Origin of the sequence: Auritidibacter sp. NML120636, from assembly GCF_003185945.1 — a bacterium.
GTDB lineage: Bacteria > Actinomycetota > Actinomycetes > Actinomycetales > Micrococcaceae > Auritidibacter > Auritidibacter ignavus.
Genome location: NZ_QHLO01000002.1, coordinates 173,015 through 230,685, shown reverse-complemented (window position 1 = coordinate 230,685; position 57,671 = coordinate 173,015). Strand labels below are relative to the sequence as shown.

The 57,671-nt window shown below is 59.8% G+C and carries 48 protein-coding genes and 1 pseudogene (2 of these 49 running past the window's edge); 15 read left to right on the top strand and 34 right to left on the bottom strand.

The window, feature by feature from the left end:
* From DCC25_RS02835 to hrcA, 6 genes are all read right to left on the bottom strand, one after another.
* On the bottom strand, positions 1-1,011 hold the 5' portion of the coding sequence (locus DCC25_RS02835; protein ID WP_110100539.1) for a hemolysin family protein. Its footprint begins 339 nt before the window's first position; 1,011 of the gene's 1,350 nt are visible here — the first part of the coding sequence; it begins with the start codon at positions 1,009-1,011; the stop codon falls past the left edge of the window.
* 15 nt (positions 1,012-1,026) lie between these two features.
* Entirely contained in the window at positions 1,027-1,518 is a 492-nt protein-coding gene (gene ybeY / locus DCC25_RS02830) for an rRNA maturation RNase YbeY (RefSeq protein WP_110100538.1), read from the bottom strand.
* Positions 1,519-1,527: 9 nt separating this feature from the next.
* Positions 1,528-2,565 carry a PhoH family protein gene (locus DCC25_RS02825; protein WP_110100600.1) on the bottom strand — a complete coding sequence of 346 codons (1,038 nt, stop codon included), beginning with the start codon at positions 2,563-2,565 and terminating at the stop codon, positions 1,528-1,530.
* A 142-nt stretch (positions 2,566-2,707) separates the two neighbouring features.
* Positions 2,708-3,508, bottom strand: coding sequence for a 16S rRNA (uracil(1498)-N(3))-methyltransferase (locus DCC25_RS02820; protein WP_110100537.1), 801 nt, complete (start codon positions 3,506-3,508; stop codon positions 2,708-2,710).
* Positions 3,509-3,538: 30 nt separating this feature from the next.
* Positions 3,539-4,663, bottom strand: coding sequence for a molecular chaperone DnaJ (dnaJ, locus tag DCC25_RS02815; protein WP_110100536.1), 1,125 nt, complete (start codon positions 4,661-4,663; stop codon positions 3,539-3,541).
* Between the two features lie 22 nt (positions 4,664-4,685).
* The gene (gene hrcA, locus DCC25_RS02810; RefSeq protein WP_110100535.1) at positions 4,686-5,702 is read right to left on the bottom strand and encodes a heat-inducible transcriptional repressor HrcA; all 1,017 of its coding nucleotides are present in this window, start codon (positions 5,700-5,702) and stop codon (positions 4,686-4,688) included.
* 211 nt (positions 5,703-5,913) lie between these two features.
* Between hrcA and DCC25_RS02805 the strand changes: the two genes are divergently transcribed.
* Both DCC25_RS02805 and DCC25_RS02800 read left to right on the top strand, forming a co-directional pair.
* Positions 5,914-6,792 carry a DUF3097 family protein gene (locus DCC25_RS02805; RefSeq protein ID WP_110100534.1) on the top strand — a complete coding sequence of 293 codons (879 nt, stop codon included), beginning with the start codon at positions 5,914-5,916 and terminating at the stop codon, positions 6,790-6,792.
* A 154-nt stretch (positions 6,793-6,946) separates the two neighbouring features.
* Positions 6,947-7,342, top strand: a complete 396-nt coding sequence (locus DCC25_RS02800; protein WP_233487865.1) for a DUF4870 domain-containing protein — start codon at positions 6,947-6,949, stop codon at positions 7,340-7,342.
* 4 nt (positions 7,343-7,346) lie between these two features.
* Here the strand turns inward: DCC25_RS02800 and hemW are convergent, their stop codons facing one another.
* Both hemW and lepA read right to left on the bottom strand, forming a co-directional pair.
* The gene (gene hemW, locus DCC25_RS02795) at positions 7,347-8,609 is read right to left on the bottom strand and encodes a radical SAM family heme chaperone HemW (protein WP_370443902.1); all 1,263 of its coding nucleotides are present in this window, start codon (positions 8,607-8,609) and stop codon (positions 7,347-7,349) included.
* A gap of 24 nt (positions 8,610-8,633) precedes the next feature.
* Entirely contained in the window at positions 8,634-10,472 is a 1,839-nt protein-coding gene (gene lepA / locus DCC25_RS02790; protein WP_110098515.1) for a translation elongation factor 4, read from the bottom strand.
* Positions 10,473-10,744: 272 nt separating this feature from the next.
* Here lepA and rpsT point away from each other — a divergent pair, with 272 nt between their 5' ends.
* The 3 genes from rpsT (at position 10,745) to DCC25_RS02775 (ending at position 14,218) form a co-directional block, all read left to right on the top strand.
* A complete protein-coding gene (gene rpsT, locus DCC25_RS02785) occupies positions 10,745-11,011 on the top strand; it encodes a 30S ribosomal protein S20 (RefSeq protein ID WP_110098392.1) in 267 nt (88 codons plus the stop codon).
* A gap of 338 nt (positions 11,012-11,349) precedes the next feature.
* Positions 11,350-12,987, top strand: a complete 1,638-nt coding sequence (locus tag DCC25_RS02780) for an AbgT family transporter (RefSeq protein ID WP_110100533.1) — start codon at positions 11,350-11,352, stop codon at positions 12,985-12,987.
* Between the two features lie 40 nt (positions 12,988-13,027).
* Positions 13,028-14,218 (top strand): M20 family metallopeptidase, encoded by a 1,191-nt coding sequence (locus DCC25_RS02775; protein ID WP_110100532.1) that lies wholly within the window; start codon positions 13,028-13,030, stop codon positions 14,216-14,218.
* Between the two features lie 38 nt (positions 14,219-14,256).
* On the opposite strand, the gene DCC25_RS02770 is transcribed toward DCC25_RS02775, so the two are convergent.
* Positions 14,257-15,357, bottom strand: coding sequence for a M20 family metallopeptidase (locus tag DCC25_RS02770; RefSeq protein ID WP_233242892.1), 1,101 nt, complete (start codon positions 15,355-15,357; stop codon positions 14,257-14,259).
* A gap of 973 nt (positions 15,358-16,330) precedes the next feature.
* Here DCC25_RS02770 and chrA point away from each other — a divergent pair.
* From chrA to DCC25_RS11495, 3 genes are all read left to right on the top strand, one after another.
* Complete coding sequence (gene chrA / locus DCC25_RS02760; RefSeq protein WP_110100529.1) at positions 16,331-17,539, top strand: chromate efflux transporter; 1,209 nt, start codon at positions 16,331-16,333, stop codon at positions 17,537-17,539.
* A 508-nt stretch (positions 17,540-18,047) separates the two neighbouring features.
* Positions 18,048-18,479 carry a hypothetical protein gene (locus tag DCC25_RS11500; protein ID WP_233242893.1) on the top strand — a complete coding sequence of 144 codons (432 nt, stop codon included), beginning with the start codon at positions 18,048-18,050 and terminating at the stop codon, positions 18,477-18,479.
* Positions 18,436-19,248: a transposase family protein gene (locus DCC25_RS11495; RefSeq protein ID WP_233242894.1), complete on the top strand. Its 813-nt coding sequence runs from the start codon at positions 18,436-18,438 to the stop codon at positions 19,246-19,248. Before DCC25_RS11500 ends, DCC25_RS11495 begins: the two co-directional genes overlap by 44 nt.
* 267 nt (positions 19,249-19,515) lie before the next feature.
* On the opposite strand, the gene DCC25_RS02745 is transcribed toward DCC25_RS11495, so the two are convergent.
* Complete coding sequence (locus DCC25_RS02745) at positions 19,516-20,304, bottom strand: hypothetical protein (RefSeq protein ID WP_233242895.1); 789 nt, start codon at positions 20,302-20,304, stop codon at positions 19,516-19,518.
* Between the two features lie 67 nt (positions 20,305-20,371).
* Here DCC25_RS02745 and DCC25_RS02740 point away from each other — a divergent pair, with 67 nt between their 5' ends.
* Entirely contained in the window at positions 20,372-20,779 is a 408-nt protein-coding gene (locus tag DCC25_RS02740) for a hypothetical protein (protein ID WP_110100528.1), read from the top strand.
* Here DCC25_RS02740 and DCC25_RS11395 read toward each other — a convergent pair.
* Positions 20,760-20,936 carry a hypothetical protein gene (locus DCC25_RS11395; RefSeq protein WP_014320299.1) on the bottom strand — a complete coding sequence of 59 codons (177 nt, stop codon included), beginning with the start codon at positions 20,934-20,936 and terminating at the stop codon, positions 20,760-20,762. The two genes, DCC25_RS02740 and DCC25_RS11395, sit on opposite strands and share 20 nt — an antisense overlap.
* Positions 20,937-21,351: 415 nt before the next feature.
* Here DCC25_RS11395 and DCC25_RS02735 point away from each other — a divergent pair.
* The 5 genes and pseudogenes from DCC25_RS02735 (at position 21,352) to DCC25_RS02715 (ending at position 26,831) form a co-directional block, all read left to right on the top strand.
* A pseudogene (locus DCC25_RS02735) lies at positions 21,352-22,561 on the top strand (IS110 family transposase).
* Positions 22,562-22,736: 175 nt separating this feature from the next.
* Complete coding sequence (locus tag DCC25_RS02730; protein ID WP_110100527.1) at positions 22,737-23,366, top strand: hypothetical protein; 630 nt, start codon at positions 22,737-22,739, stop codon at positions 23,364-23,366.
* Entirely contained in the window at positions 23,363-26,071 is a 2,709-nt protein-coding gene (locus DCC25_RS02725; RefSeq protein WP_110100526.1) for an FtsK/SpoIIIE domain-containing protein, read from the top strand. The genes DCC25_RS02730 and DCC25_RS02725 overlap by 4 nt, the downstream gene beginning before the upstream one ends.
* Positions 26,071-26,568 (top strand): hypothetical protein, encoded by a 498-nt coding sequence (locus tag DCC25_RS02720; RefSeq protein WP_110098401.1) that lies wholly within the window; start codon positions 26,071-26,073, stop codon positions 26,566-26,568. The genes DCC25_RS02725 and DCC25_RS02720 overlap by 1 nt, the downstream gene beginning before the upstream one ends.
* A 2-nt stretch (positions 26,569-26,570) precedes the next feature.
* Positions 26,571-26,831 carry a hypothetical protein gene (locus DCC25_RS02715; RefSeq protein WP_110098402.1) on the top strand — a complete coding sequence of 87 codons (261 nt, stop codon included), beginning with the start codon at positions 26,571-26,573 and terminating at the stop codon, positions 26,829-26,831.
* A gap of 694 nt (positions 26,832-27,525) precedes the next feature.
* Here the strand turns inward: DCC25_RS02715 and DCC25_RS02710 are convergent.
* The 8 genes from DCC25_RS02710 to glpK all read right to left on the bottom strand — a co-directional run bounded on the left by DCC25_RS02710 (position 27,526) and on the right by glpK (position 38,956).
* Positions 27,526-28,419, bottom strand: a complete 894-nt coding sequence (locus tag DCC25_RS02710; protein WP_199445860.1) for a GIY-YIG nuclease family protein — start codon at positions 28,417-28,419, stop codon at positions 27,526-27,528.
* A gap of 21 nt (positions 28,420-28,440) precedes the next feature.
* Positions 28,441-29,433, bottom strand: a complete 993-nt coding sequence (gene holA / locus DCC25_RS02705) for a DNA polymerase III subunit delta (RefSeq protein WP_110098404.1) — start codon at positions 29,431-29,433, stop codon at positions 28,441-28,443.
* 5 nt (positions 29,434-29,438) lie between these two features.
* Positions 29,439-31,991 carry a ComEC/Rec2 family competence protein gene (locus tag DCC25_RS02700; protein WP_110100525.1) on the bottom strand — a complete coding sequence of 851 codons (2,553 nt, stop codon included), beginning with the start codon at positions 31,989-31,991 and terminating at the stop codon, positions 29,439-29,441.
* Positions 31,972-32,721, bottom strand: coding sequence for a ComEA family DNA-binding protein (locus tag DCC25_RS02695; protein ID WP_110100524.1), 750 nt, complete (start codon positions 32,719-32,721; stop codon positions 31,972-31,974). The genes DCC25_RS02700 and DCC25_RS02695 overlap by 20 nt, the downstream gene beginning before the upstream one ends.
* An 80-nt stretch (positions 32,722-32,801) precedes the next feature.
* Complete coding sequence (locus tag DCC25_RS02690) at positions 32,802-33,770, bottom strand: DegV family protein (RefSeq protein WP_110100523.1); 969 nt, start codon at positions 33,768-33,770, stop codon at positions 32,802-32,804.
* Positions 33,771-33,783: 13 nt separating this feature from the next.
* A complete protein-coding gene (leuS, locus tag DCC25_RS02685) occupies positions 33,784-36,282 on the bottom strand; it encodes a leucine--tRNA ligase (RefSeq protein WP_110100522.1) in 2,499 nt (832 codons plus the stop codon).
* 89 nt (positions 36,283-36,371) lie between these two features.
* Entirely contained in the window at positions 36,372-37,112 is a 741-nt protein-coding gene (locus DCC25_RS02680) for a hypothetical protein (protein WP_110100521.1), read from the bottom strand.
* 329 nt (positions 37,113-37,441) lie between these two features.
* Positions 37,442-38,956: a glycerol kinase GlpK gene (gene glpK, locus DCC25_RS02675; RefSeq protein ID WP_110100520.1), complete on the bottom strand. Its 1,515-nt coding sequence runs from the start codon at positions 38,954-38,956 to the stop codon at positions 37,442-37,444.
* Between the two features lie 50 nt (positions 38,957-39,006).
* Between glpK and DCC25_RS02670 the strand changes: the two genes are divergently transcribed.
* A complete protein-coding gene (locus DCC25_RS02670) occupies positions 39,007-40,035 on the top strand; it encodes an alpha/beta fold hydrolase (protein ID WP_110100519.1) in 1,029 nt (342 codons plus the stop codon).
* Here DCC25_RS02670 and DCC25_RS02665 read toward each other — a convergent pair.
* The 15 genes from DCC25_RS02665 to pyrR all read right to left on the bottom strand — a co-directional run.
* Complete coding sequence (locus DCC25_RS02665) at positions 40,032-42,155, bottom strand: primosomal protein N' (RefSeq protein ID WP_233487863.1); 2,124 nt, start codon at positions 42,153-42,155, stop codon at positions 40,032-40,034. The genes DCC25_RS02670 and DCC25_RS02665 overlap by 4 nt on opposite strands.
* Position 42,156: 1 nt before the next feature.
* The gene (gene metK, locus DCC25_RS02660) at positions 42,157-43,362 is read right to left on the bottom strand and encodes a methionine adenosyltransferase (protein ID WP_110098517.1); all 1,206 of its coding nucleotides are present in this window, start codon (positions 43,360-43,362) and stop codon (positions 42,157-42,159) included.
* A 165-nt stretch (positions 43,363-43,527) separates the two neighbouring features.
* Positions 43,528-44,742, bottom strand: a complete 1,215-nt coding sequence (locus DCC25_RS02655) for a thiolase family protein (protein WP_110100518.1) — start codon at positions 44,740-44,742, stop codon at positions 43,528-43,530.
* 195 nt (positions 44,743-44,937) lie between these two features.
* A complete protein-coding gene (locus DCC25_RS02650; protein ID WP_110100517.1) occupies positions 44,938-45,765 on the bottom strand; it encodes an Ltp family lipoprotein in 828 nt (275 codons plus the stop codon).
* Positions 45,766-45,945: 180 nt separating this feature from the next.
* A complete protein-coding gene (coaBC, locus tag DCC25_RS02645) occupies positions 45,946-47,178 on the bottom strand; it encodes a bifunctional phosphopantothenoylcysteine decarboxylase/phosphopantothenate--cysteine ligase CoaBC (RefSeq protein ID WP_110100516.1) in 1,233 nt (410 codons plus the stop codon).
* Between the two features lie 49 nt (positions 47,179-47,227).
* The gene (rpoZ, locus tag DCC25_RS02640; RefSeq protein ID WP_110100515.1) at positions 47,228-47,620 is read right to left on the bottom strand and encodes a DNA-directed RNA polymerase subunit omega; all 393 of its coding nucleotides are present in this window, start codon (positions 47,618-47,620) and stop codon (positions 47,228-47,230) included.
* Positions 47,621-47,669: 49 nt separating this feature from the next.
* Complete coding sequence (gene gmk, locus DCC25_RS02635; protein WP_110100596.1) at positions 47,670-48,335, bottom strand: guanylate kinase; 666 nt, start codon at positions 48,333-48,335, stop codon at positions 47,670-47,672.
* A 188-nt stretch (positions 48,336-48,523) separates the two neighbouring features.
* Entirely contained in the window at positions 48,524-48,853 is a 330-nt protein-coding gene (gene mihF / locus DCC25_RS02630; RefSeq protein WP_110100514.1) for an integration host factor, actinobacterial type, read from the bottom strand.
* Positions 48,854-48,951: 98 nt separating this feature from the next.
* Positions 48,952-49,884 (bottom strand): orotidine-5'-phosphate decarboxylase, encoded by a 933-nt coding sequence (gene pyrF, locus DCC25_RS02625; RefSeq protein ID WP_110100513.1) that lies wholly within the window; start codon positions 49,882-49,884, stop codon positions 48,952-48,954.
* A gap of 8 nt (positions 49,885-49,892) precedes the next feature.
* Positions 49,893-53,207 (bottom strand): carbamoyl-phosphate synthase large subunit, encoded by a 3,315-nt coding sequence (carB, locus tag DCC25_RS02620; RefSeq protein WP_110100512.1) that lies wholly within the window; start codon positions 53,205-53,207, stop codon positions 49,893-49,895.
* Positions 53,208-53,229: 22 nt separating this feature from the next.
* Positions 53,230-54,396 carry a glutamine-hydrolyzing carbamoyl-phosphate synthase small subunit gene (gene carA / locus DCC25_RS02615; RefSeq protein ID WP_110100511.1) on the bottom strand — a complete coding sequence of 389 codons (1,167 nt, stop codon included), beginning with the start codon at positions 54,394-54,396 and terminating at the stop codon, positions 53,230-53,232.
* Between the two features lie 76 nt (positions 54,397-54,472).
* Positions 54,473-55,033 carry a hypothetical protein gene (locus DCC25_RS02610; protein ID WP_233487861.1) on the bottom strand — a complete coding sequence of 187 codons (561 nt, stop codon included), beginning with the start codon at positions 55,031-55,033 and terminating at the stop codon, positions 54,473-54,475.
* A gap of 56 nt (positions 55,034-55,089) precedes the next feature.
* On the bottom strand, positions 55,090-56,475 hold the full coding sequence (locus DCC25_RS02605) for a dihydroorotase (protein ID WP_110100510.1): 1,386 nt from the start codon (positions 56,473-56,475) through the stop codon (positions 55,090-55,092).
* Between the two features lie 7 nt (positions 56,476-56,482).
* Entirely contained in the window at positions 56,483-57,466 is a 984-nt protein-coding gene (locus DCC25_RS02600) for an aspartate carbamoyltransferase catalytic subunit (protein WP_110100509.1), read from the bottom strand.
* A 2-nt stretch (positions 57,467-57,468) separates the two neighbouring features.
* Positions 57,469-57,671, bottom strand: the final stretch of a protein-coding gene (gene pyrR / locus DCC25_RS02595; protein WP_110100508.1) for a bifunctional pyr operon transcriptional regulator/uracil phosphoribosyltransferase PyrR. 409 nt of this gene lie beyond the right edge of the window; only the last 203 of its 612 coding nucleotides appear in the window; its start codon lies off the right edge, out of view; the stop codon is at positions 57,469-57,471.

Genomic DNA, 57,671 nt, shown 5'->3' with positions numbered 1-57,671 from the left:
CGGGGTGACATCGTCGCGGTCGTCCACATCGTATTCATCGGAGATATCCCCAACGACTTCTTCAATGAGGTCTTCGAGTGTGACCACGCCGGCGGTACCGCCGTATTCGTCGATGACCAGCGCCACGTGGGTGGAGTCGCGTTGCATTTCTTGTAGCAGCGACCACACGGTCTTGGATTCAGGGACGAAGGAGATACTGCGGGCAATGTGGTCAACCCTGGCAGAGGTGTCCATCTTGGTGCGGTGGATGGCCCGGACCACGTCTTTGAGGTAGACGATGCCGAGAATGTCGTCGGGAGATTCTCCGGTGAGCGGGATGCGGGAGTAACCGGAGCGGATGAACAGGCTCAGGGCATCCTCCAGGGTGGTGCCGGTCTCGATCCAGATCACGTCGATGCGGGGAACCATCACCGAGCGCACCAGCGTGTCGTCGAGCTCGACCACCGATTGAATCATGTCGGCCTCTGACGGGTCGATAATATCGGCATCTTCGGCCCGGGAGATGAACTCGCGGAAGTGACGGTCGTGAATTTCGTCGAGTTCTTCGTCCTCGGTGTCGTCATCGTCGGTGGACGCCACCACCCGACCCGGGATGGGGCCGAGGATTTGGCGCAGGGTACGTACCAGCCGGGCGGTAAGGCGCACCACGAGAGATTCGTGGCGGGAGGCTAGATCACGCGGGGTAAACAGCAGGTGCAGGCCTGCGACCATCAGCATCGCCAGGCTGGCACACAGCATGGTCAGCCACAGGTTGTCGGTGAAGAAGTCGATGAGCATGGTGACACACAGTGCGACTCCGGTTTGGAAGAAAGCCCGCCAGAATTGCAACGCGAACAGGTGCTCTTGCAGGTGGGAGACCACTATCAGCGCTGGGTTCTTTGGTCGGGTAGCGACGATGTCTTCGGCTTGCCGGTAGGAGATGTAGCCCAGGGCGATTTCAGCCAGGGAGAGCACCCAGACCAGCCCAAAGCAGGCCAGTACCAGCAGGATCAGGATCGTTATAGTCAGCATCTGGTGTGTTATCCTTTAGTCCACGGTCGGTGCCGGTGCCGGGTAACCCAGGAATGCGGTCAGCAACCGGTTTTGGAGTGTGAACATTTCCTCGCGTGCTGCGGGGTCTTGGTGGTCGTAGCCGAGTAGGTGGAGCACGCCGTGGGTGAGCAGCAGTGCCATTTCATCGGCAGTCTCGTGTCCGCCGGCGCAGGCTTGGTCGGCGGCGACGACTGGGCAGAGTACCACATCTCCTAACACCCCATCGGTGGGTTCCTCGGCGGTGCCGGGGGTCATGCCGTCCATCGGGAAGCTCATCACGTCGGTGGGCCCGGGCAGCTCCATCCAGTCCAGGTGGAGTTGTTCCATCGGACCCGGGTCCACGCAGACCACCGAGAGCTCGGTGGTCTCTGCCAGGTGCAATGCGGTGAATAGGTGCTGGATGAGATGGTAGAGACGGTCGGTGTCCACGGGGGTCTGGGACTCGTTGACCACATCGACGTGTGGCAGGGCGTCAGCAACGGACATGGCAGACCATTACCTTCCGGATTTCCGGGCGTTGCGTGCACCGCGGGCAGGACGCGAGGCGCCGGCGGGTTGGTGAGTTTCATAGGCGTCGACGATCTGAGAAACCAGACGGTGGCGAACCACATCCTTGCTGGATAGGCGCACGATGGCAATATCGTCGATCCCCTCCAGGTATTCCACGGCTTGGGCCAGCCCGGAGTCGGTGCCCCGGGGCAGATCGATTTGAGAGGAGTCGCCGGTGATGACCATATGAGAATTGAATCCCAGACGAGTCAAGAACATTTTCATCTGTTCCGAGGAGGTATTTTGGGCCTCGTCGAGAATGATGAAGGCATCGTTCAGGGTGCGACCGCGCATATAGGCCAGCGGGGCGACTTCAATGGTTCCGGCAGCCATCAGGTGCGGAATGTTTTCGGGATCGACCATATCGTGCAACGCGTCGTAGAGCGGGCGCAGGTAGGGGTCGATTTTCTCGGACAGGGATCCGGGCAAATAGCCCAAGGACTCGCCAGCCTCGACCGCCGGGCGAGTGAGAATAATGCGGTTAACTTCCCGGGCCTGCAGGGCTTGGACCGCTTTGGCCATGGCCAAATAGGTTTTACCGGTGCCAGCTGGGCCGAGCCCGAAGGTCACGGTGTGCTCGTCGATGGCTTGCACATAGCCCTGTTGGTTCAGCGTCTTGGGACGGATCTGCTTCCCCCGGGAGGAAATAATCGCTTCGGTTCCCACACCGATTCGGGTACCGGAGGCGGTCGCGCCGGCGCCGAGGCCGGCCACTCCCCCGGCATGGGTCTGTGCTTGGGCGACATCAGCCATCCGGGCCTGGTGCCGGACACCGGAGATGGTGGCTTCAATCAGCTGGGCGCCGACGGTGGTGCCACCGGCGGCGATGGAACGCAGTTCTTCGAGTACGCGGTGGGCTTGCGTCACCGCGTCGTCGGCGCCAGAGAGCACTACGGTTTGGTCACGTAGTGCGATGGTCAGCTCCGGGTAGATACCGTCCAAGACACGCAGGGCAAGGTCTTGGGGTCCCAAGCTGGCAATCATCTGCTCGGCAGAGGAGAAACTAATGGTGTTGTGGTTGGTGATCTCAGCCAAGAGTTCGGTGCACTCTCCGTCAGGGGGTCAAGGTCGTGTGCTCAGACGTTGTGGTCAAGTCTACTCGCTTCACCGACGCGACGGTGATCCCTCACCCGGTGGCCTGGGGCGGATACCACCGGCCGAGTCGTTCATTGATCACCGCCACGGCGGCCGGGCCGGCGGTGGAGGCCCGCAGAATATGGGTCCCCAGCACGACGATGCGAGCCCCGGCATCCTGCAGTGCGGTGATTTCTGCCTGTGAGATACCACCTTCGGGGCCGACCACGATAGCGATCTCGGAGATGGCTGGACCGTCATGGTGTGCTTGCTGCATCGCGTCGGTGAGCATTTCACCCAGGTGCTCGGTGGCGTCTTGGTGGGTGACGAGCACCAGCCGGTTCCGATGCTGGGCTAGCTCGGCCACGGCGGTGCCACTGACCGGATCCCTGAGCTCAGGGATGCGGTATCGGCGGGACTGTTGGGCCGCGGTGAGTAGCTGGGACTGCCATTTGGTCACGGTTTTGGCTGTCTTGTCTGCTTTCAGCCGCACGATCGAGCGTTCGGCCTGCCAGGGAATCACCGCGTCCACGCCGAGTTCGACCGCGGTGGCCACCGCCAGCAGGTCGCGGTCTGCTTTGGCCAGGGCTTGGACTAAAACCAACCGAGGTGCAGGTGCCGGTTGGTGGGTGAGTTCCTCGAGACCGACCACGGCACAGGGCCCGGAGGTGTCCACCAGTTCTCCCACTCCCCCGGTGCCGGTCCCATCGGCCACCAGCACCCGGTCTCCTGGCGCCAGTCGCAGGGATTTCACCGCGTGCCGGGTGGTTGCAGCATCCAGTTCCACCTGGTCGCCGCGGCCTGTCAGCCCCTCCAAAGCCCCGGGGGCAACATAGAACAGCTGGTGCGTCATGGCCTGCCCGCACTCACCGCCGCCAGATGCTTAGTCGCGGTCACGGTTCTTTTTCTTCCGCCGGGAGAACAGGCCTTTGGATTCGGTCTGGCCGTGGACGATGTGTTCACTGCGGGCGGTGGCTAGTGCTTCCAACAGCTCGCGTTGCTTATCATCAAGCTTGGTGGGGGTCTCGACTTTCAGCGTCACCTTTAAGTCCCCGCGCCCGTTGCCACGCAACAGACCCACGCCCAGGCCCTTGAGAGTTTCGACCGAGCCGGATTGGGTGCCGGGTTTGACGCGGATCGTTTGTTCCCCGTCGAAGGTATCCAAGGTCAGATCGGTGCCCAGGGCCGCAGCCGTCATCGGCAAGGTCATGGTGGCGGTCAGGTCAGCGCCGTCACGGGAGAACACCGGGTGGTCTCCGACTTTGATTTCCACATAGAGATCGCCCTGGGGGCCACCGGCGGGACCGGCTTCACCACGACCGGCCAGCTGAATGCGGGTGCCGGTATCGACACCGGAGGGAATCTTGATGGTCAGCGACACCCGTTCGCGAACACGGCCCTGGCCACCGCATTCGTGGCACGGGTTGGGAATGGTGTCGCCAAAGCCCCGACAGCTCGGGCAGGTCTCGGCGGTCATCACCGTACCCAGAATGGATTGAACCGGGCGACGGATTTGGCCTTGGCCGTGGCAGGTTTCGCAGGTCTGAGTGCCGGTGCCGGGTTCGGCACAGGAGCCATCGCAAACGCTACAGCGTACCGCGGTCTGTAGGTCGATGGTTTTCTCTACGCCGAAGACAGCATCTTCGAGCTCGATCTTGACGTTAATCAGCGCATCTTGACCGCGACGGGTACGTGAGGCCGGGCCAGAACGAGCACCACCGCCACCGCCGAAGAAGGTGTCAAAGATATCGGAGAAGCCACCGAAGCCTCCTCCAAAGCCACCGGTCGCTCCGGTGCCGTTAGCGTTACCGGTCATATCGTAGTTACGACGTTTGGTCTCGTCCGAAAGCACTTCGTAGGCGGCGGTGACCTGCTTGAATTCTTCGGCAGCGTCAGGTGAGGGGTTCACATCTGGGTGCAGGGTGCGTGCCTTCTTCCGGTAGGCGCGCTTAATTTCTTCTGCCGAGGCATCTTTCGATACCCCCAGAACCTCGTAGTGATCTGCCACGGTGGAGTAACTTCCTTCCAATTTACTGAGCTAAGATTTTCGACAAGTAGCGGGCGATGGCCCGTACCGCAGACATGGTACCGGGGTAGTCCATCCGGGTTGGACCCACCACACCCAACATGGAACTGCTGTTGGGGCCATAGCCGGCTGCGACGACGGAGGTCCCCGACAATGACCCCTGGTTTTCGGTACCGATCGAGACGGACAACCCCCGCACGTCTTGTTGCATTTCGGCCAGTAGCTTCAGCAACACGACCTGTTCTTCCAGTGCTTCCAACACCGGTCCGATCGAGGATCCGAAGTCGGTTTGAGACCGAGCCAAGTTGGCGGTACCGGCCAAATAGATCCGGTCGCGCTGAGTGGAGGCCAACAACAGCTGGAGCTGGTGGGATAAATCTTCGGCCAGGCGCTGTTCTCTTCCGGGCACACCGGCCAGAATGCCCGGAATCACCGAGAGCGCTTCCTGGGCAGTGAGCCCGTTGAGCTGGCGGACGAAGATGTCGCGCACCACCTGGACGTCGAGGTCATCTTCCTGATCGGCGACGGTGAACATGCGCTGTTCGATTTTCCCGGTCGAGAAAATCACCGCAACCAGTAGGCGGTGTTCGGCTAACCAGACGAGCTCGAGGTGACGAATCACCGCGGTATCGGTCTTGGGAAACTGTGCGACGGCCACTTGGTGGGTGAGCTGGGCCAGTACCTGCACGCTGCGGGTCATGACCTCATCGAGGTCTTCGGTGGTGATGTCCAAGACGGCCTGCACGGCACGTTTTTCTGCTGCCGAGAGCGGTCGAATCTCGGAGATGCGGTCAACAAAGTACCGGTACCCTTTATCGGTCGGGATCCGCCCGGCCGAGGTGTGCGGGGCAACAATAAGCCCTTCATCTTCCAAATCGGCCATATCGTTACGCACCGTGGCCGAGGAGACGCCGAGGTCGTGACGATCCACCAGGGCTTTGGAACCGACTGGTTCCCGGGAGGCGACATAGTCTTCCACGATGGCCTGCAAGACTTTCATCCGGCGCGGTAGCTCGCTCATCTCACCGTCCCTTCTGCTCACCCTGTTGATGGTCGTGCGTATCTTCCACAAATTAGCACTGTCGGACGCCTAGTGCTAATTCTAGTAGCCCGCTGTGGTGATGTGCAGTCTCACCGGCGGTGCTTCGCTGGCAGACAAACGTCCGGTGGTAGTCTCACCGGGAACCGAGTGGACCACGTCACCGACGACGTGCCAGCGAAAGGGAGTGCTGATGGAGTGGGATCAGTGGGGACCAGAGACTCTGGCAACAGATCAGGCTCGGCGGGCCCGGCAGGCCGTTGTTCCCAAGGTTCCCGCTGCTAAGAATCTGGTGGTCGAGGATGCTACCACTGGTTTCACCGGAGCGATGATCCGGCTAGAACGGGTTGGTGGGATGATCGTGGTGGTCTTAGAAGATCGTCGCGGTGCGACCAAGTCTTTCCCGTTGGGCCCGGGATTTCTGATCGACGGACAACCGGTTGAGCTGGTGATGCCGACCAAGACGAAGAAACCGGCCGAGCCGGGACACCGTCATGCTCGCACTGCCTCAGGGTCTCGTCAGGCTCCGGTAACGCGGGCGAAGGTCGCCCGCGCCTCCCGGATTTGGGTGGAAGGTGTCCACGATGCCGAGCTGGTGGAGAAGATCTGGGGCGATGATCTGCGGGTTGAAGGGATTGTGGTCGAACCGCAACACGGTATTGACGAGCTGGCCGGTGCGGTCGAAGATTTTGGTCCGGCTCCGCGACGCCGTTTGGCGGTGTTGCTGGATCACCTTGTGCCCGGGTCCAAAGAGTCGGCGATTGCCGAGCAGACCATGACGCTTCCCGGGGCTCAGGGCAATGTGCTGATTGTGGGTCATCCGTATGTCGATATTTGGCAGGCGGTCAAGCCACAGGTGATTGGCCGGCAGCAGTGGCCGGTCATCCCGAAGGGCCAATCCTGGAAGGCCGGGATTCTCGAATGGTTGGGGCTACCGCACAAGGATGCAGAGGATATAGGGCTGGGTTGGAAACAGATTCTGGCCCGGGTGAGCAACTACGCGGACTTGGAACCGGCATTGCTGGCCAAGGTCGAACAAATGATTGACTTTGTCACCGTGGAGCCCGCCTAGCTCTCGGACCTGATCGTGTTCTTTACACGAAATTCAGGTTGTCCTCCTATACTGATGGTTGAATTCGCCCGGATTCACCTGACGAAGGGACCGGACGTGATGGCATAAAGCTGAGACAGTAGCTGTGACAGCTCGGAGAGAAAAGGTGGAACTCGTGTCCCAGTACTCGGGAAATACTTCTGGCCCCCAGCAGAATGAGACGTCAGAGCCGAAACCGCTGACTCCCTCCGAGGACCGTCAGTGGGCCGCTGTCGCACATTTTGGTGCCATTTTGATGTTCATCCCCTCACTGGTGATCTACTTGGTCTTCCGCGAGCGTGGCCCCTTCACCGCCCAAGAATCGAAGGAAGCCCTGAACTTCACTTTGCCATTGTCGGTGGTGGCTATCGTGCTGAACGTTTTGTCCTTGTTGCCGGTGATCGGCGCGATCTTCGCTGTACTGACCGTGTTGATTTGGCTGTTTATGACCGTTTCCGGTGTGGTGGCCGGTATCGAGGTCAATAAGGGTCGCCCCTACCGCTACCCGGTCAACCTGCGCCTGATCAGCTAGTCAGCTAGATATCGGCCAGCTGGCGGGTGATGGCATCCCCCAGTAACCGTCCGTGTAGGGTCGGCACTAAGCGACCTCTCTTCACAGCGCCTGGTTCTAATAATCCCTGTCGCAGTAGCTCGGGAATCTGTTCTTGTTCTGTTGGACTCAGCTCTGAGATGGCGAGTCCTTCGGAAAGGCGGATCCCGAGCATAATATTTTCCAGGTGGCGTTCTGCCTCATCGGGTTGTTCCATCCCAACCGCGGCAGGCACCCCCGAGCTCAACCGTTGCGCATAAGCCAGCGGATGCTTGGCATTCCACCACCGGATGCCGGCTAAATGCGAGTGAGCTCCGGGGCCCGCGCCCCACCAGTCCTGATTACGCCAGTAGGCCAGATTGTGTTCTGCCCGATGCACTCCGGTGCCTTCCGGATCATGAGCCCAGTTGGAGATTTCATACCAGCGGTACCCCGCCTGGCCCAGTAGCTCCTCGGCCATCACGTATTTATCGGCCTGGTCGTCCCCGTCGGTATCGGGGTAGGTGCCACGCCGAATTTGGGCCGCCAATTTGGTGCCTTGTTCAACGATGAGCCCGTAGGCAGACAGATGTTCCGGGGCCTGCTCAATGGCGACCTCAAGGCTCTGTTGCCAATCTGCCAGGCTCTCCCCCGGTGTGCCAAAGATCAGGTCGAGGGAGACCTCCAGCCCGGCCTGTTTTGCCCAGACCACCGCCGGGGGAATATTGGCCGGGGTGTGTGACCGGTCGAGGACTTTCAGTACGTGGCCGACCGCCGACTGCATGCCCAGCGACAGCCGGGTGAATCCTCCCTCGGCCAGTTCGGCGATCGAGTCCTCGGTAACGGTATCCGGATTGGCCTCGGTGGTGATTTCCGCCTGCGGTTTGATACCGAAGAGCGCCCGGGCTCGCTCAACAATCCGGACCAGGTCTGTGGCAGGCAATAGTGTCGGGGTCCCGCCTCCAAAGTAGACGGTATGAATCGGCCGGTTCGGAATGCCCGAAGCATCCATCCGCTCCCGGGCCATTTCCAGTTCCTGTAAGACCGTTGTGGCGTAGGTGTCGTGGGAGGCTCCGGGCCCAAAGTCGGTGGCCGTGTAGGTGTTGAAGTCGCAGTACCCACACCGGACGGTGCAAAACGGGATGTGCACGTACAACGAGAAGGTCCTGGGTGTTCCCGCTGTCAGCGACTCGGAGATGCGCTGACCGACGTCAGCGGGAAACAGCGGGGAGTCAGGAACCCCGTAGCCCTGCAGGTCGATGTGTGGCACGAGATCGTCAGGCCTCCTGGAGGCTTAGTCGCCACCGTCGGTGGACAGAGCAGCAATGAAAGCTTCCTGTGGCACTTCCACGTGGCCGACCATCTTCATCCGCTTCTTGCCTTCCTTCTGCTTCTCCAACAGCTTCCGCTTACGCGAAATATCGCCACCGTAGCACTTGGACAGCACATCTTTGCGGATAGCCCGAATATTCTCGCGGGCAATAATCCGGGAACCAATGGCTGCCTGAATGGGCACCTCGTACTGCTGACGCGGGATGAGCTCTTTGAGCTTTCCGGTCATCTTGACCCCGTAGGCGTAGGCGTGGTCACGGTGGGTGATCGCTGAGAACGCATCGACCGTGTCGCCTTGAAGGAGCACATCCACCTTGACCAGGTCCGCTTCTTGGTCGCCATCGCGTTGCCAGTTCAACGAGGCGTAGCCCCTGGTCCGGGATTTCAGCTGGTCAAAGAAGTCGAAGACAATTTCGGCCAACGGGATCCAGTACCGGATCTCGACACGCTCTTCGGACAAGTAGTCCATACCTTGAAGCTGTCCGCGCTTACCCTGGCAGAGTTCCATGACCGCACCGATAAATTCGCTGGGCACAATCACGGTGGCTTGCGCCATGGGTTCACGCACCGACTGGATCTTGCCTTCGGGAAACTCTGACGGGTTGGTAACATCAACTTCGGTGCCGTCTTCGGTAGTGACCTGGTAGACCACGTTGGGCGCGGTAGAAATCAAATCCAGGTTGTATTCGCGTTCCAGACGTTCGCGCACAATCTCCAGGTGGAGCAATCCCAAGAATCCGACACGGAATCCGAAACCGAGCGCCACCGAGGTTTCGGGCTCATAGTTCAGCGCAGCATCGTTGAGCTTGAGCTTATCCAGGGCATCACGCAGGTCCGGGTAATCCGAGCCATCAATGGGGTACAGACCGGAGAACACCATCGGCTGAGGCTCCTCATAGCCACTAATCAGGTCCTCGGCCGGATCGTGGGCCGAGGTAATGGTGTCACCGACTTTGGATTCGCGCACATCTTTGACGCCGGTAATCAGGTACCCGACTTCACCGACCGACAAGCCCTCGGCTTGGATGGCATCGGGTGAATACACACCCAGTTCCTGGAGTTCGTAGGTACTACCGGTGGCCATCATCTTGATCTTCTGGCGGGGTTGGAGTTCGCCGTCGACCATTCTCACGTAGGTAATCACACCACGGTAGCTGTCATAGACCGAGTCGAAAATCATCGCCCGGGTGGCCGCATCGTGATTGCCCTCAGGTGCGGGGGTGGACCGGACCACTTCATCGAGCAGTTCTTCCACGCCTTCACCGGTTTTACCCGAGACGCGGAGTACGTCGTCGGGTTCCACACCGATCAGGTTGGCGATCTCTACCGCGTAGCGGTCGGGATCAGCTGCCGGAAGGTCAATTTTATTAAGCACCGGGATAATGGACAGCTCGTGTTCCATCGCCAAATACAGGTTGGCTAGCGTTTGAGCTTCAATCCCTTGGGAAGCATCAACCAGCAGAATCGCCCCCTCACAGGAGGCTAGAGAGCGGGAGACTTCGTAGCTGAAGTCGACGTGCCCGGGGGTGTCGATCATGTTCAGCACGTAGTTGGTGCCTTCATAGGCCCAGGGCATGCGCACGGCTTGGGATTTGATGGTAATCCCGCGTTCGCGTTCAATGTCCATCCGGTCCAAAAACTGGTCTTTCATCTCCCGGGGAGTCACCACGCCGGTTTTCTGCAACATCCGGTCGGCCAGGGTAGATTTACCGTGGTCGATGTGGGCGACAATGCAGAAGTTTCGAATCTGCACCGGGTTGGTCGACCCAGGACGGGGCGGATCAATAGCCTGTGGCGACAAGGGCAACATCCTTCATCGATGACAATGAATAAGGTCTAATGGTCTATTGTCTCATGATTGCACCAGGGTGCCAGCCAGTGTATGTGCTCAGTGCCACCGCACACCACGAAGAATCCGCACGCTGTTGCGTGGTATGATGGTCAGCTGTGTGTCCGCGTAGGTCGACGGGCACCCTGTGTCGAGCTTTCCTAGGTGCCCCCACACCGCTCAGTCGCTCGGGATAGGAAACTCCCTCAACCGACCAATCCTCGACAGAAGTTAGGACCATTTCCGTGGCCAATATTAAGTCGCAAAAGAAGCGTATTCTCACCAACGAAAAGGCTCGTCGTCGCAACAATGCGTACAAGTCCGAGCTGAAGACTCACCTGCGCAACCTCGATGCAGCCGTTGAGTCCGGTGATAAGGAAGCCGCCTCGAAGGCTCTGGCCGTAGCCAGCCGTAAGCTGGACAAAGCCGTGAGCAAGGGTGTCATTCACAAGAACCAGGCCGCAAACCGCAAGTCCGGTGCTGCCGCCAAGGTTCAGAAGATGGACGCCTAATCTAGACGTTTAAGTCTGCACATCTGGCCGGGGACCTCGCGATCGCGTGGTCCCCGGTTTTGTTTAACGCTAGTTACCGTCTGAGCTGGTAAGACGAAAGAGCGCGAGACCCTGTCGATAAAATCCGATCTGACTCATGAATCCCCCACAGAAATATATGACTTCTCGTCCCTCACATCTCAGCACCTCAACGAGATCGCTTTGAAAAAATCCGGTTGCTTTCGTTATGATTTAGTTCACATTAGTCAAGCTATCTAGACAGGCCTACGCGACACATCCAACGTTGAATCGCCGGCCCGCAAATCATCTCGTCACTCGCTCTTGAACAGAGGACCGCTATGACAACTCAACAACACGATCCGGAGCCAAAAGTAGCTTCCGCCGATAGTGTAGCTACCACGCCGAGAGACGGACGCTTGGTACGGTCACTCCAATGGCTTGAGAAGATCGGCAACTATCTGCCGCACCCGTTCTGGCTGTTTATAGCGTTAGCCGTTCTTGTCCTTGTCCTTTCGGCCGTTCTTGAAAGCGTTGGCCTCAGTGCTGTGAATCCGGCCGACGACGAGCACGTAGCTGTCCAATCGTTGCTCAACCCCGCGGGTTTTCAGCGGATGATTGAAGATGCGATAGCTAACTTTGTCGAGTTCCCGCCACTTGGCATCATCATCACGGTCATGCTTGGCGTGGCTGTCGCCGAAAGCTCGGGACTGATTAGCAGTGCAATTCGGGTCATTGTTTCTCGTGTCTCGACCAAATGGCTCACATTTACTATCGCTCTGACTGGCGTCACCGGTTCTGTGGCCTCCGACGCAATCTACGTCATTTTGATTCCTTTAGCAGCCGCCGCGTTCAAGGCCGCCGGTCGCTCCGCAGTGCTCGGCGCAATCGTTGCCTTCGGTTCAGCCTCGGCGGGATACAACTCGTCACTACTAATTACTGCAGTGGATCCCGTCCTGGCCGGTATTAGCACGAGTGCAGCTCATATTATTGACGATGAATACGTCGTGTCCCCAGTTGCCAATTACTTTTTCTCTATGGCGTCTGCCGTAGTCCTCGCCACCCTGGTCACCCTTGTTGCTGAACTCTTGCTGGTGAAAATGACTCGGCGCTTCCGTGACGAAGAAGATCGAGCAGGAGGCGCGGCGACCGCAGTACTCCAAACGGGTCGGGATACAGATGCAGATACTGCGATCGATGACGACGAATCGCTACTGACGTATACGAAGAAAGAAGTCCGTTCTCTGGGATGGACAGCACTTGCTATCGTGCTCTTCCTGGCTATCTATTTCGCTCTACTGTTCATACCAGGTTCTCCGATGCAGGCTGAAAGTGGAGATGCGCTGGACTCTCCGTTACTTACCGACATCGCGTTACCAATCGCACTGGCATTCTTCGTCGCCGGTGTCACCTATGGCCTGGTGAACGGAACTATACGCAAACTACACGATGTCCCGGACATGATGGCCAAAGCGATTAAAGAACTGGCACCCATCATTGTTATCTTCTTTGCGGCAGCACAATTCATCGCTTACTTCAGATGGTCAAACATGGGCGAGGTAATGGCCATTAACGGTGCAGAGTTCCTGTCGCAGGCCAACTTGCCGACAATCGTCCTCTTTGGCGGAGTGGTGTTATTGGTCGCGGCGCTAAACTTCTTTATCACCTCCGGATCTGCTCAATGGACACTCATGGCACCCGTTTTGGTACCTATGCTGATGCTGATCGGGATTTCTCCGGAAGTTACTCAGATGTTGTTCCGCATCGGTGACTCGCCCACCAATATCATTTCGCCGATGAGCCCGTATTTCGCCCTCGTCTTAGGGTATCTGCAACGGTACTATCCGCGTGCCGGAATCGGCACACTGATCTCCATGACCTTGCCGATCTCTATCGCGTTGCTAGTCGGCTGGTTCCTTTTCTTTATGGTCTGGTACGCCATCGGAATTCCCCTAGGCCCCGGCGTTCCCGTCCGCTAACGTTTGATTACCGCCAGCCCACAGGAAGGCTTCTCCCGCGATGCCCGCCACGACGGATGCCGTTGAGAACTACATCAACTCACACCAACAGGAATTTATCGACGACCTCAGAAGGGTTGTCACAGCGGAAACGCCCAGTAACGACAAAGCCCTGCTGGATAGTGGTCTCGAAGTGATTCGCCATACTGTGATTTCCCGTACTGGAGAACCTGACGCTGAATTCAGGAATTCGCACACCGACTACGGCGATGTCTTGAAGCTACACTGGCACGGTCGTACCGCCGAAGACCACACTGATAGCATCCAGCAAGCAGTACTGGTGCTGTGCCATTACGATACGGTGTGGCCACAGGGCACGATCGATGACTGGCCACTCAAGGCCGACGGAGACAAACTTTCTGGTCCCGGAGTCTTGGATATGAAGTTCGGGATCATACAACTCGCCTGGGCGATCAGAGCAATGAAAGCACTCGGGCAGGCGTTCCCGCCCGTCACGTTATTACTCACGGGGGACGAAGAGATCGGATCGCTCTCATCGCGGCACTTGATCGAGGACGTGGCATCGAGATCGAGACTCACTTTAGTCACCGAGCCCAGCGCCCAGGGGCATCCCAAACATGAACGCAAAGGCGTGATGTTTGCGGATGTTAGGGTATATGGGCGCCAGTCGCATGCGGGGTTGGAACCAGAAAAAGGTGCCAACGCTATCCACGCGCTCGCGACAATAATCAGCGATATCACCAGTCTCGCCGATCCCGAGCAGGGTACCACCGTCAACGTGGGAGTTATCAATGGTGGCACAGGACGCAACGTCGTTGCAGGATTCGCCGAAGCTCTCGTGGATATTCGAGTGACCACGCTCGAGGAACAACAACGAATTAATCGCCAGTTACCAGCGCTAAAATTACCTGAACCTTTTGCCAGTGATGATCGGCTCTCCCTCGAGATTGAGATGGGCGCAGGCGATAGACCACCGATGACGCTCAATCCCGCTTCTGAAAGGGCGCTCTACCGTGCACTAGAAGTAGGCAAGAGGCTGGGCAGAGAACTTTCACCGAAGGCCGCCGGTGGTGCTTCTGACGCCAATTTTGTCGCCGCACGTGGCTTGGCGGTGATAGATGGTCTTGGAGCCGACGGCGAAGGACCTCACGCATTTCACGAGCATATCTTGATCTCCTCCATCGCTCCGCAAACTGCGCTTCTCGCGGGTATTATTCAAGGCCTGGGCTAGAGACAGCTTTTGAGCGACACCTCATAAATTTTGTCAGCCTATTCCGTGTCACGTTTCTCAAGCTGGGTAGCAACCATGGCAGCCAAGAGCGCTGTTCGTGGCGCAATATACTCCACCAGAGCGTGCTCGTGATCAGCGTGTGCTCCTGCACCGCACGCCCCCATTCCATCCAAAGTGGGAATCCCTTGGGCGGCGGTAAAGTTGCCATCAGAGGCTCCTCCCACACCGACTCCCTCGAATGGCTCTATGCCCAACGTCTCCGCAATCGTCTGCGCTTGGGTTAGAAGATCGGCGCCGGTGCTACGCTCCATTGGCGGACGATTGACGCCACCTAGAACTGTCACCGTTGCCCCAGGAAGCGGAGACACGAGCTGGCGCATTTCGGCATCGACACGGTCTTGCTCTTCTCGGGTCGGGGTCCGGACATCAACGGTGACTTGAGCAGAAGCGGGGACGGTGTTGGGCGTGGTTCCGGCCTTGATAATGGTTGGTGTGACTGTAGTCCCCTGGTCAGGATCACTCATGCCGGCAATCTTCGGCACCAGCAGAGCCAAAGCAAGACCCGCATTGATGCCCTGCTCAGGTTCAAGACCCGCGTGAGCGGCTCGCCCTTTAACGGCAACGACATAATCCGATGTGCCTTTACGAGCAATCTTCAGCGACGTCTCAAAAGCGCCTTCGGTAACGAAAACTGCCGTCGCATTCTGGCTCTCTGAGAGAATGAGCTCCTGCGATGTTGTCGAACCCACTTCTTCATCTCCTGTCACCAGAATGCAGAGACCATCGAGATCCACTCCCAATTCCTGCAACATGGCTGTGGCATGAACGGCCATGACCACGCCGGTTTGCATGTCAAGAGAGCCAGGGCCTCGAAGCTTGGAACCATCATTGCTAAAGGGAATGCGTTCCAGGGTCCCCAGGGGCCACACCGTATCTTGGTGAGTCAGGATGACGACTTTCGGGTTGCCTGCTCCGAAACGTAGACGCAGGTGCGTAACACCATCGACCTGGAGGGTTTCCACGGTGGCACCCAACCGTTGAGAAATAACCTCAGAAACAGCTTCAGCACCACGAGCCACAGCTTCCAGGTCCGAGGAAAAAGACTCGACCTCTACCAACTTCTGAATATCACGGAGCATGTCCGCGAGCCGCGATGACGCGGATTCAACGAGGGAAGGTGAAATAATTGACATAGGCAAAACAATACCGAAGATTCTCTCACGAACGCCCCCTGCTTTCTCTCCGCTCCAAAAACCTTCGGGCGCTTCCGCAGTAGCTCGCCGAACAGCAACATAAACCCGGCTTCAGGTGGAAACAACGACTTTCCCGAGAAGTTCTGGTGCAGTGGAATCAACCGGGCAACCGCGAAACCGCGTGGACTGCTATCCATCAGAGACCACAGGCCATGGAAACACCCGGCACTCTTGATTCGATCACCTCATTCCGAAAAGGAGTCTTCCGCCATTTCCGCGATCAGCTCCCAAGGCAGGTGCTCCCTCACGTGTCCGCACCGACCGCGACAAGGCCTGATCAACACGTCGTCGGCAACTTGTTGGACAAGGTCAGCATCAGCTCCAAGTGCTTCCGCAATCCATACGAGTTTCTCAGCGCTCTGGAGACGGTTATGAGTCTTCTTTGCTGATAGATCCGGTCTTCGCCTAACGTAGGCGCCAAAACCGGTCGTTGTTTGGGAAGCGAACCACTCAGTCATATGCTCTCGTTGAAAGGTCCGCCAACGGCCTGTCCTCTGGCGATTGGTTTGCTCAAAAGAATCTGATATCGGGAGGGGCTCAGGTAACCGAGCTAGCAGCCCTGCAAATTCTCGCACGTCAAAATCGATGTCTTCCAGAGACTCTCTCTCGATACTCGACCATCAACCATTCGCATAGTCTGCTGGTGTGTTCTGATGAAATTCGGGAAATAAAGTAAATAGTGTGCACCGTTGCCCTGCCCGGCGACACCGCCCTGGGGAACCGTGACGACTCGGGAGGCCACATGGATTTCCCGCACCGGTTTGTCGAAGTTCTCATCTAAAATGAACGAGGGCCAACCACATGACTCGGATGCGGTCCACGACAACAGGGGCAGGTATTTCACGGGGTGAAGACCAGCATGACGAAGACTAAGCCGTGGGAAGTCTTTCATGTCTTCCTCAGACTAGGACTCACCTCTTTTGGCGGACCTATTGCTCACCTTGGATATTTCCGAAATGAGCTAGTGTCTCGCCGGCGGTGGATCAGTGAAGAGCACTACGGACAGCTGGTCGGGCTCTGTCAGTTCTTACCCGGCCCTGCCTCAAGCCAGGTAGGTTTCGCTTTGGGATTCATCCGAGGTGGCTACCTGGGAGCGGTAGCAGCTTGGACGGCGTTTACCCTGCCCTCGGCACTATTGCTCGTGTTATTCGCCATCGGCGCCGTGAATTTGGACGGTGCGATCGCAGAAGGTCTCGTCATCGGCCTGAAGGCGGTGGCCGTTGCTGTGGTCGCACACGCTGTGTGGGGCATGGCAAAATCCTTAACACCTGACCTGCGGCGCATTCTCATCGGGATCGTTGCCGTCGCCCTCGTCTTAATCCTCCCCTCGAATATCGGTCAAATCGGCGCCATCGTGGCCGGAATCATTGCCGGCGTCATCTGGTGCCGTCACCTGGTTCAGACACAGCCTGCCCCACTCAGCGTGGAAATCTCCAAATACGTGGGCATCATCAGCGTTGTACTCTTTGCGGTCTTGCTGTTCGGCTTACCAATCATCACTGCCCTCTGGGACGACCCCTGGGTGAGCTTGACGGACGCGTTCTACCGTGCCGGTGCCCTGGTCTTCGGTGGCGGCCATGTCGTCTTACCCCTACTCCAAGCCGAGCCTGCGGTCACAGAAGCAGTCAGTCAAGATCAATTCTTGGCCGGTTACGGTGCGGCCCAGGCGGTACCTGGACCGTTGTTCACGTTCGCAGCATTCCTCGGGTTCGAGATGGGATCCGGTGGGAGCGCATGGCTGAGTGCAGCCCTGGCACTGGTCTCCGTCTTCCTTCCAGGTATTCTGCTTCTGTTGGCTACCCTGCCATTTTGGTCCAAGATTCAGCAGAACCAGGTGGCCCGTTCTGCCGTTCTCGGGGCCAATGCTGCCGTTGTCGGCATCATGACAGCCGCGCTGATCACTCCCATCATCACCGAAGGGATTACCGGATATGCCACACTGATCATCGCCGTGGGGTGTTTCGCCTTACTACTGTTCGCCAAAGTCCCAGCATGGTCGGTGGTGCTCATCGGTGGATTGGTTGGTGTGGTAGCTTCGGTGACCGATGTGGGGCTGACCTGGGTCTAATTGCGACCCCCGTTATCGCGGTATGGGCTGTGAGACGGGGAAGCAAACTAGTGCCAGTTTTTGGACCTCGGGGTGTTGCGAATGGTGACGTGGTGCATGGCCTCCGGACCAATCGATTCAAAGTGCACTACATACGGCAGTCTGTGACGACTGCTTGATTGCTCTCGTCAACAGGTGGTCTAGTGTCTGACGTTATTGACCGAAATGGTATCCGTACACGTCTGCAGAAAATGGCTGTTTTCTGGCGGGATCGAATCAACCAATGGCGTGCAGAGGGCACCGAGTCAGGAACACAGAAACGCTATGCCCAGCAATTCTGGTCAGACCTGATGAAGTGTTTCACTTCTTTTGGTCCGGTGTGGTGATCGGTAAGGCAAAAGCCCGACGAGACTCATAGAAAGCCCCCAGGTAGTAAGGGGTCGTGCCTCACAGAAAAATCCCCGCGAAATCCTTCTCCCGGGCCACCAGGCACGACGACGATGGGGTCATGGTCGACAAGGACGTATCTATGAGCAGCCGAATCGAGATCACGAAGAACTACGCCACCGCCTACACGCAAGCGCCGAAGAAACCTAAAGCCGCGATCCTCGATACCGTCACCGAACTCACCGGGTGGAACCCCGACCACGCCCGCCAGCAACTCACCCACCGTACCCGGCAACCCAAAGGACGCGCGACAGCCACAGTCGCGGTCATCGACAGGCCGAAGACGAAGGCCCGCAAATACTCCTACGACGCGGTCAAGATCTTGCCATACGTGTGCTCGATCGCCGGCGGCATCTGCGGTAAGTACCTCGCCGCAGCCATGAAAGGCCTACTGGACTGCCTCGAAGCCCACCCACCTGATCCCGGGCAAAGGCCGCTACAACCACAGCGTGCGTGCCAAGCTGTTAGCGATGAGTCCGGCGACCATCAACCGGTACCTCAAACCAGTCCGTGACAAGGACCCCCTGCCTGGGAAGTCAGCGACGAAGCCCGGGAGCCTACTGCGTAACTCCATCACCGTGCCCAAGGCCGGTGACGAACTCGACGACGAACCCGGCTTCTTCGAAATCGATACCGTCGCCCACTGCGGCCCGACCCTCAACGGCGAGTTCGCCCGCTGCGTGAACGACACCGACATGCACACCGGGTGGGTCTATACCCACCCGATGAAGAACAACGCCTCGACCCACGTCGTCGATGCCTGCACACAATTCGTGAACTCTGTGCCCTACCTGGTGACCGGACTCGACTTCGACAACGGGTCCGAGTTCATCAACCACAACCTCAACGACTGGGCCGCTGACCGCAAGATCTTCTTCACCCGGGCACGCCCGGATACGAAGAACGATCAGGCCACCATCGAATCGAAGAACAACCACTTCATGCGCCGGTACGGGTTCTCCTACCGCTACGACACCGCGACCGAGCTACAGCTCCTGCAACGCCTGTGGCCGTTGGTCAACGACCGCCTGAACTTCTTCACTCCGAGGAAGAAACCGACCGGGTATTCCACCGATCATGTCGGCCGGCCGCAAACGCGTCTACGACTCTGCCAAGACACCGTATCAACGATTGCTGGATTCCGGGATCCTCAACGCCCAGCAGAAACAAGAGCTTCAGAAGTACCGGGCAGGTCTGGATCCGGTCGGCCTGGCTGCCGAGAAAATCGACCAGATCCAGCAACGGTTGATCAAGCTCGCTGCGGGCAAGACTGCGAGGCTTGAACGCCAGATCGAGAAAACTCAGGCCCAACCGGACCCCGCGGGCATCAAGGTCCACCACACCCGGGCCGGCTGAGACCCCGGTTAGCGGGGAAAATATGTGTGAGGCACGACCTGCAATTCCCGGGGATCTTGACATGAGGCACTCCGGGGTCCCTTGATCGCTAGGTCAGTCTTCTCCGGTGTCGTCTGGGTCTGGTGGCGGGCGGCCCGGTAGCAGACTCTCCACGGTGGCCCATTTGTCTGCTTCGGCAGCTTCGAGCACTACGGCTAAGAGTTCCGGGTCTGATCTGCGCAGGCGGTCGTATCCACGGCCTTCGGCCAGCCACCGGGCCGGGGCTGACTCGGTATCGTCGATGATGTCCTCATCGGTCTTGTCGTTGACGTCGAACCTGTCTTTGAGTCCCCGGCTCCAGGTGATCGCCCGCCGGCCCTTGGTTCCTGCAACGTACTCACCCCATAGCCGGCGGCGTTACCCCGGCCGATGCTTGCGATCGCCTTGCCGATGCCCTTGACACCGGCGATGATCGCCTCGGCGGCCAGATTCGCTTTGAGCACGTCCCCAAAGACGCGGGTCTTATCCCCGGTGTCGTCCATCTCGTCACCGAGATCATCGACTGCGTCCTCCAAGTGCCCGGCGTCCTTGGCAGCGTCTTTCGCGTCATCGCCTGCCCCGTCGGTCTCGTCACCGAACTCGCCGAGCGCATCGTTGTTGGCCTTGAGTTCTTTTTCTAGCTCGTTGAGCTCAGCTCCGGCGTTGTTGAGCTGGATCTGCCAGTTCTTCGTGCGCGAATCGTTCTCCCCGAACGACTCGGCCGAGTTCTCCAGCGCGGCCTTGAGTGTTTCGATCTTGGCCTTTTGGGTCTCGATGTCTTTAGCCAGCACCTGGTTACGAGCCGTGAGCGCATCCGCACTGGTGGCGTTCTTCCCGAACTGGGAAGCCACCAGTTTCATCTCCGAGCCCAGCACCCGCATTTCACGGTTGATGTCGGTGATGGCCCGCTTGAACTCGCGTTCACCTTCCAGACCGATCTTGAGACCAAACGAGCTATCAGCCACGGTGAAGGTCACCTCCTCGAACTAGAATTAGGTAGTGGGAATCGTCCGCGATGCGAGGGAGCACAACGTGAGTGACACCGATATTGATGTGCGCCGGTTCGCGAAACTGCTTGCAAAGCTGGATGCGCATTTGCCGATTTCTGATGCTATGGAACAAGCCGATCCACAAAAGAATGGGCGCTGGTGGTCCTCGCAGCGTGAACACATGGCGGAGTGGTTCGCATCGCAAGCGACGACCGGCAGCGTAGCGTTCATGCGGAAAGAACCGAATGTGTCGGCGAAAACGACCTATAACCGGCTTCAACACCCCGAAGGGCTGGTCTGGATTGCTGAGGCGCTCGGAGCCGATACCGATCTGGTCCAGCGTGTGGCTGACGAAGCGTTGACGATTCCCAGACGTTCCCGCAGTGCATTTGTTCGCTCGCACCTACCGTGGGAAATGATCGCGCAGCTGGCTAAATCCCGGCTGGGATGATGTCGTCGATGAACCACACCCGTGCTGGTTTCGCTCGTCCTGTCTCGATCCGCCAGCAGTCCACCAGGTCCAGGAGCTCGCCGAAGACCATCAGGCCCACCTCGTCTTGTCTCAGGCCGAGGTGGGCTAAACCGATGTAGGTCAGGCGGGTGAACACTGCCTGGTCGGATTCGACTATCCGTCCGCTGAAGCATCGTGCGAGGGATGAGATGGGTGACTCCGGTCCAATTTCGCAGGGTCGCTTTCTTCCGCCCGTTGGCCGTGCCAATCATGAGGAAAAGTTGTATTGTTCTGACCACCACTGGTGTCTATCTCTCCCCGTTACATTTATTTATAGGTCCTTCTAGGGTATTTCTTAGGTCTATCTAAGGAGCTGGTCGCTGGCTCTGGTATGGCTGTGTTGCCCTGTCATTTCATGGTCCGGGGGTGTTGCCGCCAGCGGTCCAGGACGCGCGTTGACTTCTCATAGGGATGCGGCCCAAGCAGTGTGTTGAGGTTTCTTCGTCACGTGGGTGCAAGCATCGGGTGTCATGATCACAGCGGCCTTGCTACCAGCAGTGAGGAAGACTGCCATGACAACAACCTACGATGTGATCCTGGGGCTAGACGTTGGTAAAAGCGCACAATACGGATGCGCCCTGACAACCACCGGCGAGAAACTCTACGACCGGGAATTACCGCAAGACGAAACCGCATTGCAAGACGTCATCGTTCAGCTCCAAAGGCACGGTTCAGTGCTGGTGGTGGTCGATCAGCCTAACACCATTGGTGCCTTACCGATCGCGGTGGCCCGAGACTGTGACGCCACCGTGGCATACTTGCCGGGCTTGGCGATGCGCAAGGCCGCTGATCTGTATCCCGGCCGGTCCAAAACTTGATGCCCGGGACGCGTTCATCATTGCTGATACTGCCAGAACCATGCCCCATACGCTACGAGCCGTGGATCGGGAATCTGATCTGTTCTCGGCGTTGAAAGTGCTGGCTGGGTTTGATGATGACCTGGCTCGGGAATGTACCCCAGCCATCAACCGACTACGGTCCTTGCTGGTGCACATTTACCCGTCACTGGAACGAGTCTTCACCGGCACCGTCCTCACACGGCCCATTGTCCTGGAGTTGTAGATTCGGTATCACGGACCCCACGGCCTGCAGGCTGCTGACAAATCGGGGGTAAAACGCTGGGCGAAAAATCATGCCCGCAAAGACCCCTCCGCGTTGATCGACCAGATCTTCGCGGCCCTAGCCGAGCAAACGGTCACCGTGCCTGGAACAGCTACCGTGGAACTGATCATCCCCAGGATGGCCGCCCAGATCAAAGAACTCAAAGCTCAACGCGCTCTGGTGGCCACCGAGGTGGAAACGATGGTCGATGCTCACCCTCTTACCCAGGTCTTGATTCCTATGCCAGGAGTCGGAATCAAGACCACCGCCACGATCCTGCTCACTGCAGCAGACTTCAGCTCCTTCCCCACCCCAGATCACCTGGCCACCTACGCCGGCATTGCTCCCGTAACGCGTCGCTCTGAGACCTCGATCCGAGGTGAGTCCCCGGCCCGCTCTAGCAATAAACAACTCAACAACGCCTTATTCCGATCCGCATGGATGGCCTCCTGCCACGACCCGGTATCGAAAGCCCACTACAACAAGAAACGCGCAGAAGGCAAGAAACATAACGCCGCAGTGATCTGTCTGACACGCCACCGCCTCAACGTCATGTTCGCCTTGGTCCGAGATAGTAACTTCTATCATGCTACCCCAAACAAAGTTCCCCAAGCAGCTTGACTTAAAGCACAGGGGACACCCCCCATTTTCCAACTTCGGTATCCCGCGTTTTCGTGTGGGGTATTTCCTCCTGTACAAGATCTGCTGGATGTGTTTTCCAGCACAGATGCCTGATAGTTAATGTAACATCGGTTACATCACGGCACGAGAACCACCGCTTGTAGAAAGGTCCGCGTTGACAATTCCCAAGAGTTCGCCGAAACGACTGGATCCGTCGACTGCCGCCGAGATGCTGTCCATTCCGCACGATGCTTCGCCGAGTGTCATCGATCAAGCTACCGATCGAACCGTCGAACTTATTTCCGCCGAGGGGCGAAAGTCTCAACAACATCATGTTCGTGATGCTCGCCGAACTCTAACTGACCCCGAGTGGGCAGCCCGCGAACGAGTAACTCTCGGTTACGCCGGGTTCGCCGCGCTCCTGCTCACAGAGGTCGCCGCTTTTGTATGCGCATTTCAGCTCATCACCGGCTGGGACGCTTTTTTATCTATAATCCCCGAGGACGTCACCCCACCGGAGAACATGGTTTTCGCACCACTGATTCTCAACATCCTCTGGTTTGCAGCCATCATTTGGAGACCTTTGTCTCCACTAGGTGGCCGGAACCAAGCAAGAAAGCTATTCTGGAGCGCTCTTGGCCTAGCACTCGTGGCAGACTTGGTGGTTGCAACCTCCGTTGTCTTCTCAGACGTCGATACACCGTATGCGTTCTCACCATTTATCACCATCGTGATCGCGCTCGTGCTGTGCACCACACTTGACTTGCTCGCCAAGAACCGAGAAGAGAAAGGTGGATTCCCGTGAATATCACAACACGCATCGCTCATCTTCGACAATCCATCGGTTCACTGGCAGGACAAGCTCACGTTGCCCAAACAGATGCTGAAAAGCGAATCTCCGCAAATCGTGCTGAAGCCAGCGAACAGCTCCAGCACGCAATCCAAGACGCCGAGGCCGTCTATCGATCAGGTGAAATTTCTGCCACAGCTTCCCGCGAGAACGCGGTCGCACGATTACTCAGCGAACTACGAAAAGCAGACCCATCGTCCCGTGTTCGAGACATTCCTGAGAATGGAGGAGTCCGTGCCCCAAATCCCCTTACTCGGGTTGGGACCATTCACGGACAACGGGGGGATGAGGCCCCGCTCAGCATTCCTTTGATCGATAGTTCAGGGGTCGTTATCAGTTCAACCCAGCAGACACGCGAACTCGCCCTACAGCTAGTACGGTCTGTGGTCGCCGATGTCGTCTCCCAAATACCCGCCCTACACCTGCGGCTGAGTCTCTTCGACCCCAATGTCAGTAGTGAACTCGCCGATTTCGGACCCCTCAAAGACGCACGACCGCAAACCGCACCGAAGCCTATGTCAGAAGTGCACGAACTACGCCAGCGTTTGGGCGAGATCTTTGCGCACGTACAAGAAACGGCGTCCATGCTCAAACAAGTACAGTCCCCATCGTTGTCTAAGTATTGGAAAACACTCGATACCCCTGAAGGCGAATACCACGTGCTGGTTTTGCTCGACTATCCAGCGGGACTCGATAAAGAAGGAGCACAGCGACTGGCCAAGTTCAGTCACGTTGCGAATAAGGGAGCGTTCCTCATTGTCTTGCGCACGCTGGACCACGATATGGACGAAGATCTCGTTACCGCCGATGAGAAGATCCTTTCCGGCTGTGAACACGTTATTGTCCATCCACATTCGATAGAGATTGCCGGATACCCTCCCTCTGACCGATTTCAGACTCACATTTCCTACGACTCGACGGCTGTACGAGATGTCGTGAAGGACGCTGTTAGAACCGCCCGGGAGGCAAAAGGTCCGGTCATTCCGCTTCAGTCGGTGCTCCGGGATAGTGATGTCGAATTCTGGCAGTCGAGTGCTATAGACGGTCTCGAAACCGTCATTGGCAGATATCAAAAAGAGCCACTGATCGTGCGACTGCGTGGCGCATCGCCGCCGATCGCTAATATGCTGATCGGTGGTGCTGTCGGGCAGGGCAAGTCCAATCTCCTGCTTAATATCGTCTACGGATTGGCCTACGCGTACCCGCCTGAGGAGCTCGAACTCTATCTGTTGGATTTCAAGGAAGGTCTTGAGTTCAAGAAGTTCGGTCCCGACAAGAATGGGGAAAACTGGCTACCCCATGCCTCTCTCCTGGGCCTCCACACGCGTCAGGAAGATGGACTTATAGCGTTGCGTAACATCCAGCAACGGGTCGAGAAGCGAAAAAGACTCTTCCAAAACGCCGGAGCTGAAGACTACGAAACCTACCGCCGTATGGGCCATGAGATTCCCCGATTGGTCGTCGTTATCGACGAGTTCCAAGTACCGTTCTCGGGGAATAACGCTCAGTCCGAAGAAGCTGTCACACTCATCGAGCAGTTGTCCAGGCAAAGTCGTGCCACAGGCACACATCTTATTTTGGCCTCGCAAGCTCTGTCCGGAATCGAGGCACTTCACAGCAAACGGGATTCGGTTTTGGGACAGTTTCACGCGCGCCTATCGTTGAAGAATAACGCGAGCGAATCTGAGATGTTCTTCTCTCACGAAAACAGAGCTGCCGCGGACTTAACCTATCGTGGCGAAGTCATACTCAACGAGAATATCGGCGAAGATGTCGATAAAAATAAACGGGGAATATGTGCCCTCGCCGACCGATCGTTCATAGCATCTCTTCAGACCCATATGTGGGAGCAGTCTGCTGGAGGAATACGCCGTTATCCGTTTAGGTTCACCCCTGACAGTTACATGCCGTTCAGCGCACACGGCAAGTTGGACCTTGAAACCGACGATCCCGAAGATATCGTTCTCGACCTGGGCCGCCAGCTTAGCGTCGAGGAGCAGTCGGCGACCTACACGATGAACGATGATGTTAATCAAGCATTGGCTGTTGTTGGAGCCAGCGGTGGTGAAACCGCTGGCATCTTGGCGGCCGCGGTCCGATCTCTCTATCTCGCGCGCCCCCAGGAACAAATCTTCGTGGTCAACGTTGATTCTGCAACCCGCCCTGCCTGGCTCGACGGTCTCGAAGCCCGTGAGCCCGCACTCGCTCGTCAGCTCAGGTACATCGCACGGGAGCAGGCCAGCGAATTTGTTGCGGACTCACTACCAACGATGCGCGATGCATCCATCATCATGCTCGGTCTGCAGAAGATTCGTGGTCTTAGCGACCGCCTGAACTCAGATCCGGATAGTTTTACGCGACTCGATCCTTCTGACTTCCTCGCAGAGCAGATTGGCGACACACCAAGCACCAATCTCCGGTTTGTTCTTCGTTTCGGGAGCATTGAGTCGGTCAAGTCGGTTTTCGGGTATCGCGGTAATGTCATCGGCTGCTATGCGCTCGTCAACCAAGACAAAAACACGCTGCTCGACGTCACACAAGAATATAACTTCCCAATACCGACTGACTCACCACGTTTCGTGTTGCACTCTCGGGGCACCGGAGGATCGACGTTGACTGCCGTGCCCTATGAAGCCCCCTTGCTGAAGGAGACGAATTGATGAACGGTGGATCACTGACGAACGCAGAAGCCGTCGCCCGTTACCGGACGCTGGTTGAGAATTTACTGAAGGAAGATTCATCCTTTGAACGCCAGATCTCCGGGCATGACAAGACACGAACGTCCTCGATCCACACGGCGCAACACGAGCATGATTCCCAAATGCGGCGGCTCGAGGAAACCTCAGCCCGGGTGAAAAAGATGTGGCAGGACACTGTCGACTTCGCGGAAGGCACCGGATCCGAAGCGACCCCGCCACAAGACATTATTCGTTTCGAAGACAGTAATCGTATCGACAACGAGCGTGAGCGGTTAAGGCAGGAGTGGGAAATCGTCAGTCGAGATCACGCCCAGCTGGAGGCGATCCAACGTTTCGATGACGAAACCCGCAGTTCCCGCATCATAAACCGGGTTCTCTTGCTGATGGCAATTCTTACTCCCACGATCGGAGCTGTTGTCGTTCTGATCAGAGCCGCACTCATGTACTTAGGAGGATAGTGATGTCCGTTCTCGAAAATCTTCGTGGCCTGACTTTAGAGCTCTCCGCCGACACGCAACGTACCGGTGAGAGTCTCAGTGCCTATAGCCATGAATTCAACAAGCAACGAGTCCGCATTAACGATACGTTGCGTGGTAGCACTCAGCGGAAAGATCAGGAACTGATGGCCACCGTAGACGATGCGGAACGCCAAGTACGACAAGCGGTTCTTGCACTACAGAGAGCCAGCCGTGTCGCCCGCGATTATGCACATAATTTGTAAGGACCGTTTTAATGTACGCACAAGAAATTTCTCGACTCAAATCCGAGATTTCTGAGCTTCAGAACCTTAGGCATCGGATTTCATCCGCCAGTGGCCGTTGCGAAAGACTCATTGCCCGTCTCGAACCGATCGCCGAGAGAGCGCATCTTGCCACTGCGGGGAGTATTTCAGAACAGCATCACCATATGGTCGGCGCAGCGACAGAAGCACACCGGCAACTACGTTCTACTCGGGAACGACTCAGCGATTCGGCACACGCCGTCCTGTCGCAGGTGCACCGTCTCGAAGCTGAAATCTCGCGGCTTCGAAGATTGCAACAGGAGGCAGAACGCCACGAAACCTCAAGGAGATGATGATGACATCAGAAGTTGAACGTCTCATATTCGCTCTGGACGAGTTGGCTCGCGAAGCCGATTCCTTTGCACGGGAAAGCTGGGACTTGAGTCGAGACATCGGTGGTCTTTCGGGTTCTATGACAGATATTTCAAGTACCATCTCGCTAGAAACTAGTCACCGCGCGGCAAGAAACGCCCATGAACAAGCTATCGCAATAGCCCGCGCGGCACGCTCCTATACTGACCGGCTCTGATACGAGGGATAACCTTTTGTCTGGATCACCCGGTGACGGAACGTGTCGCCGAAACTCTAAGATGAGTTCAGCAACGAGAACGCATCACCTGTGATTACTGAGCTTCTACAGCTCCCGTTCCTTTGCCTCAAGTTGTTTCAGAGTCAGCCCATCAGCGTTTTTCCACAGATCGAGACCATTAAGGCTACTGCCACCCACAAAGCATGCAGCAGTGGAAGGACTACCGAGTAGCAAATCCGATGTGAGGACATCATCCGAGCCGATATGGTCTCGGTACTTTTCTCGCAATTTTCGAATACCGCGCCTTTCGCCACTGGTGGTGATGTCATCATCGGGCCTCAACCTCGCACCTGCCAGCACGATGAATCCATCGCTAGCTTGCCGTCCTCGAGCTTCAGTTCCTGCGTAACTGAAGTACAGCGTTGGTTCATCAGCCGGTTCCTGCTCGACTGGATTGACCACGTTGTGGTCCTTGGACTCGTCAACCGGGTCAAACATCTTATATCCCAGTGCTGCGACGACTAGTTTAACGTTGGCTATGAATTCTCTAAGCTCGGCTTCTTTCTCTTCGGTCACGGTACCCGGCGACGGGTCATTGGCGTTGGTGACCCTGAATCGCCCAGCGTCCTTGGCCAAGGTAAAGAAGCTGTTTTCGAGAAAACTGATTTCGGTGGCCCCGAAGGAATCGTCCGAGGTCACAATGGCGATCGCGTGGGTCCAATAGTCCAAGCCGTCCTGACCAATATGCTCAAGAATCCGCCCGAGAACGCCCTTGCCGTTCTTTCGTTCTCTGGCTTGGCCGATATAGACCTTTGGGGTTTCGTCTTCGGTACCCACCAAGAAATACACGCCGGTTTGTTTCAGATCATCTCGAGATTTCGCCTCTTGAAGCATCGTGCGAGGGATGAGATGGGTGACTCCGGTCCAATTTCGTAGGGTCGCTTTCTTCCGGCCGTTGGCCGTGCCATCCATGAGGAAAAGTTGTATTGTTCTGCCCACCACTGGTGTCTATCTCTCCCCCTAGCGTCTGGTGCCCTGTGCCACCCGGATGATCATGCGTTCCACTGAATAGTCCGGGTCCCGGGCCAGGCCTTTAGCCTCGGCATCTGCCTGAGCAATCAGCTCGATGGCCTGAGCGATCCCCGGCGCGGTCCAGCGGCGGGTGGTTGCCGCAATTCGCTTGGCCTGCCAAGGCGCAACACCGAGGGTCTGTGCAATTTGTCCTTGCCCAATTCTGGCATCAATGATTCTGGCGATTTGGCGGGCCTTCATTGCCAGCGCTGCGGTAATGGCCACGGGCGAGACGCCGGTCAGTAGGGAATGCCGGAGCAGTCCGACGGCTTGAGCGATCTGGCCATCTAAGGTGGCATCGGCGACTTTGAATGCGGTGGCCTGCACACGCCCGCCATAGTAGCGGTCGACGACCTGCTCGGTCACGGGGCCTTCCACGTCTGAGATCAGCTGGTCCACAGCTGAGGCCAATTCACCCATATCGGAACCGACCGCGTCCACCAAAGCGCGGATAGCTTCGGAGGCGACCTTTTTACGGTGGACTTTGAACTCTTGCGTGACAAACTCCAACTTGTCGCGGTCAGACTTGATGCTTTCGCACTCGACCACGGTGCCCGACTTCTTGAGGACGTCGAGAAGTTTCTTACCCCGGTTACCCCCGGTATGTCGCATCAGCAAAGTGACATCGTCGGCCGGGTCCTTGACGTATTGCAACGCCTCGGCGAGGAACGCATCGTTCATTTTCTGTAGGTCATCGACCTGGATCAATTTAGCTTGGCTAAACAGCGAAGGACTCGCCAACATGGTCAGTTGGCCCGGCTCGTAGTCAGCTGCGGAGAGTCGGTGGGTTTCCAGATCTGGTTCTTGCTCCCGTACGGTAGCCCGCACACGATCAGTCACCCGCATCGCGATGAAATCTTCCGGACCACGCAACAACATGATCGGTGCGGGTTCAACGGTCCGCCAGGAGGCGGTGGAGGCGCGTTTGGTACCAGCGGGCATGGTCTCTAGTCTAGTCGCGCAGTCGACGGGATTAGTGCGTTGTCTTCCACTTCCAAACCATAGTGACCATGTTCATCGGTTCTGAGCACTGAGCCGTAGGTTTCAATCGCCTCCACGATTTCATCAGCTGGATGTCCATAACTATTCTCCTCACCGACACCAATAAGACCCACACTCGGTTCAAGATGGTGAATGATCTCCGTTCCACCGTTGCGAGCGCCGTGGTGGCCGACCTTCAGGACATCGATGTGTTCTGGAACCTCATCCTCACGAATCAAACGTGCCATCGCGTCTTCTTCGAGGTCTCCTGTGGTGAGCACCGAGAGGCTGGTTCCGTCGTAGCTGATCTGCAGGTGCATGACGATGGACGCGTTGTTCTCGTTGGTGGCGTTGCGATCGGCCGCAATTACCTGCCAGTCGACCATGATTTCCTCATCGGCCACGTCTCCGGTGGTGCCACCCTGCATCCCGGGTTCGGCGTGGACGACCAGACTATAATTATCTAGTGGCAGGCTGGCCGTCTCGTCTGCCGTGGAGTACAGCACCGACTCGATGGTGTCGGTTGCCTGAAGGACCCCATCTATTCCTCCGTAGTGGTCCTCGTGGTGGTGTGTAACCACCAGTAATTCCACGTGGTCAATGTTGTGTCGGTTCAGACAGGCGGCGGCTAAGTCGTCTTCTGGGCCAGTATCGATCACGATTGCGGAGTTCTCTGCAGTGCGAATCAAGAACATGTCTCCCTGTCCGACATCGCACCCGAGCATGACCCAGTTTTCACCGACTCGTTGTTGTGGTGCCGGAACCAGCACCGCGATCTGAGCCATCAGCGCCACCAACACCACCACAACGCAGATCACCAGACCTTTCTGGCGCACCAGCCGGCTGGGACAGATCGCGACGGCCAATCGTGTTGTGAGAGTGGGGCGAGGGTAGCTGGTCACCGCCGGTGGGGTGCGACGTTGCCACCGCATCAGAACATATAGTCCGCACATCGCTCCGGCCAGGTGCAGGATAGTCACCACCCCTCCCAGGGCTCCTTCAGGCCAAGCAACCAGCGCTGCCGGCCAGGAAGACACCCACAAGGCAATAGCCCCAATTCCGGCTGCGGGTATAGCGATCACGCTCAGGATGAGTCCCGAGACCCAGGGAAGGACCGGTATGAGGAACGCTGCCAGTGTTCCGGGAACCGTGATGAACGGGACCAGCGGAGCCGCCAGCAGGTTCGCCGGGATAGCAAAAAGGTTGACGTTACCGGTCATCGAAATGATGATGGGCTGACAGGCCAGCTGGGAGACCGTGGACACAGCCAGCGCCGCCGACACGAGGGTGGCCACCACATCGGGTACGACCCTAGCCCTCACCAGCAGAGCTTCTAGGGCCTGTTGTAGAGGTGCAGCGGCGATCACAATGGCCAGTGTCGCTGCCAAGGACAGTTGGAACGCCGGGTGTTGGGCGAGCTGTGGTAAGAACACGAGGATGCCGATCACCGCACAACACAGCACCGGTAGGGCGTGTTTACCTCGTCCGAAGAAGATCACCCATGCTGAGATCGCACCCATCACCCCGGCGCGCACCACCGACGGTTCCCAGCCGACGATGTCGACGAAGATCACCAGGGTCCCTAACACTCCGGTCAACACCACAGCCGGTGGTGCCCGCAAAGAGCGCAGTGCTAATGTCACCGCACCGGCAATCAAGGAACAGTTAGCTCCCGATACCGCGGATAGGTGGCTCAGACCGGCAGTTTTCATCGCCTCGTTGAGCTCATCGCTTTCCGCTGAGCGGTCTCCCAGAATGAGCCCGGGCAGAAGTTGCTCGGCGGTGCCGAACGTGTCGCGAGAGTGCTCGCGTAGCCCTGAGCGGATGATCTCTCGTCCAGTAGTCCCGGTGCTTTCGTGGCTTGCTGGCCTCTGACAGTCTCCAGGTTGGGGCCCGGTATCGGCCGAGAAGAACACCGTACCCGATCCCTCAGCCGGCTGTGGCGTCCCAAACAGGCACAGGTGGTCACCGACGGCGACCGTGGCCCACCGCTCATCGTTGCTGGAAATCATCAACTCGGCCGGGTGGTCGATCTCGGTGAGCTCGGTACCGAATCGCTCGACACTGGCCTGCACGAACCAGCGAGTACCAAATTGTCCTGCCGAGGACGTCGGGGTTTCCTCCACCTCGACGTGGACTCGGATCTGTTCTTGGGCTGCCACGGCCTCGGCCCACCCGGATTCTTCGGCCTGTAGCCGCTGGTGGAAGGCACTGGTGACCGGTGCCAGGGCCAGCCAAAAGCCCAACGCCAGAACGGCAGTCAGGCGAGCCACCATCCCGGCGCGTCGGTGCGTACCCGTCCGGCGACGTGACCGAAAGAACAACCCGGTACAGATCAGTCCCAGCCCTAAGCACAGCAACGGGATCGCTCGGGCCTTCTCGACCGAGAGGCTCGGAATCCATAAACATCCCACCAGGCTGACTCCCACCGCCGGAAGCAGTCGGATATCGACCGGTAGCACCCGAGGCGGCTCGATACTGTGTCGGAGGTCGGGGGTTTCAGAAGCTGACGAGACCATCGAGCCGTTCCAACGTCGCCGGACCAATACCGGAGACTGCTTCTAAATCCGCCAGTGACCCAAACGGTCCGTGTTGGTCGCGATGGTGGATGATCTTTTCCGCGGTCGCCGGTCCGACACCCGGCAGGCTCTCCAGTCCCGCCGCATCAGCCGTATTGACGTTGACCGCTTCCCCATCGGCTACTGGCTCTCCCCCACCACCGGTTGTGCTGGCACCACCCGATCCGGCCGGAGCCTGGTCCTGGCTGTGGTGATCCGGTACAAGAATCTGTTGACCGTCCTGGACCGGGGCGGCCAGGTTGAGTCCTTCCAACACCGCATCCTCGGTGGGCCCGCCGGCAGCATCCAGCGCGTCGATGACCCGCTCCTCGGTGGTCAGTTCGTAGACCCCTGGGTTGGCGACCTCACCGACCACGTGGACCACCACGTGAGACTGGTCTGCACCGATATCTGCCCCGTTGTCCTGACTGTCGCTACCGTCCGCATCAGCAACCGCAGTGTCAGCCCCGGTTTCTTGGAGCTCGATGCGGTCTTCGACCTCCCCGGTGTCATCAGCTGATGCGGGCAGGTTGATGGACAGCCACCGGAACAGCCACCACGTTCCGGCGATGATCACACAGATCACCAGCGCGGAGACGGCAATGCGTGTCCGCCATAAGGGTGAGGAACTGTCCTGGGTGACTGCAGTGTCTGATCCCTCGGCTGGATGGTGATGCTGGTGTTGGCCCATGCTCCCAAGCTTGCCGACAGCAGGCCAGCTGATCAGCCCACGGCCACCAACTGTGGACAGTGGCCCTTTGTCTCGTGCGTCTAGAGAATGGTGCTGTAGTCCAGCTCGGGGCTGATGCTCACACCTAGGGCGCCTAACCCCAGGTGAGCTACCAGCACGGCCGGGATCATCAGCACCGGCACTGGTGCGGTGGAGTATTCATCGATGCGGGCGGCCAGCTCCATGGCGGAGTCGAGATTGCCGTAACCGTGTACGGCCAGGCGGATGGGGCGTTGTGTGGCAGCTTGGGCGACTTTATCCACCATGATCTGTTGGGCTTTGGCAAAATTCCGAGGTCGGTCCATCAACTGGATGGCTCCCTCGTTCAGGGTCAGCACCGGCCGGACCTGGAGTAGTTGCCCCAGCAGACCAGTCAGTGGCGGAATGCGTCCACCTTTGCGTAACTGGTCCAGGTTTGGGACCGTGAAATACACCTGCGAGGCTGTGGCTTGTTCATCAATGAGCTGTGCCAGCTTGGTTGCCGGAATGCCGTTATGGCCACGGACCACCGCATCCACCACCGCGTATCCCATAGCCATCCCGGAGGTCAACGTGTCAACGATCTCGACCGGGATGGGCGATTGGGTGGCTGCCAGCCGGGCGGCTTCCACGGTCCCGGAGATCTTGCCGGAGACGTGCACCGAGACAATGGACCCGTAGCCCTGTTCGGCGATCCGCTCGTAGAGTTGCCGGAATTGTCCCGGTGCGGGCCGGGAGGTGCGCACCGCAGTACCAGCTGCTAGCGCGATGGGGAGCTCATCGTTGGTATCGGCGGAGCCATCGGAGTGGATCTGCTCACCAATCATCACCGGCATGGCAATCTGTCGCAACTGGGAGCCGGTCGGTAGCGTGGTGGCAACCGCCTCGGGCAACGCCGAGGAGGTGTCGGTGACGATCACCGTCCGGTCTTTGCGGGGCGGTTTGATGTATCGTCCCAGACCGGGCACCTCGGCCCGGATTTTTCGGGCCCGGGTGTGCAGGTCGGTCAGCCAGCGGGTGTAGGTTGCCATACCAGACGGTGTCCTAGCCGGTCACGATATTGACCAGTTTGGGTTCCTTGACGATGATCTTGCGAATCTCGGCGCCGTCGAGGAATTTCTGGACTTTCTCTGAGGCCAGGGCTTTGGCTTCCAGCTCCTCGGCGGTAATCGAGGTCGGGACCTCGAACTTATCGCGCAGTTTGCCTTTGACTTGCACCACGGCGGTGATGCTGTCTTCCACCAATAGCTCGGGGTCGACGGTGGGCCAAAACGACCGGGACACCGACGGCTCGTGGCCCAACAGCGCCCACATGTCTTCGGCGGTATAGGGGGCTACCAGGGACAGTAGCTGGGCCAGGACTTCCACGGCCTCACGCACGGCCGGGTCGGCGATTCCTTGCTCGCTGGAATCCACGGTTTTCCGGACCGTATTGACCAACTCCATGCACCGGGCGACCACCACGTTGAACTTGTGGTCATCCAATAGAGTGTCGGCCTCATCGACGGTTTTGTGTGTCTTCTGGCGGAGCGAGACGGTTCCGGTGGAGGGGTCGGTACCGACTGGCGCACCGGATTCGTTGATGTCGCGGGCCAACCGCCAGGCCCGGGCGAGGAACTTCAGCGACGACTGCGGGGACACCTGGGCCCAGTCGATATCGTCTTCCGGCGGGGAGGCAAAAACCATGGTGAGTCGTACGGCATCGACACCGAAGGTGTCGAGCTGTTCACCCAGGTCCACACCATTACCGAGAGACTTGGACATCGCCTTGCCCTGGTTGAGAACCTGCCCCTGGTTGAGCAACCGGGAGAACGGTTCCACGAAGGAGACCAGCCCCATGTTGTAGAGGGCCTTGGTGAAGAACCGGGAGTACAGCAGGTGCAAGATCGCGTGCTCCACACCGCCGACATATTGGTCAACCGGTAGCCAGCGGTCCACGGCGTCCCGGTCCCAGCAGGCGGTGTCCACGTTCGGGGAGGCATACCGGATGTAGTACCAGGAGGAGTCCACGAAGGTGTCCATGGTGTCGGTATCTCGTTGTGCGGCACCGCCACAGTTCGGGCAGTCGACGTTGACCCATTCGGTAGCGGCCGCTAGTGGCGAGGTGCCCTTCGGGGCCAGCTGTTCACCCGTGAGGTTCTCGGGCTGGCGGACCGGAAGCTGGTCTTCGGGCACCGGGACTTCACCGCAGTCCGGGCAGTGAATGATCGGGATGCAGGCGCCCCAGAACCGCTGCCGCGATAGCAACCAATCGCGCAACCGGTAATTCACCGCAGCCCGTCCGGTTCCTCGGGCCTCCAGCGACTCAATGGCTTTGGCCTGGGCTGCGGTAGAGTCCAGGCCGGTGAGTTCTCCGGAGTTGACCAGGGTGCCGTGAGCGACGGTGGCGACCTTGGTCTCTTCGGGGTTGTCTTCTCCGTTGTCGACTACCTGGCGCACCGGTAGGCCGATGGCGACGGCGAAGTCCATATCGCGCTGGTCGTGAGCGGGCACGGCCATAATCGCCCCGGTGCCGTAGTCCGAGAGCACATAGTCCGAGGCCCAGACCGGGATGCGTTCTCCGGACAGCGGGTTGATGGCGTAGCGCCCCAAAAACACGCCGGTCTTGTCCCGGTCGGTGGCCTGACGCTCAATATCGGAAACTTTCTTCAGCTCTTCCTGGTAGGCCTCCAATTCGGCGCGGTGCTCGTCATCGACGAGTTCACCGGCCAGCTCAGCGTCGGCGGCCACCACCATGAACGTGGCACCGTAGAGCGTGTCGGCACGGGTGGTATAGATTTCGATCTCCGGGCCGTCTTCGATCTGGAAGTTCACATTCGCCCCGGTGGAGCGACCAATCCAGTTGCGTTGCATGGCCAACACCCGGTCCGGCCACTTGCCTTCCAGGGCTTCCATGTCGTCGAGCAGGCGGTCGGCATAGTCGGTGATCTTGAAGTACCACTGGTTCAGGCTCTTTTTGGTCACCTGGGTGCCACACCGCTCGCAGGCGCCGTCGACGACCTGCTCATTGGCCAACACGGTCTGATCTTTCGGGCACCAGTTCACCGGGGAGTTTTTCCGGTAGGCCAGCCCGTGCTTGTAGAACTGCAGGAACAGCCACTGGGTCCAGCGGTAGTATTCCGGGTCTGAGGTGTGCAGCTCGGTGTCCCAGTCCACCGAGATGGCGTAGCGCTGGAAGGATGCCTTCTGGGTTTCGATGTTCTGGTAGGTCCATTCCGCCGGGTGGCTATTGCGCTTAATCGCGGCGTTTTCGGCCGGCAGACCGAAAGAGTCCCATCCGATCGGGTGGAGCACATCGTAGCCTTTGAGCATCCAATACCGGGAGACCACATCCCCCATCGCGAAGGCCTCGGCGTGGCCCATGTGCAGGTCCCCGGACGGGTACGGGAACATATCCAGGACGTAGCGTCGTTCCTGGCTGCCATCATCAGCAGGAGCGAAAGTGCGGTGCTCGGTCCAGTAGGTCCCCCAGCGTTTCTCCAGGGTCCGGAAATCGTAGTCCGTCTCGTGGTGATCGGGGGCTGGTGAAGTCGAGTCAGTCACTGGATTCCTGTTCGAAAGGTGGGTGGTGGGGTTGGGCTCACCGCGGGTGAGCCGGTGAGCTGGTGGCACGGGGCCATAACGTCATTAGTCTAGTGTAGGTCCTCGGTCAGTTCCGCACGGATCTCAGTCATCCATGCGTCCAGATCCTGGACAGCATCGATCTCTTCTTGGCTGTTGGGTTCTTCCAGATCAATCAAAAAGACGCGTTGCCCAGCTTCCCCCGGAAGCGATAGCTCCAGCACTTCTCCGTCCTCGGAGCCTGCCCACTGTACCTCAGGGTGCAAGCCGGCAACCAGGCCCGCCTCCCAGAGCCCTTCGAGTCGCACCTCATAGCGTGGGGCAAATCGGGCATTCTCGGCAGAGCCCGACCAGGCATCGGCGAGGCCGTCCGGCATGCGGGGGAACATCCCATGGCGTTGGGCGAAGCTGACTCCGACAGGAATGGGTCGAATGACATCCCCGACGGTGATTAGTCCGGGGTGTTCGGCGGTGACCACGAGCTGGCCGGTGGCTACTGTTTTGTCAAATTCCACTTGACCCAGGGTGGTTCCCAGTGCAATCCGCGCACCAGCCAGTGACTCGAGCTCTTCTAGGCCTGCCCTGAGCTGTATACCTAGGTCACGAGGTGCCTCAGAGGTGGAGGCGGTAGCGGTCCTGTCGCTACTGTCACCAGCTGCCCTGACAACCAGGGTGTCGGCCGTCGGTTGAGCGGCTGTGGCCTTGATGTAGGTGGCCTGGGTTGTCGGCGCTATGCGAAGCTCCACGGTCACCTCAAGGGCATCGCACGGTGCCTCAGGTGCCAGACCATCGAGAGCTGTCACGGTGAACATGAGACCATGCTACGCCGACGTCAGTCACAAAGACCCCACAGCAGTGAACGGCTCGTGAATACCATCACGGAGCATCCACCGCTGTGGGGTCGGTGTCGTGAGGGGCTAGGGGTTCGTGCTGGCGACGACGGCTGAGAAGGTAGCCAAACCGGTCGAAGCCAGGCTACCTTCACCTGAGACCTCCTGGTCAGACTCTTCAGTCTGTTCAGGGTGATCACTTCCAGCGCCGGGAACAGAGCTCTTCTCCGGTGAGGATTCAGAGCTTTCCGTGCCGTGCGATGACGGGACGGAACGAGACGACTCGGGAGTATCCGAATGGCTCCACAAATCTACTCTTTCGTAGGGTTCCACCCAATAGTGTGTTCAATGGCTTGAGCCCAGCCGGCCAGGAGACGCTGACGGTCTGATTCGCTCATGTTGGGAGTCCACTCGTGTCCGGGCTGGCACAGCGAGGAAACCTCGTGATGGTCGGTCCACAAGCCCCCACCGAGGCCGGCAGCAAAGGCAGCCCCACGGGCGGTGGTTTCAATATCCGAGGCCCGCTGAACCGGGATTTGCAACAGGTCGGCTTGGAACTGCATCAGATCGTGGTTGACGGTCATTCCCCCATCAACCCGTAGCACCTCGGGACCATCGATGCCGGTGTCTTCACTGACGGCGACCAGCGCATCGCTGGTTTGGAAGGCGGTGGCTTCCAGCACCGCACGCGCAATATGTCCGGCGGTGGCGTAGCTGGTTAGGCCAATCATGGTGCCACGGGCGTCCGAGCGCCAGTAGGGCGCGAACAGCCCGGAGAACGCCGGCACAAAGTACACACCACCGTTGTCTGCTACGGTGGCGGCTAGTTCCTCGATCTCTTCCGAGGTCTGAATCAGCCCAATTTGGTCGCGTAACCATTGCACCACCGAGCCGGCTTGAGCCACCGAGCCTTCCAGCGCGTAGTGCACGTCGTCTCCCTGCAGGTGGTACGCCACGGTGGTAATCAGTCCGTGCGAGGACCGCACGAGCTCGGTACCGGTGTTGTGAAGCACGAAGCATCCGGTGCCATAGGTGTTTTTGACCTGTCCGGAGTGGAAGATCCCCTGGCCGAAAGCTGCGGCCTGCTGGTCGCCCAATATGCCGGTGATGGGGATGCCGGTAAATCCCGACCCATCCGCCACGGTGCCGAAGTGGCCGGAACAGGGTTTGATACTCGGCAGGGCCGCCAGGGTCTCCTCCACTGGCAAGCCCAACAGCTCGATGAGTTCCCGGTCCCAGTCACCCTCGGTGAGGTTCATCAGCAACGTACGGGAGGCGTTGGTGATGTCGGTGGCATGGGTACTCCGGCCGGTGAGGTTCCACAAAATCCAGGAGTCGATGGTGCCGAACAACAATCGACCTTCTGCAGCCAGCTGGCTGACTTCGGGGACGTGGTCCCATAGCCACCGCATTTTCAGCCCCGAGAAATAGGAGGCCACCGGAAGACCGGATAGTTCTCGGACCCGTGGCGAGCGCTCGGCCAGTCGGGCGACCATCTCGTCGGTGCGGGTATCCTGCCAGACAATGGCCCGGTGGACCGGACGTCCTGTCTGCACGTCCCAGGCCACGGTGGTTTCGCGCTGATTGGTCATCCCGATGGCGACAATATTCGAAGCGGTATACCGGCTACGCGCTAAGCACAGGGCCATCAGTTCCCGGATGTTCTGCCAGATCTCTCCGGCATCGTGTTCCACCCAGCCAGGGTGAGGGAAGTACTGGCGGTGTTCCCGTTGCGCGAGAGCCACCTGGGTGCCGTCGGCCGCATAAATCACCACCCGCGAGGAGGTTGTTCCAATATCGAGACTCATCACCACAGATTCCGCCATAGTTCCTCACCCTAACCGTTCAGTAGCCCATCTCACACTAGGCTGAAAGGGTGTTCACCAACTCCCCGACCCGCATTCGCTTCCGCGACCAGCTCTGTCCGCCCACCCCGGTGCGTGATACCGCGACCTTCACCGGGTTACCGATGCGCTTTCCCGAACGCCGTCTTCTGTGGCTGGCCGACCCGGTCTCCGGGGAGCCCACCCCCACGGTTCTCTACCACTACCGTCCGGCAACAGGCACCACCCAAACCAGTACTGCTCACCGTCCCGATCCGGTGGTGATGGTCCACGGGTTCCGTGGCGACCACCACGGGCTCCAGTTGGTAGCCGACGCCTTAGCCGACCACGAGATATATATCCCGGACCTACCCGGTTTCGGGGCATCCCCCGCCCTTCCCACCGCTCCGCACCGGTCGGAGGACTTCGCTGCGCTCATTAATCAGCTACCCGAGGCGTTGGGCCTGAGCACCTCCCCGTGGCTGGTGGGGCACTCTTTTGGTTCGATTGTGGCCAGCTACGCGGCCGCAACCGCCACGTCTCGTTCATCAAGTTGGCGCAGGCTGGCATTGCTGAATCCCATTGCCCGCCCAGCTTTAGCAACCGATGGCTCCTGGTTTGAGCGCGTCGGGACCGCAGTCACGGCTGGCTTCTATCGGGCCTGTGCGAGCCTGCCCTCCGGGTTGGGCCGGTGGGCGCTATCAGCCAGTCCGATGGTGTGGGCCACCGGTGCTGTGATGTCAGAGACCGACGACCGTCGTATCCTGGCCTACACCCACGACCAACACCAGCAGTACTTCTCGGAGTTCGACACTCCCCACAGCCTGTTACAGGCCTATCAGGCCTCCATCTCCACCACCGTCGCCGAGGCGGCTCCGGACATCACGGTCCCGGTGTTGCTGATTGCCGGTGGGAAAGACCCGCTGGCCTCGGTGGATGACCAGCGGGTGTTGGCCACACGGTTTGGTCCCTCGTCTCACGTGCGGTTGGAGGTCATTGCCGAGACCGGGCATTTGATGCACTACGAACAGGCCCCGGCCATCGGCAGGTTGCTGACCGACTGGATGAGTGAGGTGGCTTAGAGCTCGCGCACTCCCCCAATGCGAACTTTCACGCTGGTGGCCGAGCGTTCGGCAGACAGCACCGCCTTTTGAGCCCGCAAAGCGGCCTGGACGGTGCTGGCCACCCGGTGCGGGTAGAACAGCAGAGCCCGCCACCGGGGTTCCTCGGTAGCTTCCACCGTGGCCTCCACCGGGGTGGGCCCAATCCACGGGGACTGTTCGGCACGATAAGGCAACTGCACGCCGGCAATAAATTTGTGCACCTCTGCACTGGTGCCGGTCACCTCGGCCACCTGAGTGATCGGCGGAAACCCCAGCTCGGCCCGGTCGGCCAGGGTGCGGGAGGCGAAACTGACCGGGTTCATCCGCACCAGGGCTCCTACGATCTCTTGGTGGGTTGCGGTGACGACCACCAGTCCCCCATCGGATGCCGAACGCACCAGCGTGGCGGCTTGCATCCAGTGGCTCATCACCGTCTCTGGAACCATCAGTCCCTCTCGTTGTAGCTGCGCGTCCCCGTCCAGCAAGAGCGCGGTGGCGTATCCGCCGGGGGCCACCGGCTCCGAGCCGGGGGTGGCCACCACCAGGGCGGGCTCGTCGGTGATGCTGGCGACCATGTGGTCGGCCGAGGAGGAAATCACCGGCACCTGCGGGAAGGCCCGGCCCAGCTCGTCAGCGGTGCGGTCCACGCCCCGAGCGCCGGCCCGCAGTCGGGAGTTGCCGCAGTTGATGCATCGGTAGTCGCGGTGCCGGGCTCCGCACCATCGGCAGGCCAGTTCGCCACTGGCGGCCGCCATCCGGTCGGTGAAGCTCAGCGGACCGGTACAGTTCGGACACCGGGCCGGGGCATGACACCGGGTACAAAACACCCCGGGGATAAATCCGGCCCGATGCACCTGGACTAACACCGGACCACCTACGCCCTGGGTGCGGGTACCGTCTAGTCCCTCGCGGGCGGCTTGCCAGGCCAGACCGGGTAGTCGTGCATGGGGCCCCATGTGGTCGCGTCTGGCATGAAAACTGTCGGCGGTGGAGACTACCCGCGGGGCTAATCGATGGCGGGTGTGGCGCTCCGGGCTGATGTCTCGGGCCTGGCCGGTCTCAACCAGGTATTGGGTCGCGGTACTGCGGGAGGGCGAGACCAGCAACAGCCGTGCCGGTGCAGTCGTCTCGGCCGTGGCACCGGTACGACGCCGGGCGACGTGGGCGACCTGGTGGTAGGGTGCTCGGGGTTCGGTGAGCTGATCGTCGGCGTCCTGATACACCGCCACCAGCCCCAGCTGATGCACCGGGGCCCAGATGGCCGACCGGGTGCCAATCACCACGTGCCGGTGGCCGGCCAGAATCTGCAGGAATGACCGGTAGCGCTGGGTGGGCCCTTGTCGGGAGTCCAACCGGGCATAGTGATGCTGCCCCACCCGGTCGGCGACACGTCGCTCGAGCCGATCGAGGTCTTTGAGGTCCGGCACCACCAGGATGCTGCTCTGCTGCCGTGCCAGGGTCCGGGCGGCGGCATCGGCGAGCAACGCCATCGAGTCCCAGGCGCCGAAGCTGGAGGGAAGACTCAGCGCAAAGCTCGTCGCAGTGTCTTCGGGGCTGGGTTCTGCAAAGAGCCCTTCCCAGCCGGGAAACACCGTCCAGTCCACGGTCGGCGATTCCTGGTCAGTCTGCTCGGGGTGTTCGGGCCAGACCGGTTCCCGCACAGTGCCGTGGTCCTGGGCCCATTGGCGTTCGAGTTTTGCCACTCGCGGTGGGATGGCAGCCCGGAGAACATCAGCAACCGTGCCGGCGTAGTCGGCGGCCACGGTGGTGGCCAACCGGTAGATATCCTCGGTCAGCACGGGCAGGGCCGAGACCACGGTGCGAATCGGAGTCAGGGTAGCCCGGGTGGAGATGGTGTCGGTGCGCTCGACCAGCCAGCCGGCCATGGTCTGGTGACCGAACCGGACTTTGACTTTCACCCCCGGTTGCGCCGGGGCATCCAGTTCGGGCGGAATCAGGTAGTCGAATAGCCGGTCTAAATGCGGGACCGGGGATTCCAGCAAGACCTTTGCCACGGGCCGGTCGGGCCAGCCGGTGGGATGTGGTGGCAGGGATGGCTCTGGGACAGGTAGGTCAAAGAGCGCATCGGTGGGTGGCACGTCACCAGCCTACAGCCGCGCGCAATGCCTCCACCTGATCGAGGCGTTCCCAGGTGAAGTCGGGATCTTCCCGCCCGAAGTGGCCGTTGGTGGCGGTCTTGGCGTAGATCGGACGCAACAATTTCAGGCTGGAGATAATGGCGGCCGGACGCAGGTCGAAGACCTGATTCACCGCGGCAATGATCTGCTCGTGGGAGATCTTTTCGGTCCCAAAGGTGTCCACGTACAGACCAACGGGGCGGGCCTTGCCTAGTGCGTATGCCACCTGGAATTCGGCCCGGTCAGCCAACCCGGCGGCCACCACATTCTTGGCCACCCAGCGCATCGCATAGGCCGCCGAGCGGTCCACCTTAGAGGGATCCTTACCGGAGAAGGCGCCACCACCGTGGCGGGCCATCCCACCGTAGGTGTCGACAATGATTTTGCGACCGGTCAATCCGGCGTCCCCGACTGGACCACCAATCACGAAGGGTCCACCGGGATTGATAATGTAATCAGCGTTCGAGTAGTCCAGATCGGAACTGGCCAGTACCGGATTGATGACGTGCTTGATCACATCAGCACGGACCGTCTCTTGGGACACGTCCGAGGTGTGTTGGGTGGAGACCACCACGGTTTCCACGGTCACCGGTCGGTGGTTCTGGTCATAGCCGACGGTGACCTGGGTTTTGCCATCCGGTAGCAAGTAGGACATCGGGGTGGATTCCAGGTTCCGCACCGTGGTCAGTCGTTCCGAGAGTCGGTGGGCTAAATAGGCCGGGGCCGGCATGTAGACCGGGGTCTCGTTGGTGGCGTAGCCGAACATGATGCCCTGGTCGCCTGCTCCTTGCAGATCAATCTGGTCGACTGAGCCGTCGCGGGCCTCCAGGGAGCGGGACACGCCCGAGTGGATATCCGAGGACTGCTGTCCGATGGAGATATTGACACCACAGGTTGCGCCGTCGAACCCATTGGCCGAGGAATCATAGCCGATGCCCAGAATCGTATTGCGCACAATTTCGGGGATCTCCACGTAAGCGGAGGTGCGCACCTCCCCAGCAACCTGCACCAGCCCGGTCGTGGTCAGCGTTTCCACCGCGACCTTAGCGTTGGGGTCCTGGGCCAATAAGGAGTCCAGGATGGCATCCGAAATCTGGTCACAGATCTTGTCGGGGTGTCCGCTGGTCACCGATTCTGAGGTGAACAGACGCAACTCGCCCGAGCCCACGCCCTCGTAATGGGCGTAGCCGGAACCGGTGGTGTTCTGAGAAGAATGCTGAGCTGTCACGGTTCGCCATTCTACCGCTCAGCGCTGAGCACCTGCAGTCCAGAAGTCACGAGCTGTTATCTTGCTCGCAACCCGGCCAGCGCCCAGAGTCGCTTCCGGAACCTCTTAGTGTGCGTTGATGTTCTCCACGACCACGGCCAGACCTTGACCGACTCCAATGCACAGGCACGCCACACCCCAGCGGTCTCCGGATTCGTGCAGTCGTCGAGCCAGGGTCCCTAGCACGCGAGCCCCGGAGGCACCCAACGGGTGACCCAGCGCGATGGCTCCACCCCAGGTATTGACAATCCCCTGGTCCACACCCCAGGCGTCCAAACAGACCAGGGTTTGGGCGGCAAAGGCCTCGTTGAGCTCCACCGCTGCGATGTCGTCCCAGGTAATTCCCGCCCGAGCAATAGCACGGTTGGTGGCTTCCACGGGCGCATACCCGAAGAACTGGGGCTCATTAGCGGAGGCTGCGCGTCCGGCAATGCGCACGAGGGGTTCCAGCCCCAGAATCTCGGAGGCCTTGCCGGATCCAATCCACACCGTGGCTGCTCCGTCGTTCATGGGCGAGGCGTTACCAGCGGTCACGGTGCCGTGGTCTTTCCGGAACACCGTGCGTAGCCCGGCCAGAGTTTCCGGGGTACATTCTGGGCGGATGGTTTCGTCCCGGTGTAGCTCGGTGCCGACAACCGGGGAGACCAGGTTGTCGTAGGTGCCGTTGTCCCAGGCGGTGGCCGCCAGCTGGTGGGAACGGGCCGCGTAGTCATCCATCCGTTCGCGAGTGATCCCGAATTTCTCACGCAACTGCTCGGTGGCCTCCCCTAGCGAGACCGTCCATTCAGCCGGCATGTTGTCGTTAATCAGTCGCCAACCCAGCGCGGTATTGGATAGCTGCAGGTTATACATCGGGAACGGGCGATCGGTTTTCGGCAACACCCAGGGCGCTCGCGACATGGACTCCACCCCACCGGTGAGGATCAGATCGGCATCACCGACCTCGACCTGGCGGGAGGCGACCATCGCTGCATCCAGGCTGGAACCGCACAGGCGGTTGACCGTGGTACCGGGAATGGATACTGGGAGCCCAGCCAGGAGCGTGGCCATGCGCGCAACATTGCGGTTGTCTTCTCCAGCCCCGTTGGCATTGCCAAAGATCACTTCGTCGATCTGGTCGGCTTCAGAGAGTTCATTGGGCAAATTCGGCGCCCGTTTGACGAGCTCGCCGATCACGTGAGCGGCTAGGTCATCCGGACGCACGGCCGCCAGTCCCCCGCCGATTTTGCCGAAGGGGGTGCGCACTGCGTCGTAGACGTACGCGGGTTGTAGAGCGGTCATGGCGGTCCGTTCTCCTTTATGAGAGTGCCCTAGATCACTTCTGGGTGATTATTCTAGTGTGGTCGCCACTAACCGACCGGTACATTGTCGCTGACATGCTTGCAGACACACCACAGGCCTGATCTTCTGTCCGCTGGCTAATCATCCTGGCAAAAGATCAGGCCCTGGTGGTCATGATCTGGTCGGCGTGACGGTTCACAGACCGACTGAGTCAGCTCCATAGGCCGCCTGGGAATCAGAGAATCCCTCGAACTTCAGCTGGTCGATGAGTCCAGACCGGGAGAAACCGGACATGGATACATAGCTCTCTGCTTTTTGGGCAGCTTGCTCATTCCAGTCAACCGTCATTTGCCCCACGGCGGCAGTAGCATCCGCAGTGGAGAACCCTTCGAATTCCAGTTGCTCAATCAGACCAGACTCCGAGAACGCCATGGTGCTCAGATAGCTTTCGGCTGATCTGCCCGCCTGTGCACCCCAATCGACCGTCAGGCTGTCAACCGCAGCGGTGGCTTCTTTCTCGGTGAATCCTTCGAAGATGAGCTGATCAATGAGTCCAGATCGGGAGAATCCCGAGTACGAAAGATACGATTCTGCTGCTCTGACCGCGTTCGCCTCCGCCTCGCTCACTGGGTTTTCTTCTTCAGTCGGGCTCACGTTAGCAGTAGGTGCCTCAGACGCGGCCTCGAGTGGCACGTCGGATGCCTCCTGGCCTTCAGACTCCAAGGCAATATCGGCCTCGAGATCAGTGTCGAGGGCTGGTTCGGTGTCCGTTGGCGTCGGTGTTTTGACCTCCGGCGTCGTGTCCTCGGTGGTTGTGGCAGCCATGGGTTCTGCCTCGGGTTGCTCCGTTCCAGCTGCGAGGCCTCCGATCAGAACGCAGAGCCCCAGTCCACCAGCGATCAACCACGTTCGTTTGAGCTTGTACCAGGGACGTTTGGGCTGAGACTGCTGGGGAGGAGTCTGGTCCGGAAGGGGGTTGCGGAAATGAGCAGGTGGTTGGGTGGGTGGATAATACTGCGCCATGATGGGTTGTCCTGTCTGTGAGCGCTCACCGCAGGTCGAAACCGAGAGGCCACGACACGAGGTGTGAATGATCAACGGGTGATCAGCGCGAGCAACTGTGGCAGTCGCTGGCCCGATCTTCTCAAAGGCTAAGAGCCACCACAGACATGATAAGACTCTGGCGTTTCATCAGGGTCGGGATCAGGCCCATGACCGCCGGGCTGACAGCTGCTCAGCCACGGCAGAGATGATCTTTGTAGCCACCTGGTCTTTGGTTCCCACTGCGGCGACGGGCTCACGGTGGTCGGCGTACAGGATGGTGACTTCGGTGTCGTCTTGGCCGAAGACTTTGCCAACACCAACCTGGTTGACCACGAGCATCTCACAGCCTTTACGCTCGAGTTTTTGTTGCCCGTAGGTCAGCACGTCGCCGTGTTCGTCCCCGGTTTCGGCGGCGAAGCCCACGATCAGGCCCGGCAGGTTCTCCCCGTCATCGCGGGCTTGTACCGTGGTGGCCAGCACGTCTTCGGTTAGTTCGAGTTCAATGACCGGCACGGGCTGTTCGGCGGTCTTTTTGATCTTGGACTCTCCTACCGTGCGGGGCCGGAAGTCCGCCACAGCCGCGGCCATGATCAACACGTCGGCGCCACGTCCGTGGGTCAGGACCGCATCAAGCAACTGACGGGTGGATTCAATCTCGACGACCTCGATGCGCGGGTGCTGAGGAGCCGGAATGTCCATGGCGGCCACGATGAGCGTGACCTGAGCGCCCGCGCGGGCGGCTTGCACGGCCAGGGCCACGCCTTGTTTACCCGAAGACCGGTTACCTAAGTAACGCACGGGGTCCAGTGGTTCCCGGGTGCCGCCGGCCGAGATCACCAGGTGTTTGCCTTCCAGCGCCCCGGCTGATGGAGATACCAGGTTTTGGGCGTGGTCCCAAATAGCAGTTGGTTCGGGAAAGCGGCCTTGACCGGTATCCGTTCCGGTGAGTCGTCCGGAGTCTGGGTTGAGCACTTCGATTCCGCGCTCGCGCAGGGTAGCCACATTGGCCTGGGTGGCGGGGTTGAACCACATTTCGGTGTGCATCGCCGGGGCGACCAGGATGGGGCCGGTTGCGGTGAGCATGATGTTGCCCAGCAAGTCCGGTGCCAGACCAGCGGCGGTGCGTGCCAGAAAATCTGCGGTCGCCGGAGCGATGATGACCAGGTCGGCGTGACGGCCTTGACGTACGTGGTTGACCTCGTCGACGGCTTCAAAGGTGTCAGTGTGCACCCGGTTGCCGCTCAGGGCTTCCCAGGTGGCTTCACCGACGAAGTTCAGTGCCGAGCGGGTAGGGACCACGTGGACCTCATGTCCCGATTCGGTCATCAACCGCAACAACAACGCGGCCTTATAGGCGGCGATGCCTCCACAGACACCTAGGACGATGCGCACCGAATGGTCTCCCTTACACGCTCACACCGGATCGACGATGAGAGGTTCCCTACTTGTTGTCTTCGTTGTCCTCGGACTCGCTGTGGATGACCTCGTCCTCATCAGCTGGCAGGGCGAAGGGATCTTCGTCATCGGAGATCTCGAAGGCGCTGAAGTCATCGAGCTCTTCTTCTTCAGCCGGCTGCTGTACCTCGGAGGCGTGCTTGTATTCCAGCTGGTCGTCGTTGATCTCGCGTAGTGCAATCGACAGCGGCTTCTCGTTGAGCTTGGTATCTACCAGCGGTCCGACGTATTCGAAAAGACCTTCGTGGAGTTGCGAGTAGTACGCGTTGATCTGACGGGCACGCTGAGCGGCAAAGAGCACCAGCGCGTATTTGGAGTCCACCTTCTCCAGCAGGGAATCCAATGCCGGATTAGTAATGCCTTCGTACTGTTCAGTCACAAATTCTCCAGTCACCTCTCCGCAGCATGCGGAGACCATTCAGTGTCGTTTAGCTTGTTGGGTCTTGTCCTACCCTGGTCACGGGCGTGTCACCACATGCTCGGGGCTTTTGTTTCCCCGGGTCGAGGCCCATCAGGGTCACAAGTTCTGCCGCAGCCTGTTCGATGGTGTCATTGACCACGACCGCATCAAATTCTGGTTCGGCAGCAAGCTCTAGTTTAGCTGTTTCGAGCCGTCTTTGCTGTTCTTCGGGTGACTCGGTCCCTCGACCGGTCAGGCGGTGAACCAGCTCATCCCAGCTCGGCGGGGCAAGAAACACGAATTGTGCTTCAGGCATAGTCTGTCGTATTTGTCGGGCACCTTGCAAATCGATCTCCAGGAGCACGTGCTGACCGGATCGGAGTGCTTCGTCCACGGTATCTTTGCGGGTTCCGTACATGTTCTTGCCGTGGACCACCGCCCATTCGAGCATCGTGCCGGCCTCGATGAGGTCCTGGAACTCGTTGGTGGTGACAAAGAAGTAGTGTTTGCCATGCACTTCTCCGGGTCGTGGTGCCCGGGTGGTGGCCGATACCGACAACCACACGTTGGCGTAGTGATCCCCAATGTATGTTGACACCGTGCCCTTACCGACCGCTGTGGGGCCAGCCAGCACCGTGACCTGCGGGTGGTCGGGTTGGCCTGGACGCGGTTGAAAAGCACGGGGACCCGGCATCGGCGGGGCCACAGGCTGTTCGTCAGCGGGCTGATCGGCGCGTTCGGACTCCACAGTGTCACCTCGTCGGATCTGGATACATCGGTCATCTCAGGACTCGGCCAGGACTGGTCACGTCCCGCGGGGCCTGATCCCACCTTATCCAGCTTAGCGATCCGCACGTGGCCACGATCACCGCGGGGAAAGGTTTACTCTACGGCAAGACGCGCGTTGTGCCAGGCAATCAGTTTTTCCCGCTGGCGACGACCAAGACCACGCAATCGGCGCTTGGGTGAAATCACACAGGCTTCCATCACCGTGGTAGCGCGCACTTCTCCAACACTGCGCAACGCCGTGAGCAGGTCGATGCACCGCATCCGACCAATGGCGTCATCGAGATCGGCGATGGAGAACACATCTTCCAACGTGATCGCTCCATTGGCGAATGCAGCTTTCAGCTCTGCTCGGGCGGTGCGAGCTTCCAGCGCTTTTTCTCGGGCGGCCTGTCGTTCAGCAGGACTAAGTTGTTCCAAGACCATTTCTCTCACTCTCTCTGTGGTTTTATCGGCAGTGCAATCCTTCGGCGGGGGCAAATGTTCCCGCTGTCCAGAAACTCGCCACAGAGCAGAGTGAAACCCTAGGCGATGTGCACCCTAGCTAAAGAACACAGCGTGTTCTCAATTGCCTCCTGGATGCCCGATCGCTGGGGACCGGCCCGGAGAATCCCTCGAGAGGAATTCACGAGCACCTGGGGCCAGGCTCGACCGAAACCCGTGACCACATCGTCCACCCCGGCTCCCTGTGCGCCGAAACCCGGTGCGAGCAACGGTGCCTGGGTATCCGACAGGTCAATCCCCAGCTCTCGAGTCCGAGAGGCCACTGTGGCGCCAATAACGAGTCCAACGGATCCCATGACCGGCGCCCCAGTATGTCGTATCTCACTTTTGTTGTCACGACTTACCCTATCAATAATTGTCCGGGCGACAGAGTTTTCGGGCCCTCCCCGGTGCTGAACTTGTGCTCCCTCGGGATTGGAGGTCAGCCCCAAGACGAACACGCCACGGTGATGGCGCCGGGCCAGTTCAATAGCGGGTCGGAGTGACTCGTAGCCGAGATACGGGCTGAGGGTGAGTGCATCGGCTGCCAAGGCGGAGCCGTCGGCGAGCCATCCGTTAGCGTAACCGGCCATGGTGGAACCGATATCTCCGCGTTTGGCATCAGCGATGGTGAGGATCCCCGCTTCGCGGGCTTCGGCCAACACCGTTTCCAGCACCGCGAAGCCGGCTGAACCGTAGCGTTCGTAGAAGGCTACCTGGGGTTTCAGCACGGCCACCCCACCTGCTTGGTGTGGGTCATTGGTGTAGTCGTGGGCGACCTCGATCACCGTTCGACTGAAATGCTCTACTCCGTTGACATCGACCGGTAGCCCCCAATCCTGCATCAGTTCTGGGTGCGGGTCGATGCCAAGACACAGCTGACCGCGCTCGGCCATCGTGGCGGCCAGCCGTTGTCCGAACGGCTGGCGGGCTGCCGGAGGGGTGGTGTGGGTGGTCTGGGACGGGTCTGTCATGGTGATGCTCAGTTCTCGTTGATCGCCCGGTGCAGGTTCTCATCGTGGACCTGCAGGCTGGTGACATCCCAGACGAATTCGCGCTGGGCATCGATCGCCTGCAGGGCCGCCCCGAAGGATTCCAGGGTGGTAATGATCGGGATGCCACGACTGGTGGCAGCCGCCCGGATCTCGTAGCCATCACCGCGAGCATTGCCCCCCGAGGGAGTGTTAAGCACCAAATCTACGCGTCCGTCTTCGATCTGGTCCAAGATGGTTTCGGCCCGGGCATCTCCAGTATCTGTATCACCAGACTGATCGGTGATCTTGGCGACCACCTCGGTGGTGATGCCGTTGCGGGCCAGCACATCGGCGGTGCCTCCGGTGGAGACCAGGGTAAAGCCCATGTCCACCAGCGACTTGGCATACGGGACGACACCGCGCTTATCGCGGTTGGCCACCGAGATGAAGACCCGACCCTGAGTGGGCAATGGGCCTCCGGCTGCGGTTTGGGCCTTGGCGTAGGAGGTGTCGAAGTATCGGTCGATCCCCATCACTTCACCGGTGGAACGCATTTCCGGGCCCAACAATGCATCCACCACGCGCCCTTCGGGAGTACGGAACCGGGTAAAGGGCAACACGGCTTCCTTGACCGCCACCGCAGCGTTGATCGGCATCGAGGCGCCGTCGTAGGCGGTGGGGAGATCACCATGAGCTTTCAGCTCAGCGATGGTCTTGCCCACCCCGATCAATGCCGCGGCTTTGGCCAGTTGCACGCCGGTGGCTTTGGACACAAACGGCACGGTCCGTGAGGCCCGGGGGTTGGCCTCAATCACATACAGCACATCGGCTGCCAGGGCGAACTGGATATTGATCAGCCCACGGACGCCCACACCCTCGGCGATGGCTTCGGTGGCATCTTTGACCCGCTCCAGCACGTCACGGGCCAGGGTGCGCGGTGGGAGCACACAGGCGGAGTCACCGGAGTGAATACCGGCCTCTTCGATGTGTTCCATGATCCCGCCCAGATACATCTCGGTGCCGTCGTAGAGCGCGTCGACGTCAATTTCGATGGCGTCGTCAAGGAATTTATCGACCAACATCGGGTGCTCGGGGGTGATCTCGGTGGCGTTGTCGATGTAGCTGGACAGCGAGGCCTCGTCGTAGACGATTTCCATCCCGCGTCCACCCAGTACGTAGGAGGGCCGGACCAGTACCGGGTAACCGATCTCATCGGCGACCTTCTTGGCGTCGGTGAAGCTCACCGCGGTGCCGTTCTTCGGCGAGATCAGGCCGGCCTCATCCAGCACCTGAGAGAACGCGCCACGGTCTTCGGCCAGGTTGATCGCATACGGGCTGGTGCCCAAAATGGTCACCCCAGCATCGGCGAGTTCTTGGGCGAGCTTGAGCGGGGTTTGACCGCCCAGCTGCACGAACACACCGGCGACTCCCCCGGAGGCTTCTTCGGCGTGAATAATCTCCAACACGTCCTCCAGGGTCAGCGGCTCAAAGTAGAGCCGGTCGGAGATGTCGTAGTCGGTCGAGACGGTTTCCGGGTTGCAGTTGACCATGACCGTGTCGTACCCGGAGGCTTCTAGCGCCATGGTGGCGTGCACACACGAGTAGTCGAATTCCACACCCTGACCGATCCGGTTCGGGCCTGACCCCAGAATAATCACCGAGGCACGCTCGTGGTCGGCGACTTCGGTTTCGGCGTCATAGCTGGAGTAGTGATACGGCGTGTAGGCCTCGAATTCACCGGCACAGGTGTCGACGGTCTTATACACCGGACGAATACCGAGTGCGTGGCGGACACCGCGCACCACGGCCGGGTCCAGGTGGCGTAGCTGGCCGATCTGGGCATCCGAGAAGCCGTGGCGTTTTGCCCGGCTCAACACGGACTCGTTCAGTTCCGGTGCCTGACGGACCTCGCCGGCCACCTCGTTGAGCAACACCAGCTGGTCGAGGAACCACGGGTCAATCCCGGTGGCCTCATATAGTTGCTCGACGGTGGCCCCACCCAGCAGGGCGCGCTGGACCTGGCCTAGGCGGTCAACGGTGGGAGTCTTGGCGGCCTCGATCAGCTCCGCAACTTCGTGCGCGTCGGGCACGGTGAAGTCCAGTTCTGCCCCGGACTGTTCCAGAGACCGCAGGGCCTTCTGCAGGGCTTCGGCGAAGTTGCGTCCCAGCGACATCACCTCGCCGACGGCCTTCATCGTGGTGGTCAGGGTTGGGTCGGCGGCCGGGAATTTCTCGAAGGCAAACCGCGGGACCTTCACGACAACGTAGTCCAGCATCGGCTCAAAAGCTGCCGGGGTCTTCTGGGTGATGTCGTTGGGGATCTCGTCCAGGGTGTAGCCCAGCGAGAGCTTGGTGGCGATCTTAGCGATCGGGTACCCGGTGGCCTTAGAGGCTAGCGCTGAGGAACGGGAGACGCGCGGGTTCATCTCGATGACCACGATCCGGCCGTTGGTGGGGTTGACGGCAAACTGGATGTTACAGCCACCGGTATCGACTCCGACCTCGCGGATGATGGCGATCGAGATATCGCGCATCTTTTGGAATTCGCGGTCGGTGAGGGTCAGCGCGGGGGCGACGGTGATGGAGTCACCGGTGTGTACGCCGACCGGGTCGAAGTTCTCAATCGAGCAGACCGCGACCACGTTATCGGCCGAGTCACGCATCATCTCGAATTCGAATTCTTTCCAGCCCAGGATGGATTCTTCCAGTAGCACCTCGTTGGTGGGTGAGTACTGCAAGCCGGCACCGGCAATGCGGTGCAGGTCTTCTTCGTTATAGGCCAGCCCGGAGCCCAGTCCGCCCATGGTGAATGAGGGGCGCACCACCATGGGATACCCCAGGTGCTCGGCGGCTGCCAGGGCTTCGTCCATGGAGTGCACAATCTGCGAGCGGGCGGACTCGGCACCGCAACGTTCCACCACGCCTTTGAATTCTTCACGGTTTTCGCCCAGCTCGATGGCGTCAATATTGGCCCCGATCAGTTCCACGTTATATTCGGCCAGCACCCCGTTTTGATCCAGCGCGATGGCGGTGTTCAGCGCGGTCTGTCCGCCCAAGGTGGGTAGCACCGCGTCGGGGCGTTCGGCGGCAATGATTTTGGCGACCACTTCGGGGGTGATGGGTTCCACGTAGGTGGCATCAGCCAATTGCGGGTCAGTCATGATGGTCGCTGGGTTGGAGTTGACCAGGATGACCCGGATTCCTTCGTCTTTCAGCACCCGGATGGCCTGGGTTCCGGAGTAGTCGAATTCTGCGGCCTGGCCGATCACGATCGGACCGGAACCGATGACGAGAACTGAGTGCAGATCAGTGCGTTTGGGCATGAGAGTTCTTTCTCCTTGGCGCTTAGCGGGTGGCGCGGTAGGCATCCATCAGTTCGGTGAAGTGGTCGAACAGCGGGTGCGAGTCGTGGGGTCCGGCGGCGGCTTCGGGGTGGAATTGGACCGAGAAGGCCGGCAGATCACAGGCAGTGAGTCCTTCCACGACCTGGTCGTTCAGGGAGTAGTAGGAGACTTTAACCGCCCCGTAGGCGGCTTCTGGTGCGCGCTGAGCCTGGCCGCGGGGTGCGTCAACGGCGAACCCGTGGTTTTGGGTGGTGATCAGGGTTTTGCCGGTGGCTTCTTCCAGCACCGGCTGGTTGGGCCCACGGTGACCGAACGGCAACTTATAGGTGTCAAAGCCCAGCGCGCGACCGAAAAGCTGGTGGCCGAAGCAGATACCGAAGAACGGAATCCGCTTCGTGAGTAGCTTACGCAGGGTGGCGACCTGCTCGTCAGCGGTGGCCGGGTCGCCAGGTCCGTTGGAGTAGAACACGCCGTCGGGGTCCAGCTCGACAATGGTCTGCAGGCTCGTGTTGGCCGGAAGCACCTCGAGGCGGATTCCGCGCATGGCCAGCTGGCGCAGTGTGGCGGCTTTGACGCCCAGATCCAGCACGGCGACCCGGTAGGTTTCCTCGATGTTGTCGTAGCCGTAGTCGGCCGGTCCCACCGAGTAGGCTTTCTCAGTGGTGACCCCGTCGATCAGGCTCAGGCCCTTCATCGACGGTTGGTCTGTGACCTGGCTGATGAGCTGTTCCAGTGGTGCGTGGGCGGACTCGCCGGAGAAGATGCCGGCGTTCATCACTCCGACAGTGCGCAACCGGCGCACCAGCGCTCGGGTATCGACGCCTTGGATGCCCACAATGTCGTTGGCCACCAGGTCATCTTCCAGTGACCGGGTGGCCCGCCAGGAGGATACCACGCGGGAGGGCTCACGAACCACCAGGCCGGCGCACCAGTAGCGTTCGGATTCGAAGTCTTCGTCGTTGGCCCCGGTATTGCCGATGTGCGGGGAGGAATGGACCACAATCTGACGGGTGCACGAGGGGTCGGTGAGCACCTCTTGGTACCCGGTCATGCCGGTGGTGAAGATGGCTTCTCCCAGGGTGGTCCCGACGGCTCCGTAGGACCGTCCGGTGAAGGTGGTGCCGTCTGCTAAGACGAGCACTGCTGGTGCGGTATCTGTAAGGCTCACGGTTGGGTTTCTCGCTTCCTGCTACACATTTCTCGACGCGAACGACTCGACACAAACGACGCGACGGTGGTGGGCTTTACTCTGGTTGGCGCTGCTGGCTGGTCTGGTGCATCGTCTCCAGGAGCGTGTGTTGGTCTGCACTGTTGCGGGTTCGGAACCCGGTGGTCACCGGGATCTGCCCCAGATTCCATCCGATGGTGATCAGTCCGTCTTTTTCCACGAACTTGCCGACCATCCCGGAACTGGTACTGATCTGGGTGATATCTCGGAACGGAATCACAAAGTTTGGGGAGCCTTCCAGCAACAGCACCACGCCCAGAGGGTGGACCTCGCACTGGGCGCGGGTCCGGATCCCCAGACCATGCACGGCCACCCGATCCAGCCAGTCTTCACCACGCACGGTGCTGACATATATGCCCTGGGCTTGAGCTAGTGGCTCGGTGGCTAACAGTCGGTCGGGCACCGGTAGTGGGGCCGGGATATTGACTTGCCGGCGTCGCCGCGCGCGCCACCCGAACCACAGTCCCAGCACCACCAGTCCGATCAGGCCCAGAGTCAACAGAATGATCACCAGGTAGGCCCCGGTATCTGATTCGGCCTCGGCATTGGTGGCCATGACGGTGACAAAAGGTGACACGCTGTGGTTCTTTCTCCTCGTAGCGGGTGGGCAGTATCAGTGGCTTGGCGAGATCACTAGTCGACTGGGTGCGCCGGGGTTTGCCGGCGGCCGGCCTGAACGTGCGGGTTCGGGGTCGCCAACTGGCCCTCGGCCACCACCTGGTGGCCCCGGTAAAACACGTGGCGCACACTGCCAGGTAGCTCCATGCCGCGGTAGGGCGTGTTGCTGGATTTGGATACGTGTTCGGTCGGGTCCACGGTAAAGGTGGTGTCAGGGTCGTAGAGGACCAGGTTGGCCACCACCCCGGTGCGTAGCTCGCCCTCGGGGCTGATGTGGCCTTGGTCGCAGTCCCCGGCGATGCGGGCCGGGGCGGCTGAAAACGCGTGGGCGATCCGATTCCAGTCACAGGTTCCGGTGTCAATCATGGCGTGTTGGACCACCGAGAGGGCCGTTTCGAGCCCGGTCATGCCCATCGCGGCCACCGGCCATTCGCATTCTTTGGCTTCGGCGGTGTGCGGGGCGTGGTCGGTGCCAATGGTGTCGATGGTGCCATCGGCGAGTCCGGCCCGTAGCGCCAGCACATCGGACTCCCGGCGTAGCGGCGGGTTGACTTTGAACACCGGATTATAGGTGGCCACCAAGTCTTCGGTGAGCAGCAGGTGGTGCGGGGTGACCTCGGCGGTGATGTCGATCCCTTGGGCTTTGGCCCAACGGATGATTTCCACCGACCCGGCGGTCGAGACGTGGCAGATGTGTAGCCGGGAGCCCAAGTGATGGGCCAACAACGCGTCGCGGGCGATGATGGATTCTTCCGCCACAGCCGGCCATCCGGCCAGTCCCAGGGTGCTGGACAGGCTCGATTCGTTCATCTGCGCACCCTCGGTCAGCCGGGGTTCTTGGGCGTGCTGGGCGATGAACCCGTTGAAGGATTTCACGTATTCTAAGGCCCGGCGCATCACCAGCGGATCCCACACGCAGTGCCCGTCATCGGAGAACATACTCACCTGGGCTTGGGAGGCATGCATAGCAGACAGCTCAGCCAATTGTTCGCCAGCCAACCCCACGGTGACGGCACCGACCGGGTGTACATCGCACCAACCAGCGGCGCGACCCAGGGCCCAGACCTGTTCGACCACCCCGGCGGTATCGGCCACCGGGGTGGAGTTAGCCATCGCATGGACCGCGGTAAACCCACCCTTGGCGGCCGCCCGGGTGCCGGTCTCGACGGTTTCAGCATCTTCTTTACCGGGCTCGCGTAAGTGGGTGTGCAGATCCACCAACCCCGGGAGCACGACCATCCCGGTGGCGTCACAGGTGGTGGTTTCCTCCGGGGCGGGCTGAGAATCGTGGGCGCAGGTCACGTCCTGACCGGTGGCGACCAGGATGCCGTCGCGGATCAGCAGGTCGGAGACCTGCCCGTTGGGCATGGTGGCCTGGCGAATCAGGGTGGTCGATGACATGGTTGGCTCAACCGTCCTTTCCGGGGTTCTCAGCAGCCAAGATCAGGTACAGCACGGCCATACGGATTGAGACCCCGTTGGCGACCTGTTCGAGCACGGTGTTCCGTGGCGAATCGGCCGCGGTGGAGGAGATTTCCAGCCCGCGGTTCATCGGTCCCGGGTGCATGATGATCGCTTCGGTGTCCTCCAGCCGGCTCAGCCGTTCAGACGTCAGCCCCCACCCGCGGGTGTACTCGGCGGTGGAGGGGAAAAACGACTGGTGCATCCGTTCCTGCTGAATCCGCAACATCATCACCGCATCCGGCTCGGTGGCCAGGGCTTCGTCGAGGTCGTAGGTGACCTCGCACGGCCAGGACTCGGCCCCCAGAGGCATCAGAGTAGCCGGTCCAGCCAGGGTCACGCGCGCCCCGAGGGTGTTGAGTAGCCACACATTGGAGCGAGCCACTCGAGAATGCAGAATGTCTCCGACAATCACCACGTGTCGGCCGGTCAAATCCTGACCCACCGGCGGGGCGGTGGCCGGGTCGGCCCCGTCGCGGAAGGCGAAGCGGTGGCGCATCGAAAAGGCATCGAGCAACGCTTGGGTGGGGTGCTCGTGGGTGCCATCGCCGGCATTGACCACCGGGGAGGAGCACCAGCCAGATTCAGCCAGTTGGTGGGCGGCACCGGATGCCCAGTGGCGCATCACGATCGCGTCAGCGCCGGTGGCTTCCAAGGTTTGGACGGTATCGCGCAGGGACTCTCCTTTGGACACCGAAGAACCCCGTGCGGAGAAGTTCAGCACATCAGCGCTGAGCCGTTTAGCGGCTGCTTCAAAGGAGATCCTTGTCCGGGTGGAATCTTCAAAGAAGAGGTTCACCACGGTGCGTCCGCGCAAAGCGGGAAGCTTTTTCACCTGACGGTCTTTGACCCCGGCCATTTCTTCGGCGGTATCGAGGATGTGCAGGGCGTCTTGGAAGCACAGATCCTGGGTGGACAAAAGGTGTCGCATGATCACCGCACCCCCGTTGCGGTCACGACGGTATCGGAGATGATCACGCAGTCTTCGTGCTCGGTGCCATCGACGTCTTCCAGCCAGACACTGACGCGTTCTGCCGTGGAGGTGGGCAGGTTTTTGCCGACATGGTCGGCGCGGATGGGCAGTTGCCGGTGGCCACGGTCGACCAGTACGGCCAGGCGCACAGCGGCCGGGCGAC

Coding starts and splice junctions, on each gene's coding strand:
- ybeY (WP_110100538.1), bottom strand. CDS start 1,518: ATGTCCGTTGCTGACGCCCTGCCACACGTCGATGTGGTCAACGAGTCC.
- DCC25_RS02825 (WP_110100600.1), bottom strand. CDS start 2,565: ATGATTGCCAGCTTGGGACCCCAAGACCTTGCCCTGCGTGTCTTGGAC.
- DCC25_RS02820 (WP_110100537.1), bottom strand. CDS start 3,508: ATGACGCACCAGCTGTTCTATGTTGCCCCCGGGGCTTTGGAGGGGCTG.
- hrcA (WP_110100535.1), bottom strand. CDS start 5,702: ATGAGCGAGCTACCGCGCCGGATGAAAGTCTTGCAGGCCATCGTGGAA.
- DCC25_RS02805 (WP_110100534.1), top strand. CDS start 5,914: ATGGAGTGGGATCAGTGGGGACCAGAGACTCTGGCAACAGATCAGGCT.
- DCC25_RS02780 (WP_110100533.1), top strand. CDS start 11,350: ATGACAACTCAACAACACGATCCGGAGCCAAAAGTAGCTTCCGCCGAT.
- DCC25_RS02775 (WP_110100532.1), top strand. CDS start 13,028: ATGCCCGCCACGACGGATGCCGTTGAGAACTACATCAACTCACACCAA.
- DCC25_RS02770 (WP_233242892.1), bottom strand. CDS start 15,357: ATGCTCCGTGATATTCAGAAGTTGGTAGAGGTCGAGTCTTTTTCCTCG.
- chrA (WP_110100529.1), top strand. CDS start 16,331: ATGACGAAGACTAAGCCGTGGGAAGTCTTTCATGTCTTCCTCAGACTA.
- DCC25_RS11500 (WP_233242893.1), top strand. CDS start 18,048: ATGAGCAGCCGAATCGAGATCACGAAGAACTACGCCACCGCCTACACG.
- DCC25_RS11495 (WP_233242894.1), top strand. CDS start 18,436: ATGAGTCCGGCGACCATCAACCGGTACCTCAAACCAGTCCGTGACAAG.
- DCC25_RS02720 (WP_110098401.1), top strand. CDS start 26,071: ATGAACGGTGGATCACTGACGAACGCAGAAGCCGTCGCCCGTTACCGG.
- DCC25_RS02715 (WP_110098402.1), top strand. CDS start 26,571: ATGTCCGTTCTCGAAAATCTTCGTGGCCTGACTTTAGAGCTCTCCGCC.
- holA (WP_110098404.1), bottom strand. CDS start 29,433: ATGCCCGCTGGTACCAAACGCGCCTCCACCGCCTCCTGGCGGACCGTT.
- DCC25_RS02700 (WP_110100525.1), bottom strand. CDS start 31,991: ATGGTCTCGTCAGCTTCTGAAACCCCCGACCTCCGACACAGTATCGAG.
- DCC25_RS02695 (WP_110100524.1), bottom strand. CDS start 32,721: ATGGGCCAACACCAGCATCACCATCCAGCCGAGGGATCAGACACTGCA.
- DCC25_RS02690 (WP_110100523.1), bottom strand. CDS start 33,770: ATGGCAACCTACACCCGCTGGCTGACCGACCTGCACACCCGGGCCCGA.
- DCC25_RS02680 (WP_110100521.1), bottom strand. CDS start 37,112: ATGTTCACCGTGACAGCTCTCGATGGTCTGGCACCTGAGGCACCGTGC.
- glpK (WP_110100520.1), bottom strand. CDS start 38,956: ATGGCGGAATCTGTGGTGATGAGTCTCGATATTGGAACAACCTCCTCG.
- DCC25_RS02655 (WP_110100518.1), bottom strand. CDS start 44,742: ATGACCGCTCTACAACCCGCGTACGTCTACGACGCAGTGCGCACCCCC.
- DCC25_RS02650 (WP_110100517.1), bottom strand. CDS start 45,765: ATGGCGCAGTATTATCCACCCACCCAACCACCTGCTCATTTCCGCAAC.
- gmk (WP_110100596.1), bottom strand. CDS start 48,335: ATGCCGGGTCCCCGTGCTTTTCAACCGCGTCCAGGCCAACCCGACCAC.
- mihF (WP_110100514.1), bottom strand. CDS start 48,853: ATGGTCTTGGAACAACTTAGTCCTGCTGAACGACAGGCCGCCCGAGAA.
- pyrF (WP_110100513.1), bottom strand. CDS start 49,884: ATGACAGACCCGTCCCAGACCACCCACACCACCCCTCCGGCAGCCCGC.
- carB (WP_110100512.1), bottom strand. CDS start 53,207: ATGCCCAAACGCACTGATCTGCACTCAGTTCTCGTCATCGGTTCCGGT.
- DCC25_RS02605 (WP_110100510.1), bottom strand. CDS start 56,475: ATGTCATCGACCACCCTGATTCGCCAGGCCACCATGCCCAACGGGCAG.
- DCC25_RS02600 (WP_110100509.1), bottom strand. CDS start 57,466: ATGCGACACCTTTTGTCCACCCAGGATCTGTGCTTCCAAGACGCCCTG.